Here is a 55,161-nt window from a genome sequence, read left to right on the forward strand (position 1 = left end):
GAAGTGACAGATACGGGATTTAAGTGCCGGATTCTCAATTATACAGATGAATTACAGGATATTACGCGGCTGTTCGGGTCAGGGGTGGAAAAATATTATGCATGAAAAAGTAGATGCCGAATGTGGGCTGCACTCACCACCTCGACATATTCAACACGTTTCAGTCGTTGCAACAACTCATCGAACCCATAATCCCTCTTCTTCTTCGGGACCAGATTCAGCTGATAATCATACACCTTCCGGAGCCACAGTGCCATCATGTTCACAAAGAAGATCGCACGGATCCGATGGTTCTTCCAGTGACGGACAGGAGCAATCTTCAGATGTGTCTTCAGCGTCCTGAATATCTTCTCGACAAAATCCTTCTCCATATACTCGTTCACCACCTCTGTCGCCTTCAAAGAGGTATCAGTCGAATACAGGAGGTATTTCCCGTCCAGATCGGCTGCCCTGTCAATCGCTGCCTCGTTATACTCCCATGAAACCGCACACCGTTTCCCGTTCTGAAGAACATGGACTGTGAAAAAGTCAGCATATTGCCCAAGAATACCAGCAATACTCTCTTCAACCTCCTCCTTCGTTCGACCTTTTAGATTCTCGTTAAACACCTGCAATTCAGCATTTAGCTCATCCAACATCGCATTTCTTGAATCAATAGCCTCCATCCTCTTCGCATGGTTGACATACACAATGCCGGCATCCTCCCTGCCAAAGAGTGTTCCTTTTGCCATGGTTGCATACAATGAACTCGTGCCGGTTGATCTCACCCGGTTTGTAACCTTTGTTGGAACCTCAGTCTGCAGAAGCAGAGATTGTGCCTGGTTTGATCCTTTATTCACGCCACAGATAAGGTTCCATCCAAGCGCCTCAATATCCCGGACAGACTCTTCTGAGGTATTTCCCCGGTCCCAGATCAGTGTTCCCGGCTCATAGGAGAGATCCAGCAGCTGTACCAGGAGCTCCTTTACCGATGACAGTGAGTTGAAATTACACAGCAGCAAAAAGAATGAAACCGGCACTTTATCCCATTTTGAGACAAGGCTACAGAGATTGATCTGCTTCTGGTTCGCCTTCTTTGAATTATATCCCTTCTCTCCAAGCACCTCTGCTGAAACACAGCCAGATATCAGAAATTGTTATTATATTTTACATCAAATGTTAATCTATGAAAAATAAAAACCGTTTTTCGGGGCTTTCCGCCCTTTCAATAGCAGTTATTGCCGTAATTCTGTCAGCTATTTTTATAGCCGGACTATCGCTTGCAGGAGGCTTCTATGCAATGGATAAAAATGCCCCTGCAAAATCCGGGGATCAGTTAAAGGCAGACAGTGTGTCGATCTTTCAGTAAACAGGAACAACATAATTTCGGATATACTTTCAGAGTAAATGTTGAATAAAATAACCGCCCGCTCAATAAAAAAGCATTGTCAGATTCTAACCTGACTACGGGATGCTGATATGGGGATTTGAACCCCAGTCGTAGGAGTGAGAGTCCTACATGATTGGCCGACTACACTATATCAGCAAGAATTTGTGCTCTATTCTGTGAGGCGTGAGAATATTTAATCATTATGATATCGTCCGATCATCCTGCCTTCCCTATCCATCCTGTATGCGTCCATATCCACTCCATATCTACCGGTTCTTCCTGATCATTCACTCACCCACACACCCTCACTTTCTCCTCTGCCTTCCATAGATTCATGAGCACGGAGATGCCATTAATTACGGATGAGTAGCCTCGAAGAGCAGATCCGCGAGATTGAGGATGAGCTCCGGAATACAAAATACAATAAGGCAACCTCCCTCCATATCGGCCGGCTGAAAGCAAAGATAGCGAAGCTGAAGGACGAGGCGGTTACCCGTGCAATGAAATCCTCCGGGACGGGAGAAGGCTATTCGGTCAAGAAATCCGGCGATGGAACGGTTGTCCTTGTAGGGTTCCCGTCTGTGGGTAAATCCACGCTCTTAAACCAGCTCACAGGCACAAAGAGCGAGACCGCCGCATATGCCTTCACCACCCTCACCGTTGTTCCCGGCCTGATGGAACATAGGGGAGCCAAGATCCAGATCCTTGATATTCCGGGATTGATCGCCGGTGCGGCAATGGGAAAAGGGCGCGGGAAAGAGGTGATCGCAGTTGTCAGAACAGCAGACCTGATCATCATCTTAGGCGACGTCTTCAATGACCGGCATATCGATGTGCTGGTAAAAGAGCTGTACGATGCGGGAATCCGGATCAATGTCCCAAAACCCGATATCACCATCAAGAAGACCGGTATGGGCGGTGTACGGCTGAACACCGTTGGAAGTGTCGATCTTAATCTCGAAGAGATCCGGACGATCCTTGCTGAGAACAAGATCATGAACGCCGATGTCCTGATCAGAGGCAATGTCACCCAGGAAGACTTCATCGATGCGATGATCGGCAACCGGCGCTATATCCCTGCCTTCATCGCGATCAACAAGGTCGATCTCATCGATGAGATGTCAAAGAAGGCAATTGTAAAAAACCTCACAAAGCAGTTTGGCCAGTCGCCCATCATGATATCTGCGCACTCAGGCTACAATATCAACGCATTAAAAGACGCCGTCTACGACCATCTCGGCTTCATCCAGATCTTCATGAAACCAGTGGGAGCTCCGGCAGATATGGAAGAGCCGCTGATCGTCCGGGCGGGAAGCACCGTTGAAGACGTCTGCAACCGCCTCCACCGTGACTTTGTCGAGCGATTCAGATATGCAAAAGTCTGGGGCAATTCTGTAAAACACGATGCCCAGCGGGTCAGCCTCCCGCATGTCCTCGCCGATGGCGATATCCTGACAATAGTAACAAAACTCTAAATCTTTTTTTAAAGAGAGAGAACCTCTTCCAGCACTTCAGGCGGGGCATCAGTTAAAACTGCGGTGCCGGAATAATGCGCCCGGCTTGCACCATATCCCTTCTGCACAAGCCGCTCAAGCAGGATATCCATGGCAGGCGGCGACACCCCGAGCCGTTTCGCCTCTTTATGGTAATCATAGTGCGGGAGAACCGGCAGTTCAGCCGCAAGTATCCTTAAAAGCCGGGAGAGCCGTGCCTTTGACCCAAACTCCACCCCGGGAATCCTTTCAAGCAGCCGGAGGCAAAGCTCCCGGTCGGCGATATCTCCGATCCAGAGAGGGCCGATAGGCAGCAATGCTACGGAGCACCCGGGGCAGGTGCGGCCGGAAGGCACAAGCCCCGCTTCCACAGAGCGGAACGAGCAGTGCGGGCACTGATGAATAAAGCCAAGTGATGCAAGTGTCCGGTCCGCTGCCCTGACACCCGGCACCACAGCAAGATGCGTCCGGTGAAAATGCTCAAACGAGAAAGAGAGGAGCGGCTCAAAGCCCCGGTCATATTTCATCATCTCCCGTGCCACATGCCCAATCAGCATCCTGAGCCCGACCTCCGGATGATACTGTGTATTCATCGGCACAGCAGCATACCGGCGCATCCCCGCCTTCAGGTGGGCGCCGCAGAGCGGGGCAGTATCCGTTGCCGTCACAAACAGATACTTCCGCGCGGACCGGACCGCAGAATCAATGAAGGGCGCCGGGCTCCCGAAGGGATCGAGATCAACTACCTCGAACTTTTCCGTTGATAAGAGGGCATTCGCATCCCGGTTCACCACCCGTACCGGCAGGCCAAGCCGTTGGGCATTGGCTTTGAGAAACCGGATAGCCTCAAAATCACGATCATTTGCGATCACCGGGATTTCGCATTCATTCGCAACCCTGAGCGCCCGGACACCCGTGGCTGCCATCAGATCGAGGTATTCAGCAGGTAAAAGCTCTTTTAAAAGGAGAATGGTTGCATCGCGGTTCAGCTCCATCCGCCTGTTAAAGAAGACCGGTGCAGAGCCCGGGGGGAAGTGTGCAGCATCATCCTGCCATGGTATCAGAAACTGCGTTGTACCCTCAATGACCTGCACATAATTCATCAATAATTCTGGATTTTCGCAAAACTTATACCTTCGTCACCCTAAGTATATTGGCTGGTGGGCATGTGGCCTAGTCAGGATAGGGCGTTAGCCTCCTAAGCTAATGGTCGGGGGTTCAAATCCCTCCATGCCCGTAGTTCCTGAGGGGATGCCATGGCGGAAATTGACTATTCTGAAGGGAGATTCCCGAAAAACCGCCTTGAAGCATTGACAGACGGGATTTTTGCCATCGCAATGACCATTCTGGTGCTTGGAATCGAAGTTCCATCAGTTCATCTCCATAACAATGCCCTCTCTGTTGTTGAAAGCATAGTGCCTGATATCTACCACTATACACTCGCCTTCCTGATGCTGATGGTCTTCTGGGTCATTCATCACCGGCAGTTTGCTAAAATCGATCATATCGATTCGATTATACTCTGGGTATCCGGAATATCACTCCTCTTTATTGCCCTCATCCCCTTCACGACTGCTCTGTCAACAGAGTTCCATGGCGACCACCTCGCCCCGGTCTTCCTGGAGGCAAATCTCCTTATCGTCGGATGCATCTATGCTTTTTTCTGGTATTACTCAGTTAAAAACGGACTTATCAAATCAGGTGTTCCCACCGAACTGATCATGGTATCCAGCCAGAGGACCCTGATCATCCCAATTACATCAGTTATTGCGATCGGGATAGCACTTGCCGGATCAACCTACAGCACCATGGCCTATCTTGCCATTCCGTTTGTGAAGATGATTCATACACGAATCACCCTGAGACAATCCGGTAAATAGAAGCAGAGCCAATTGAGTTGTAGAATGCATCTCCCGGGCATTGTCAGGATCATACGGCCGGCAAACGCCACCATCTCAGGGGCTACTGCCATCCTGGCGTACTTTATCGCAACCGGAACACTAATCCCAGAAGTCCTCCTGGCAGCAGCAGCCGCACTCCTCATCACCGGAGCCGGAAATACAATCAATGACGCCTGCGATGCCGCAATCGATGCAATCAACCGTCCGGACCGCCCGATACCATCAGGAGAGATGAGTATGAATGCGGCATACGCCTATGCCGCCCTCCTCTTCATCGTCGGGCTATCGGCAGCGTTCTATACCAACCCACTCTGCCTTGCAATCGCCATTATCAACAGCATCCTGCTCATACTCTACGCGAAGATTCTGAAAGGCACGATTCTGTATGGAAATATCGCCGTTGCCTATCTCTCAGGAAGCATCTTCCTCTTCGGCGGGGCGCTCGCAGGTATTGACGGACTGATCATCACGTTGCCGCTTGCCGGGATCACCCTCTTTGGAACACTTGCACGCGAGATCTTAAAGGATGCAGAAGATGTTGACGGAGATGCAGCAGGCGGTGCAACAACGCTCCCGATGGCAATCGGTATCAGCAGGTCAGGGACTATTGCCTTTGGATCTGCCGTTGTCGCCGTAATCGTCAGTTTCATCCCGGTTCTCTGGTGGGGGCTTCCGTACCTGGTCGGGATAGCAGTCGTCGATATTGCCATCCTCAGATCTGTCTTTCCGACGATCAGATGTGCAACTCCGGCCTGTATCCGGGACCTTGGGATCACCACACAGCTGAAGTACATGATGTACATCGCCCTTTTGATCTTCCTGGTGGCAAGCGCAATAGATATCTTTATGCCAATGAAATAGTTGGTTAGTAACGAGGGGAGATATGCGGATATACAAAAATAAGAACACCTACCTCGCAGAACCCGGATCCTTCTTCGAAGGCAATGTCCTGATCCACGGGGACTTTATTGTACCCCAGCGAACCCATTTCTGGGGTAAACTCGTTGTAAATGGCACCCTGGAAATGGGGCCGGAATGCTCTGTTGAAGGCGAGGTCATCTGTAAAAACGCCATCATCGGGAGAGACAGCCGGATCAAAGGCACGCTTTTAGTTGATGAAAATGCAACAATCTGCGACCGTGTGCATCTTCTCTCAATTGATGCAGGAGGCGATATCATCCTCAGGCCTGGCGTAACGGTCGGGGATGTTAAATCTCAAAACTCCGTCATGATCTATGGAAAGATAAACTCAGGAACACTGGTTGGCAGAAACGTCAGGATTATCGGGGATTAGAGCTGGATCAATCCCTATCGTGACAACATCAAAGAGATCGTGCCAGTCGACGAGGGTCTCGACACACCCATCTTTTGCCGTTACAACCCCCATTGCAACAAGACCGATACGGTTACACATCTCAAGCCCCTCTTTTACCTCCATCAGGCATCCGACACCGATGATCGCCTTTGGATGATATTTCTGCACCATCCGCTTGATAAAAGTCGATCCAGGTATGATGAAGACATGGTATCCAAGCGCCTTCATCCTTGGAATACCGGCACCAAGTTCGCATCTCCCACACCCGACACAACGAAGCCCTTCCGGGGTGAGATGGGCAGGGCACTGCGCAGATCTGAGGCACTGGGGGAGGAATACCGCCCTTTCGTTTGGAGGGATTGCAGCAAATGACTGGGTATTCATCCGGTTATCAAGGCGTATTAAGAAGCGGAGGAGCTCTCCGGGTTCGATCCCAATCAGGGTGCAGATACTCTTCACAAACCCTTCCATCAGGACAAGAAACGGACGGAGAAGAGCAGGGAAGAAGAGACGGCCTGATCGGATGGACGTTCCGATCAAGATCGCCATGACGATTGATATGAGAATCAGGAAGAGGGCGACAAAGAGGGTCACCTCTCCAAGCAGGATCATCATCCGGTTCCAGATCTCATCTTCGAAAAACATATTCAGATTATTATATGCCACTAGAGACTATAGCATCTTGCTTCAGGGCATGAGCCATGGATGATCAAAAGGCGCCCGTATAAGACCCTCTTCCGTGATAATCGCTGTCACCAGGGAGAGCGGAGTTCCGTCAAAGGCATAGTTTTTGACAGGAACAGCATCCGGCAAAGTCGTCCTCCCAAAGAGAGAGGCAATCTCCTCACGTCCACGCTCTTCGACGATTATATCTGCCATTGTGTGAAGGGGATCAAAGGTTGATCGCGGCGCCGCCACATAGAAGGGGATCTGGTGATAGGCCGCAACAACTGCATGCATGTAGGTTCCGATCTTGTTGAAGACACCGTCAGTGCAGATCCGATCCGCGCCGACGATCACGCAATCGATCTCTTTCTTCTGCATCAGGTATGCCGCTTCGGAGTCGATGATGGTTGTCACCGGAATTCCATCCCGTGAGAGCTCCCATGCCGTCAGCCGGGAGCCCTGGAGGAGGGGGCGCGTCTCACACGAGATTACACGCACGATCTTTTTCTCTTCAACCGCAGAGCGGATCACCCCAAGCGCGGTCCCCCAGGCAGCACAGGCTAGCGCTCCCGCATTACAGTGGGTAAGGACGGTGCATTCATCGGGCAGCAGTTCCGCGCCATATGAACCGATCCTCCGGCAGGTCTCCTCATCTTCATCGGCTATCTGCTCTGCAATGGCAAGCGCCCGTGCAGCTACCTTCGCAGGATCACTCTCCGTAAGAACAACAGACAGCACGCGATCCACACCCCAGGCGAGATTTACCGCAGTCGGACGCGCAGACCGGAGTAGCGCTGCCGCACCCTCCACGGAGCGGTAAAAGTCTCCTTCATGACCCTCAAGCGCATTTTTGCAGGCGAGGGCAACCCCGTATGCACCGGCAACCCCGAGTGCGGGCGCTCCCCTGACCTCAAGCCGCCTGATTGCCAGGACGAGCCGGGGGACATCAGCGCAGACCACTTCACGGTACTCTTCAGGAAGGAGGGTCTGCTCGATCAGCCCGACCCCGCCTTCTTCCCACCAGATCGTCCGGTCCTGCATCACTCACCGGCAAGGAGTACATCACGGGTCGCCCGCATCGCAGCAGCACCCGCTGTCATCACTGAATCAGGGATATCGCGGGGGGCGGTCACCGTTCCCGCACAATAGATCCCCGGCCTGATTGTCCCAACCGGATCAAGCTTCAGGTCAGAGGTATTCAGGAAACCGTTCTGGTCCATCGGTATCCCGAGCCGCTCTGCAATCACCTGCGTATCAGGTACCGGCTCAAATCCTACCGAGAGGACGACGAGATCGGCATGGAGGTTCACAAATTCTCCTGTCTCGGTATTCTCAAGCGGCAGGATCAGATCACCCTTTCCCTCGATCACCTCTCCGGGGAAACCACGTACCAGGTGGACGCCTCCTGCTTCTGCACGGTTTAGATACTCCTCGTACCCCTTCCCATAGGCTCGGATATCATTGTACAGGATCGAAACCTCGCAATCCGGATAGTGCTCCAAAATCAGCATCGCATTCTTCAGTGCATACATGCAGCAGACCGAGGAGCAGTATGTCCGCTTCATCTGGATATCGCGGGATCCTACACACTGGACAAAGACAACAGACTGTGGAATCTTCCCATCCGAGAGGCGGCGGACCTCTCCCCCGGTCGGCCCGCTTGCATTGATCATCCGCTCGAATTCGAGGCTTGTGATCACATCCGGATATCGATTATACCCAAACATCACTTTCTTTTCTGCATCAAAGAGCTGGTAGCCGGTGGCTATGATGATGCTTGCCGCTTCGATCACCTCGGTCTTCTCACTATCTTCACGGAGCACTGCCTCCCTTCCGCAGACATCATAGCAGAGCCCGCATTCGATGCAGTGTTCGGCATCGCGGACAACAACATTCGGAACAACCTGCGGATGTGACTTGTAGATCGCCTTCCTGACCCCGATTCCGGCATCGAAACGGTTATAGACCTCAACCGGGCAGATATCAACGCAGTCGCCGCACCCATTGCAGAGGCTCGAATCAACATACCGGGGATGCTGGAGCACCGTCACCCTGAACGCGCCGACATCGCCCTCGATATCCCGGACTTCGGCGAGTGTTCTGATCGTAACCAGCGGATGCCGCTCAACATCCACCATCTTCGGGGAGAGGATGCACATCGAGCAGTCGTTTGTCGGAAAGGTCTTGTCAAGCTGTGCCATGTGGCCGCCGATACTTGGCTCTCGCTCGATAATGGTCACCGGGATTCCGTGGTTGGCGACATCCAGCGCTGCCTGGATTCCGGCAACCCCGCCCCCTATAACCACAACCCTACGCATCCCTCTGCCCCCGTGCAAGATCAACATAGACGGATGCATTCCTGCGGATGGATTCACGCTGCTCCTCTGTTGTCTCCGAGATAACCTTTCCCGGCACTCCAAGGACGATAGAATTTTCCGGGATCACCTTCCCTTCAGTGACAACGGCACCGGCGCCGATGATGCTGCCTGACCCGATCACCGCGCCATTCATCACGATTGCACCCATCCCGATCAGCACATCGTCCAAGACCGTACAGCCATGCAGAATTGCACCATGTCCGACAGAAACCCCGGAACCGATGGTTGTCGGATAGCCGGGACTACCATGGAGGACGGCATTATCCTGGATATTTGATCGATCCCCCACCACGATCCGGACACGATCAGCACGGATGACCGCGGAAAACCAGACGCTCACATCCTCGCCGAGCTCAGCATCGCCAACAACCGTTGCGTTACCAGCGATGAAAGCACACCTGCCGGTGGCCCCTCCATTACACATAAGAGTATATATGCAGAGGTAAATTGCATGAACGTTATGGTAGGAGGCACCTTCGATCCCCTCCACATCGGCCATAAGACTCTTCTCAAGAGATCCTTTGAAATCGCCGGAGATGGCGGATTTGTGACAATAGGACTTACTTCAGACAATTTTGCATCACGGAAGAGCCATCCCGTCCGTCCATATGAAGTGAGACGGGATGAGCTGATCGCATGGATTGAGTCCATGGAGTTTCCTGCAGGCTACCTGGTCGAATGCCTCGCTGATCGGTTCGGATCAGCACTGAACCAGGAATTTGAAGCGCTTGTTGTCTCAGAGGAGACATTCCCTGTTGCAGAGGAGATCAATTCCCTGCGGCAGGAGAAGGGAAGAAGTAAAGTGGATATCTACCAGATACGCTGTATCATGGCAGATGACGGGAAGATCGTCTCAAGCACACGAATCTACCGAAAAGAGATTGATCAGGAAGGGCATCTGATCAGATGATATACGAGGCTATATCACGGGTGATCATGGTGTCGCAGTACCGGCACCGGTATCCCCTCTTCTGGCAGGCAAATGAGCTCTGAATCGGTTCATTCGCATTCGAGATACATCCGGGATTTGGGCATCTGATCACCCCAAACACCTCAGAAGGTATCTCAACACCGATCTTTTCTTTCACCAGGTATTCCCTGATAATATTGATACTCGCATTCGGTGCAATCAGGGAGATACGATCCACCTCTTCCTTTAAGAGTTCCCGGTTCTCGATCTTGACGATATCCTTCTTCCCCATCTGGTGGCTTGCGACATTTGTCGCCACCGATAACGACTCGCTTGTCCTCCCGGTGATGCCAAGGATCCTGAGGACAGACAGCCCCTCGCCTGCATCGATATGATCGATTACGGTTCCGTTCCGAATCGGGCTGATCAATAACCCCTCTTCTGGTTTTCGCTTCATAGCAGCACCTTCTGGAGCATCGCCATCCGTACAGGCACCCCGTTTCTCGCCTGTTCGAAGTACTTTGCACAGGGCATTGCATCAACGGCGGGATCGATCTCATCGACACGTGGGAGCGGATGCATAAGGATGAAACGATCCGAAACCCCGGCAAGCGTCTCCGGAGTAACCCGGTATCCGAGGGCAACTGAGGCGTATGCGCCGGGGTCAGGGAACCTCTCCCTTTGTATCCGGGTCACATACAGAACATCAAGGTCTGTAATGATATCTTCCAGATGCTCATACACAACGATCTTTGTACCGGTGTCCAGGAGATCATGGGTGAGGCTTGGAGGGAGTTCGAGGCCCGGGGGGGTGATGGTATGGATCGAGACGCCGTACCTGGAGAGGGCCGTTGCGAGCGAATGTGCCGTTCTTCCATAACGGAGATCTCCCAGGAACCCGACATTAATCCCTTCAAGTGGCATGGACTGCCTGATAGTGAAAAGATCAAGGAGGGTCTGGGAAGGGTGCTGGCCGGCGCCGTCACCGGCATTGATCACCGGAACCGAAGAGAATTCCGATGCCAGCCGTGCCGCACCTTCCTTGGGATGGCGGAGGACGATTGCATCGGCATAGCCTGAGGCGACCCGTATCGTATCGGCGAGGGTCTCGCCTTTGACGATCGAACTTGCCTCGACTGATCCGAGATTGATCACCTTTCCACCAAGCCGCAGCATCGCAGAGACAAATGACATCTGTGTACGGGTGCTTGGTTCAAAAAAGAGATTGGCGAGGATTTTTCCATTCAGGGCATCAGGATCAAAGGCACCCTGATCGATAGCAGACGCGCGGTCAAGGATATCATCGATCTCCTCTATAGATACCTCGTTTATCGAGATGATATGACGCATAATGATTCCGCCGGGCAGAAATGTACCTGTCTGTTGATGCGCCATCCAGATAAAACGAAGGGATCACTTCCGGGCAATGGTCAGAAATCCGCTGTGTGCCACACGTGTTGATGGACGGGTGCCACGTGCTGTCCGGGTCAGTTCCCGCTCCATACACTCAAAACAGTTGACACCGCCTGAAAAGAACTCATTGCAGGCATCTATCACCGAGAATGTCTGTTCAAAGAAGGGGGTGTAGGTCACAAAGAAACCACCCGGCACCAGAAGGGAATGGGCATGCGCAACATGTTCCTTCTGGATCATCATATCCAGGTGTACGATATCATATGAGCCCTCTGCCGAGAGGACATCCTCTGCATGGACAGTGACATTGTCAAGGGATGCATCGACGATATTCTTCTCTGCAAGCCGCGCAAACTCAGGGCGTATCTCGTAGGTATCGACGTGGTGTGCAATCCCTCCGAAATAGATGGCGGCAACACCGCTTCCCGTTCCGGCATCCAGCACAGAGTCGTTTCTGTTCATGCCGGTGTAGGCGATCACCATCCCGATATCCTTCGGGAGCATCGGGGCGCCGCTCCGTTTCCCGTGGGTAAAGAAATCCGGCGGACGGGGCACCCTGATCGTGAAAGTTTTTCCAAGATGGGTCTCTACCCGGTCACCGGGCATCTTTCCGATCAGATCGGCAAGCTGTATCTCACCGGCATCGGATCCGAACTTGCCCGGACCCGCCCGAAGATAGTATTCCCGTTTTTGCCCGACCAGGATAACTCGATCGCCTTCTTCAATCATTGGTCGCCAAGTTTCATGATTGCTTCTGCGATATCCCCGTTCGTCTCGATGAGGGCTGCTTTTGCAGCATCCAAAGAGACATTTGCCTGCATGGAAACGAGTGAGATGTCATCGTCTGAGATCTCGGCCTCAACCGGTGCTGAGTCGATCACTCCGGCGCCCTCAAATTTTGGAGTGCCGGTCAGCTGGTAGGTAGTCGTTCCCTGCATCGTCATCGCCACTACCTCTGCATCTTCAAAGAGGTACGTTCCTTCAGCCGTCTCGATGGTGACGCGGGTAACCCCCTCGATCGGATCCATCGACATACCGAGCTTGTTCATCATCTGTTTCATCTTTCGTGGATTCATTCCGCCGGGCATCATCGTTTATCCCTTCCCTGTCGTACTTTTACGGCACCGCCGTACTTAAATTCCAGCATCTCATCTCCGGAGAGGTTTGCCATCCCCGTTGCCAGGAGCGAGTCATCCTCTGAAACAACAAAAACCTCATCTTCTGCGCGGATATTTGGATCAGCGCTCAATACATGCTTTGCCATTGCAGTCTTCCCCTCTGATACAAAAGGAACTGCATCTTCATGCACAACAACCCGCCCCGCCGGCGGCGCGAGGAATGCATGGAGGCGGGCAGCACCCTCATAACTGAGGGTGAGGCGGCCGTCCTGTGCCCGCACTGTCGCGAGCCTGACTTTCCCCAGCATCACATACCGTATCCTCTGGGATGTCGAGTACTGGAATGTACATTCATCGGGAAAGAGCGTATCCCCTGCACCGCGCCCGAACTGAAATTCAGCAATCTTTCGTACCCTGCGCAGACTGGCGTGCGAGGATCTCATCAATTCTTCTGACAAATGTCTCCTCCGTCCCTGCAGGGATATATGCCCCTGCTGCTATTGCATGACCTCCACCGGCACCGCCAACAAGGGCTGACGCTTCACAGAGTGCCGCCTGGAGATCGATTCCCGATCGGACGACCCGATCGACTGTTCTCATAGAAACCTTCACCACCTCGGGATCATCGGGCAAGGTGCAGAAGACCATAATCGGAAGCCTCCGATCCAGTTTTGAGAGGGCCATCCCTGCTCCAATCCCGACAATGGTATCGGGGAACTGATCCTGTGTGTGAATCCACTGGAAGTTCTCTGTTCTGGCGACCCCTGTCCTGATGATATACTGGAAGAGCTCCCGTATAACACTCCGGTGGTGGCGGAGCATCTCCTCAGCCTGCTGATATATCAGGCCCCGATCGCCCCGGCAAACCTCGCTCCCGATCGCGGGGCGGGTCCATCTGCCGCAGGCATTCAGCAGCGTCGCATATTCCGAGGCATTCCTGAGGGGTGAACGCGGGGCTTCATCCGGGAAGATATAGGATTCTCCAAAGAGGCGGTCGACCGACTCGCCATGGGCAACCAGCTGTTCAACGAGTGCAGAGGCGATAATCCTCCTCTCTTCAGATCCAAGATCCTCCCAGACCCGCCACTGCCCTTCTGAATCCCGTAGCTGTATGCCGAGCCGCTCGAGGAAGAGCTGAGCGCCATTTGGGTTGTTACTGATCCCCGGAATCACCGGATCGTCACTATAGCTCAGGCAGATATGAATCGGGCGCGTGGAAAGGCCATAACAGTTGAGATCATGGGAGATTGCACGGACATTCCCTGCCTTCACGCCATCGAGCGCTATCTCACGGGCAGGTCCGACAAGCCCGCATCCCTCACGCGCCATCATGTCGCCGACATTTCCGACCACAGCAAGCTTGGCCAGATCCCGGTTTGAGGAATCCATCTCCCGTGCAACAAGGTATGCAATACCTGCCGCAGAGAGTTTCGTAACTCCGTACGGCAGGCAGTTTACCTGGCGGTATTCGGTCTTCGAAGGCTGCCCGATATGATGATCGAGGATGATCACCTCTTCATATAAGAGACCGTGCTCTTCGATCAGGTTCTGTTGCCCGGCGCCCAGATCGACGAATATCTTCAGGGAATCATCCTTTGGAACCCACTTCATCATCAGGGGTTCAAGCTGCCTGAGGAATACCGATTCAGAGGGTATCTTCCCACGCCCGACAGCCTCTTTCAAGATAGCCTCGCTTGCAATGCCATCCGCATCGATATGCGAGATGATAGTGACAGAGTCAGCAGATCTGATGATCTCCGAAGCCTCCAGGAGATCGTCAGTAAAAGCCATACACTAAAGTTTAGGATCTCCCAATAGAAGAATGGTGTGTCATGCCATCCTGGTTAACCGAATGGGAAGATGAAGACCCGATTGAACATTCCCGTATGAAAGCCATTGAGAGGAATGCCGAAGCTCTTGGCGTCTCCACCCGTCAGATGATGGAAAGCGCGGGCAGAGCGCTTGCAGAAGAGGCGCTTATGCAATCTCCAGAGCAGGTGCTCGTGCTCTGCGGCAGGGGAAATAATGGTGGAGATGGTTTTGTCGCTGCCCGATACCTGGCCCGTACTATGGAATGCAGCTGCATCTATGTTTCAGGTGATCGGAAGGGGGATTCCGCGGCAAACCTTAAGGCACTTACCGCATGCGGCATCCCCCTCCATGAGGTATCATGCAGAGAAGACATCTCCAGGCTTGCCGATCTCTTTTCATCGGCGGATCTGATCATCGACGCGCTGCTCGGCACCGGTGCAGGCGGAAACCTCCGTGAACCGATCGCATCCTGCGTTGCGATGGCAAACGAATCGCCAGCATATATCCTCTCAGCAGATCTCCCGACACCCGGTATCTCCGCAGATGCAATCCTTGCTTTTCACAGGAGCAAGGGAATCGCAACATCCATCGCTGATATCGGAATTCCCCTTGAAGCCGAGTGTTTTACGGGACCAGGCGACCTCCTTTCCATTCCAAAGAAGCCGGAGAATGCCCATAAGGGGTATGGCGGGAAGGTGCTCGTCGTCGGCGGAGGACCGTACCAGGGTGCGCCTTACCTCGCGGGTCTTGCTGCTCTGCGTGCAGGAGCGGATATCGTCTTCGTTGCAAGCCCACATGCCCTTGACTGCCCGGACCTGATCCATATTCCCCTCCCAGGCAGAATCTCTGGAGAAGAGATATGTGACCTTTTAATCAAATATGCACGTGAAGCCGATTCGGTGGTGATCGGGCCCGGGCTCGGAGCCGGGAGCCATGATGTCGTGCTCCGGGTGGCAGCGGCTGCACGGCGCGCAGTCATCGACGCAGATGCACTCCGCCTCCCCCTTCCAGCCGGAGGGGAGACGATCTATACCCCCCATGCAGGCGAATTTGCCCGCGCTTTCGGAAGAGATCGATCCGGTAATAATGAGACAGACGCAGCAATTGTCCGGGATGCATGTACAGAAAATGGGATTATTCTCCTGAAGGGCCCAACAGATATCATCACCGATGGCAGGCGGATACGGTTCAACAGGACAGGCGTTCCTGCGATGACGGTGGGCGGAACCGGCGATATCCTTGCGGGAGTGGCAGCTGCCCTCTTCTGCCGTATGCCGGCATTTGAAGCAGCCGCAATCGCCGCTTATGTAACAGGTCGTGCCGGGGAAGAGGCGGCTTTGGCAATTGGCGACGGGCTGATCGCAAGCGATCTTCTTCTGTTCATTGCACAGATACTCTATGGAGACTGAAATTGTATGGTTGAATTTACCCATATCGACGGCGACCACGTCAGGATGATCGATGTTACCGGGAAACCTGATGTTCACAGAAAAGCAGCTGCACAGGGGAGGATATACCTCAGCAGCGAGACATTGAAAGCAATTGCCGGGAAGACGACACGGAAAGGAAATGTCCTTGCTACAGCTGAGATTGCAGCGATTCTTGCAGTGAAGGAGACATTCCGGATCATTCCGATGTGCCATCCCCTCCCAATCGGCGGAGTATCCGTTGATTTTTCAGAGACTGATGAGTACATCGAGGCAACCGTCACCGTTAAGACCTACGGAAAGACCGGCATCGAGATGGAGGCATTAACCGGAGTCTCGGTTGCACTCCTCACCATCTGGGACATGGTAAAATCAGCGGAGAAAGATGAATTCGGGCAGTACCCCGGAACACGAATCGAGGGGATCAGAGTTCTCTCAAAAGAGAAGAGTACAACATAACCAGCATCCTTTAAGTTCGCAGGAGTCGAAGTATAAAGATCACGGGATATCTCCCGTCAAGGAATGTGGCTTCAACATCAAGTAAGCCGAACCTGGAGAAGACAAATGTCACGATCAATGTATTCGTATGTCCGTGAGGCATGGAAAAAGCCTGACGAGACCGAGGTAAAAAAACTCCTCTGGCACCGCATGCAGAAATGGCGGCGTGAAGGATCTATTGTCCGGATCGAACACCCAACGCGAATCGACCGAGCCCGCACCCTCGGATACAAGGCAAAGCAGGGTATCATTGTTGTCCGCGTCCAGATCCGCCGTGGTGGCCGGAGAAAGTCAAGATATATCCGCGGGCGGAGAACCGCACGTATGGGCATGGCCCGCACCACCGCCGGCAAGAGCATCCAGCGGATGGCAGAAGAGCGTTCCGCCAGGCGCTATCCGAACATGGAGGTTTTAAACTCCTACTGGGTGGGAGAAGACGGTGTCAGGAAATTCTATGAAGTGATCCTTGTCGACCGCACTCATCCGGGTATCAGAAGCGACAAGACCCTGAACTGGATCTGCGACCAGAAGAACCGTGTCTTCCGTGGCAAGACCTCCGCCGGAATGAAAGGCCGTGGCATGCGCCGCAAGGGTACCGGTACCGAAAAGACACGCCCAAGTATCCGCTCACATAAAAACCAGGGGAAATAACCCCACTTTTCTTTTATGACGGTCACGGATGTCTTCATCCACCCCTTTCCCGAGGGCGACTCGACACTTCAACGCATGGCCCTTACCGCACGCGAATGTGGTTTTGACACGCTCATTGCCGTTCATCATCATCCCTGTGAGTACCATGGCGTCCGGATCCTGCAGGGAATACTGGTGAACGAAGGCACCATGAAAACCGTGATGAGCGCGATCCGGCAGAACAGACGTGCAATCATAGGAGTTGCTGCAGGTGATGCCAACTTCAACCGGAACCTCCTCAAGACACAAGGTGTCCATCTCATTACCGATCTGCATAGATCGCAGAGAAATGCCTTTGATCAGGTATCGGCAAAACTCGCCGCCGGGAGACGGGTCGCAATCCACCTGGATATCAGCCAGATCATCTCCTGCCGCGGACACTCCCGACAGAAGGTACTTACAAGGTACGCCGAGCTCCTAACACTCCAGAGGAAATTTGGGTTCTCCTTTGCAATCGGGAGTGGGGCGCGCTCCATCCTTGGCCAACGGAGCGTCCGTGAGATAATCCTCCTGACTGCACTCTTTGGGATGACAAAGGAAGAGACGATCGATGCCCTTGGAACTGTCCCGGAACTGTATCAGGATACCTCACTTCCCCGGGTGGTCGTGTGAAGCACCTCTCCCCCACCCTCAGGGAGAACCGGAGATATGTCCTTGCAAGGATCACTCCTCCCGACTTTGAGTCAGATACCCGGGAGCTCTATTACGCAGTCTCAGACAGCATCACTTCTCTTTATGGCGATTGTATCGCTGCGGAGGTGCATGCCGCCACGATTCTTCGGGAGGGAGAATACGTGATTGTCAGATGCAGGCGGGGGCGGGAAACAGAGCTCTGCTCCGCAATTGCCGCGATCAGATCCATCAACGGGACGCAGATCCGGATCACCGCCATCGCCACATCAGGCACAATCGCAGCACTCAGGAAGAAGATCAGGCCAAAGGAGGCGGCAACTGCCATCACCTGCACCATTGATGCAGAGGAGCAGAGCGGCCTCTTGTATGCCGATGGAAAGATTGACCTTATCAGAAGAGATATGAAAGGTCAGGAATTAGTATATCTCACGAAAGACGATATGGAGAAGTTTCATGCAACCACAACCAAACCAGATGGGATATGACCGGGCGATCACCGTCTTCAGTCCGGACGGCCGTCTCTACCAGGTCGAATATGCACGCGAAGCAGTGAAGCGGGGAACGACTGCCGTTGGAATCAAATGCAAAGAAGGAGTCGTCCTGATCGTTGACAAGCGGGTCAGCTCGAAGCTGCTCGAACCCTCTTCGATCGAGAAGATCTTCCAGATTGACGCACATATCGGTGTTGCATCATCCGGCCTTGTCGGCGATGCACGCGCCCTTGTGGATCGTGCCCGTATTGAAGCACAGATCAACCGTGTCTCCTATGACGAGGCGATCGATGTCGAGACCCTCGCTAAGAAACTTTGTGATCACATGCAGACCTACACCCAGTTCGGCGGCGCCCGCCCCTATGGAACAGCCCTCCTGATCGCAGGTATTGCCAATGGGACAGCCCATCTCTTCGAGACAGACCCATCCGGCACCCTGCTCGAGTACAAGGCAACCGGGATAGGAATCGGCAGGCCCGCAGTGATGAAGGTCTTCGAAGAGGAGTATAATCCAGAAAACTCCTGCAAAGAAGCGATCATGCTCGGGCTCAAGGCCCTGCATGCAGCAACCGAAGGAAAGTTTGACGTGAATACCGTTGAAATCGGCCTCGTATCGCTTGAGTCTGGCACATTCAGGAAGATGGCACCAGAAGAGGTCGCAGTCTGCGTCGAAACATTTGAGCAGTGAGGTGTCACCCGATGATCTCCCTCGATAACGCTGTTGTTGCGCGCCTTGAATCACATGGCGAACGGTTTGAGATCCTCGTCGATCCTGACCTTGCCCAGAAGATCCGGGAAGGGGAAGAGATCGATGTTGAGAATGTTGTTGCTGCACAGTATGTATACGAGAATGCAGCCCATGCCGAGAGGGCTTCTGATGAAACCCTCACAAAGGTATTCAAAACAATCGACTTTGAGACGATCGCACGTACAATTATCGAAAAAGGAGAGATCCACCTCACCTCGGAACAGCGGAAACAGCGATCCGAAGAGAAGAAGCGGCAGGTGATCACCTATATCGCCAGAAACGCCATCAACCCCCAGACCAACCTCCCCCATCCGCCGCAGAGAATAGAACTTGCACTTGAAGAGATCAGAATCAATTTTGATCCCTTCAAATCCGTGGATTCACTTGTGAAGGAGACAGTAAAGGCACTCAGGCCAATTCTCCCGATAAAGTTTGCCGAGCGCAGGTTCGCCGTGAAGATCCCGCCTGACTATGCGGCACGCGGATATGGCGAGATTGCAGGCTCTGCCATGGTGACGATGGAGCGGGAAGAGTGGCAGGCGGACGGGTCCTGGATCTGCATCGTAAAGATCCCTGCAGGTATGCAGGAAGAGTTCTTCTCGCTGATCAACCGTGTCTCAAAAGGGGATGCCGAGGTCAGGATCATAGAGTAGCTTAATAGCAATCAATAGCAAATACAATAAGACATCTATCGGAGATTCGAATCATGGCAAAAGGAAAACATAAGGCAAAGGGTCGTATTTCGGGAAGTTCAGGGCGCTTTGGTCCGCGTTACGGCAGATTTATCAGAAAGAGCGTCAACCAGACCGAAAAGATTCAGAGGGCAAAGCACCTCTGCCCAAAATGTGATACGGTCTCTGTAAAGCGCGAGGGAACCGGTATCTGGACATGCAGAAAATGCAATTACAAGTTCGCAGGTGGGGCATATGCACCACAGACACCGGGCCTGAAGGTTGCGCTGAGGAACATCGAGGCATCGATCAAGAAGGAGGCGTAAGCTGGCGTGACCGGGTCATACAAGTGTGCCCACTGCAAGAGGAAGGTTGAGATAGACGTGAATGTCCGGTGTCCATACTGCGGACACCGTATCCTCTTCAAAGAGCGTGGGGCAATCATTAAAGACCTCAAAGCCAGATGACGATCCTTACGACGTCACGGCGGCCTACCCCCGAGATCCGGGCCTTTGCCAGGGATCTCGCTTTTGCACTTGGGTGCGATCACATGAATCGGGGAAAAGCTGGCCTTCGTGAACTCTCCCCAAAGGATCCAGCCATCCTTTTTATCGAGAAGAAACAGGAGAAGATCGCCATCCGACTTGAAGTGGAGGGCGATTTGAAAGGGGAGATCATAGTATCCGGCTGGTCGGTCGAAGTCCGTGAAGGAGAGATGCAGAGAGGCATCTTCACGAGCGACCAATCGGTTTATGATCTCCTGAACCGATATGTACCTGTCACAATGGTTGAAAACCAGGTCGGGACAATTACCTTCGATGGAAGGCAGAGACGATTATACCGGTGTGAAAAGTGATGATGATGCATACTGCGGAGTTTACATTTACCACCCCGTATGCACCCATACTCTATCAGGCTCTTGCCCCGGAGGCAGCAGATGAGACCGGGGAGAGATCTCATGCCACAATCACCAGAAACGGCGATCGCCTCAACCTGACAGTTACCGCCGGCGATATACCGGCGTTGCGGGCCGCGTTGAATATGTGGCTCCGCCTGATAACCATAGCAGAAGAGATGCAGGAGATTGGATACGATGGAAAACCCTAACATACCCCCAAAAGTGCAGCAGCAGATCGCCCAGCTTCAGCAGATGCAGCAGCAGATGCAGACGATTCTTCAGCAGAAGTCACAATATGAGATGACCGTGCGCGAGGCAAAGCGTGCCGAAGAAGAACTGAAAGAGACTAAGGAAGATGCTGAAGTCTTTATGAGCATCGGATCGGTGATGGTGCAGCAGACAAAAGAATATGTCGAAAAATCACTCGCTGATAAGATCGATACGCTTGAACTCAGGATTAAATCCCTTGAAAAACAGGAGAAGGCGATCGCCACCAGATTCGAGCAGCTTCAGCAGCAGGTGAGAAGCTCGCTTGAAGGGCGTATGCCGGAAGCGGCATAATCATCTCTCATTTATAATCAACATCTTTTCTACCGTCATCTCGCGTATTGCTGAGGCAGGGCCTTCCCGGCCGATGCCGGAAGCCTTAACACCCCCATAAGGCATCTCATCAACCCTGAATGTCGGGATATCATTTACGAGGAGGGCCCCGACATTAATTCTCCTGAAGGCATTTTGGACGGTTTCAAGGGAGTCGGTGAAGATGCCCGCCTGGAGGCCATAGGCTGAATCATCTGCGATTCCAAGCGCTTCATCAACCTCATCAAAGGGCACCAGCAGAATGACCGGGGCGAAAAGCTCCTGGCAGGAGAGATCCATACATGTATTGACATCGGCAAGAACCGTGGGGTACAGGAGTGCCCCTTCCCGCTTCCCCCCACAGAGAAGCCGTGCGCCTTCTTCGACTGCTGATTGTACCAGTGCCTCGGCCCGCGATGCTGCCTCAATTGAGATCATCGGACCGACATCAGTATCCGGGTCAGACGGATCCCCCACCTTCAGCATGCTGAGGTGCGCCAGAATCTTCTTCTCCATCTCTGAATATATCGAGCGATGGACGATAACACGCTGCACCGAGACGCAGTTCTGACCCGCATTCACAAACCCACCGGCAACAATCCGGGATGCAGCATACTCCAGATCGCAATCCGGGAAGATGATTACCGCAGCATTCCCCCCAAGTTCAAGTCCGACCAGCTTTCTCCCTGCCCGGCTTTTGATCGCCCAGCCCACATCCGGGCTCCCGGTAAAGGAGAGGTAGCCAAAGGAATCATCGGGGATGATCTCGTCAGCCACCGCACCGGGTGCCGGAATGACAGAGACTGCTTCGGGAGGATAGCCTGCTGCCAGGACAATCTCTGCCAGGATCAGTGAGGAGAGCGGTGTGGCGGTTGCCGGTTTCAGGAGGAACGGAGCGCCAATAGCAATCGCAGGACCGATTTTGTGACAGGCGAGATTCAGGGGGTAATTAAATGGAGTAATGGCAAGCAGCGGTCCGGCAGGCACCCTCGTGAGATATCCGGTATGGCCTGCCCCCCCCAGGGTCCGGTCAAGAGGGATGATTGAGCCATCGACACGCCCTGCCTCCTCGGCAGATATCGTGATCGTCTCGATCGCACGGGTGACCTCACCCTCTGCTATCTTCCGCGCCTTCCCGCCTTCTGCGATAAGGGTGGATACAAGCTCTTCCCGCCGTTCTTCGAGAAGCCGGGCTATGGCATACAGCACCTTACGCCGGGTGTAGAGGGGCAGTGACCGGGTCGTTTCAAAGGCTGCTTCAGCCGCTGCTGCACCCTCCCTGAGATCATCAGCTGATCCGAAACAGACAGCAGCTACCTGATCACCTGTATAAGGAGAGATGACTGTGGAGATGGCAGGGCTGCTCTTCCATCTTCCGCCAACACAGAATGGTCGTGGATCTTCCATATGAAAAGAAGAGATGTGAGAGGATAAAAAGATCAGGGTGATTTCTGAGTGTATCGGACGAGGTTGATTGCGTTCACCATCGCCTCTGCCGATGCAAGGACAATATCATCACCAGATGAGCTTGCATCATAGGTTCTGCCCTCAGGATCCTCAACGGTGATCGTGACATGCCCGATTGCATCAGTACCTCCACTGATCGCCTCAATTCTGAAATCCTTCAGCTGGATACCAATCGGCATGACGCTGAGCACCGCTTTCACCGCTGCATCCACAGGACCATTGCCTATTGCACTCGCCGCCTTCTCTGCCCCAAGGACGCAGGCCCGGACGCTGGCTGTCGGTATGCAGTGGTTCCCGCTCATCACAGCGATATCACGGAGTTCGACTGTTTTTGCAACCGCCTGGATATCCATCACATCTTCTGCGATCACATAGAGGTCATGATCTGTGACCCTTCTCCCGCGTGCGGATATCAGCTTGATCCGCTCGACAATCAGATCCAGTTCGGAGTCATTTGGATTGATATGGACAAGCGAGAGCATCTGCCGTACCGCATGCCTGCCGACATGCTTGCCAAGGGCGAGGCGGCGGCGGTGGCCGACCATCTCGGGTGTCATGATCCCCGGCTCGAAGGTCTGACTGTTTGCCATGATGCCGTGGGAGTGGATTCCGGATTCGTGGGCGAATGCATTATCTCCGACCACCGGCTGCACCGGGATAATCGGGATACCCGAGTACCGGGAGACAAGCCGCGACATCTCAACAAGACGGGTCGTCTCGATCCCGGTCGAGATCCCATCAATTGCTTCTAAGATCATGACCGTCTGGGCGATATCCGCATTGCCTGCACGTTCACCGATGCCATTAACAGTCACCTGCACCTGGGAGGCACCCGACTCGACGGCGGTTGTGGTGTTGGCAACGGCGAGGCCGAAGTCGTTGTGGCAGTGGATATCGATAGGAACATGAATCTCCTCTGCAAGTGCCGATATCAGGGCACGCATCTTCATCGGCGTATAGACCCCGACGGTATCGGGGACATTCACCACAGTTGCCCCTGCATCAGCTGCGGCCCTGAAGACCTCAATCAGGTATGGCAGATCAGTTCTTGTCGCATCCATCGCCGAGAACATGCATTGATCGAGATGATCGCGGACATACCCCACAATCTCGCCTGTTATTGCCAGGACCTCTTCCCGAGTCTTTTTGATGGTATTCTCACGCTGGATATCCGATGTCGGAATAAAGACATGCACCATATCGACATCGCAGTCAAGGCAGGTGTTGACATCATCGACACGTGACCGGGAGAGGCCGCAGATAGATGCAGCATGGCCTTCAGCGGCAATTCTCGATACGGTCTCCTTCTCCTGTGCTGAAGATGCAGGAAAACCGGCCTCGATCGCATGTACACCAACCTCAGAGAGGATGCGTGCGATATCCAGTTTCTGTTCAAGGGTGAAAGATACACCCGGTGTCTGCTCACCATCCCTCAGGGTGGTGTCAAAAACAGTTACTCTCTTGGGCGACCTGCTTTCAACAAAGAAAGCAATTCCCCACAGAAGCTTTTGCCGTAGGCATACGATTATATTCGCGGTGTGGAGAGATAAAGAGTTCTGTTGCAGAAAATCTAAAAGAAAAGGAAACGCCCAGATCGGAATTCGAATCCGAGTCGATGCCGTGACAGGGCATCATGATAGGCCACTACACTATCTGGGCACTTTGTGGGTTGATCCCGCCTCCCGGAGTCGAACCGGGGACATCGCGGTAGCCGCGCAGTTCGCCCGCAGGCGATGATCTTACTACAGCCGCGCACTCTACCAGTCTGAGTTAAGGCGGGTAACTGCACTAAATAAAAAGGCTAAGATGACATATAAACATGTCGAATCAGAAATTCAAGGCGATTGGGAGGAGAATGGATAAATAAACACATTTTAAAGATAAAATCGATAACAAGACGTTTCTGAGGGTTGGATGAAATAGTGAGGGATGGAGCAGAAAGGCATACTCATCAGTCGGGGAGTTCTCCGCGCAGTGGATCGCCGGCCCCTTCGGTGACAATGACCTCAAAGCCTGATCCAAAGACCTTCCTGATTGTATGGCTTTCAGACCGGACACCCCAGACCTCCAGGATACAGTCTCCACGCGCCTCAAGGTCAAGGATAACATGTCCGTTCTGATCTTTTGAGAGGCAGGCATCAGTTATGCGGCCTGCATGGGTTCGATCGAGGTGCTCAGCCATCCTGAGAAAGAGGGAGAGGATGCGGATCTGCTCCTGAACAACCGGATCAAAGAGGCTGAAACTGTGATCCTTCTTTCGTGGAAATTTCTTCCGGTGATACCGTGCAATCTCCCCCATGATTCCGACCTCCTGCACATCGAAACCGACCAGATCCGCATGCCTGATGATATATGCAGAGTGGATATGATGATCCAAAAACGAGATGAAATTGCCGATATCATGCAGGTATGCTGCATACAGGAGAAGGGTTCGTTCTTTTTCAGTATATGAATGGAGACCGGCTTCACGTGCCGAATCAAAAAGACGGGCAGAAAGAGCGACAATGGTAAGTGCATGGCTCTCATCAATCCGGCAGGATCGTCCCAGCTGAACAACACTCCTTTTTCTGGAAGATATCTTCTCTGCATGGGGAAAACCAGGTATTCGGGAGAGATATTCCATGAGAAGACCTTCACGCAGGCCATGGGGCGATATCTCAATCCCGGCGATTCCAAGCTCTTCCATCACCGATTCGAGGATCACCGCGCCACCGATGATGATATCCGCCCGCTCTGGATTAATCCCGGGAACTTTTCGCCGCTCTTCAAGTGTCATCGAGCAGAGCCGCTCGATTGTATGCCCAAGATCGTCAAACCTCAACCGGGAAGGTGTGGAGCTGGCAGGATAAAGCCTTGATGCAATCTCTGCCAGATTCTGGATTGTACCGGAGCTCCCGATCACCCGTGAATAGGGAACTTTCCTGATACGGCTTAAAGGCTGGACGATCACATTTCTGACATACTGCTGAATCCGGGAATACTTCTTCCAGGAGACAGATCCCTCTTCGCCTGATCGGAAGAACTGGTTTGTCACCCTGATCGCCCCAAGTTTCATCGATTCAAGGGTGATGTAATCATGCTGGCTCCCGACTGACAGCTCGGTGGATCCACCACCAATATCAATAAAGAGGGCGCGTTGCGTGCCGATATCAAGCCCGGATACAACACCCCGGTAGATCAGCCGTGCCTCCTCCTTCCCTGAGACAACCCGGACATCAAGGTTCGCTTCCCTGAGGAGCATCTCAAGGAACTGATCGGCATTCTTTGCCTCCCGTGTTGCCGATGTGGCAACCGCAACAAATTCCCTCACCCCGTAGGCCAGCCCAAGATCGACGAACTGTTTGCAGATCGTGACACCGCGGCCTATCGCCTCACCGGAAAGCTCTTCCTGTGAGAAGACGCCTTCACCAAGCCGGGCAACCTCCTTCTGTATCGTGAGAACCGTTATTGATCCATTCGGATTCAGCCTGACAACCAAAAGCCTGATCGAGTTCGTCCCGATATCGATGAAGGCAACATTCTCTTCCTTTATCAACGATGATTCCATCATTGTGGCTCGAATCCCATCTGCATTTTATCAACACTACACTCAGCAGATATACCCCCGATTTCCTTTGGAGCCTCTCCACCCCTCCCAATCATCCCGGCTTCCCCGATGGGGATACCGTGCCGGAGCATCGTGCAGAAGATAGCAGGAAGACCTGCTTTCTGGATCGCGCCTGTCACAGACTCGATATCATAGGGTATCCGGATATGGCAGATAGAGAGGGGGTTTGCTTCAAGCAGGCAGTAGCATGCCCTCGGATCCCCATCTGCCGGTCGCCCGACCGAACCGGTATTGATGAAGTGGCATTCAGAAACCGTCCGTGTGAACGGAACATGCGTATGTGCTGAGACGATGAGATCCACACCCGTTGTGTTCGCATATGCTAGAAGTTCCATATCAGGCGTATGCGGACCGATACGCCCTGTGGTCGATTCCGGGCTCCCATGAGTGAGGAGGAGGGTCATATCACCGATTCGTGTCCTTATTTCCCGCGGGAGTGAACGTAGATAACTCCTGCTGTCTTTTGAGAGCTGCTTTCTTGTCCAGCAGAGTGCCTGCATCTTCACATCATCAGAAACAGCCTTCTTTCTACAGTCATTCTTTCTGAGCGAAAGGGTATCGATATCGATATTGCCTGCGATCCCGTTAATTTTCTTCTCCCCAATCAGTTGTAGCGTCTCTTCCGGATGCGGTCCAAAACCTATTAAATCCCCGAGATGAAGGATATGCGTTGCCCCTCTCTGTTCCGCATCCGCGATGACCGCCTGGAGCGCCGGAAGATTTGAATGGATATCCCCGATCAGGGCGATCCGTATATTCCTCCCCTCAAAAGTGCCATGAAGCCCGGGGTTTTCGAGGAGAAACGGCTCGACAATCTTCTGCCTGATATCCTCTATCAGATCATCCTCCACCATAGCCTTCCAATGGAGAGAGAAGAGCTCATACAGCTCATTCCGGCGGCATCTCCGATCGTCTGCAAGATGCAGCAGACCCGGCCTGATGAACCGCATAAACCCGTTATGCCCAAAGAATGATCGGACACGGGATTCCTCTTCCTCCATGAAGTGCGGCAGGACATCCAGCCAGACATCACAGTCATGCATATCTCCCAGGAGATCCTGAAGCTTCTTCACCACCTGTATCGGCTTTTTCAGGGCATCGGGGTAGAGATCACTGAAGATCTCCATTGTGTACCTTAGCCTCTTGGCTGCGATCCGCATCTCATGATGCTCTGCAATTCTTGTCGGATCGGGCACATAACGTTCAAACGAGATCAGCTCCTCAAGCCGGGTACTGATCGCATGGTATGCTGCTTCATAGGTAAACCTGCTATGGATATCGGTTTCATGAAGGTGTGCTGAGACGATCTGATCCCTGCACCACTCAAGAAGTACGTCAGCAACTCCTGAAGATTCAAAGGCATCAACCGATGAAACGACCTCCGGGTGGAGCGAAGCCCGCCTCTCTGTCCATCTGAGGAGAAGGCATTCTATCCCCGGTCTGATAAGCGGTTGAAAGGCAGTCTCTTCACACGGGGCGGGGAGCGCAACACCGCCGGTGATATAGACCCGAATCTTCCAGAGGAGTTCACGCATCCGCATGCGGATACCCGGCGACGGGGGTAGAGATAAAACACCGACGGGAGGGGCATCTGCTGTTACAAGGACGGTTGTATCCTCTGCCGGAGGCAGGAAACCCGCATACCAGACGGGAGGATGCTCGTCTGGGAGTGAATGAAGAAACGACTGAAGAAATTCGATCTGTACATCCAGATCCCGCGCCGCCCCAAGTGAGCGGGTAATGGAGCGGACACCTTTACGCGCCTTTTTATACGCCGACTCGGGAAGGCAGGGGGCAAAAAGAGGAAGAGCTGCCCGGACACGCCGTGAGGCAACCCGCATCCTGTGGATATATTCGATATCATCCGATTCCCTGACGCCGTCTGCTTCTGCTTCAAGATCCTCGGTGAGTCTTCTGAGAGTTTGTGCCCCAAAAAGGGAGAAGCCCCCATCAATCTTCTCTTTCTTTCCACCCATGCCATGCACCCCGGTGTTGAATCAGCCATTCCTGTGAATTACAGGCTTTATCTGTATTCTCTGGATGAATCCTGTCATAACTTCCATCAGTATTCAACCGCCACGATTTCTGGTTATCTGAAAGATGCACCCTCATGATCCTGATGAGAGCGGATCTGATCGCCGGATCCCGCACCGGAAAGAGCACCTCCACCCTCCGCCTGAGATTCCGCTGCATCATATCGGATGAGCCAAGGAGTACCTCATCATCTCCCCCGTTATGGAAATAATAGATGCGTGCATGTTCGAGGAAACGGCCGACTATTGAGGTAACACTGATCGTATCGGAAACACCTGCAATACCGGGCCGAAGAGCGCAGAGCCCCCGGACATTCAGATCCATTCTGACACCTTCATGTGAAGCCTGGTAGAGAGCGGATATGATATCAGGGTCAAGAAGCCCGTTCAGCTTCAGGGCGATATATCCATTCTGATCCCGCTTCTGGTGTTCGATCTCCCGTTCAATCCGGTTCAGGATCCCCTGCCGGAGGTTAATGGGAGCGACAAGGAGCTTCCGGTATTCCTGCCGATCCACATAACCGGTCAGGTGGTTGAAGAGCTCCGTTGCATCGGCCCCAATATCAGGATCAGCGGTCAGGTAACCGATATCTCCGTAGATACGGGTCGTCACTGTGTTGTAGTTTCCCGAGCTTAGGTGCACATACCGGTAGATGCCATCTGCTTCACGCCTGATTATCAATGCCACCTTCGCATGCACCTTCAGACGCTCATGCCCATAAACGACATGCACCCCTTCCTGCTCAAGAGCCCGCGCCCAGGTGATGTTATTCAGCTCATCGAACTTTGCTTTCAGTTCGAGCACCACCGTCACCTGTTTCCCATGCTGACGGGCTTTCATCAGGGCATCAACAATAGGGGATTTTTTATCGATCCGGTACATGGTGATCTTGATCGCAAGCACATCCGGATCGATCGCCGCCTGACGGAAGAGCCGTACAATCGGAATGAAGCTGTCGTATGGATGGTAGAAGAGGATATCACGTGATCGGGCGACATCAAAGATATCCTCTTCATGAACCAGTGGATTGGTGATATGGGGAACAAATGGTTCATCAAGGAGATCGGGACGTGAGAGATCATGCAGCTGCCAGAGATCATTATGGCCGATGAAGCCGGAAACACCATAGACATCTATCTCTTTCAGCCCAAGCCGCTCTGAGAGAAGGAGGATCAGCCGCGGTGGCATAGCAGGATCAACTTCAAGCCTGACAGGCACCCCTGTACGCCTGCATTCGATACTGTCCTCCACTGCAGTCAGGAGATCTGATGCATCATCAATGACCACTTTGATCTCCGCATCCCGTGTTACCCTGAACCGGTATGCACCCTCCACACTCATTCCCGGGAAGAGGGAGCCTAGATGCTCAGCTACGAGATCTTCAAGGAGGATGAATCGGGACGATGGTGCTCCGGAGGACGATTTTACAGGAATGAACCTGCCAAAAGTGAGGGAGGGGATCTTTATCCGCGCGAGATAACGCCGACCATCAGTTGATCCAAGGACAACAGCCAGATTCAGCGATAGATTCGAGATGAAGGGGAACGAGCGTGCGGCATCGATTGCCATCGGAGTCAGTATCGGGTAGATGGTAGACTGGAAGTAATCATGCATTGCCTCTTTTTCATCATCCGTCAACTGGGAGAACTGAACAATTGATATTCCTGCATCTGACAGAGCCGGAAGGAGAGACCTGCTCCAGGTCTCTTCATAGAGGCAATAGAGTTCATCCACTTCAATCTGGATCTTCCAGAGGAGATCAGCGGGGGCTGTTCCATCGGGAGGCAGTTTCCAGATACCGTCCTTTACCTGGTGGCGAAGCCCTGAGACCCTGACCATAAAGAATTCATCGAGGTTGCTCCCGCAGATCGCGAGGAATTTCACCTGTTCAAGGAGCGGATGCCTGCTGTCATTTGCCTCTGCCAGAACCCTCCTGTTAAAGGAGAGCCACGAGAGTTCCCGGTTGATGTAATAGTCAGGATCTTTTGGATTAAATGCCTCTTCAGTTGCCATGCCAGATCCCCCTGTGCTGGATCATCCATGCCTGTGAATCGATCGGTTCAGCACCCGGCTCGACCCGCTTATAGGTGCCATCCCTGTTCATCAGGCGAAGCTTAACCGTATCCTTCAGATGGATCTGAAGGATTGTTTTAATAACTGCGTTTCTGATCTCGCTATCCCGTATAGAATAGAGGATCTCAACCCTGCCATTTAAGTTCCGCGGCATCAGATCGGCTGATCCTATCAGCACCTCCTCTTCACCGGCGTTTCTAAAATAATAGATCCTGGTATGTTCAAGGAACCGACCCACGATTGAAGAGACGGTGATGTTGTCGGAAAAACCTGGGATGCCGGGGCGCAGGCAGCAGATGCCACGCACCTGAAGATGGATCCGTACACCCTCCCCTGATGCCCGATAGAGTGCTGCGATAAGATCCGGGTCAACAAGTGAATTACATTTAAAGGCAATATACCCGTTCCCATATTCCCGGTGCATACGTATCTCACGACCGATCCGGGAAATGAGATCCTCACGCATCCGCCCCATCTTTCCATGGGAAACGAGCAGAGTCCGGTATTCTATCTTTGCGGAGTAGCCTGTCAATGCATTAAAGAGATCTGCTACATCGGCTCCAACTGCCGGATCTGCGGTGAAGAGACCGAGATCGGAATATACACGTGCAGTCTGGGCATTGTAGTTGCCAGTTCCAAGATGGGTATAAGTGACAAGCCCGGTGGATTCGCGGCGAACCACCATGCAGAGTTTTGCATGCACTTTCAGGCCTATCAGCCCGTATACCACATGAACACCAGCCCGCTCAAGTGCCCGTGCCCAGATGATATTATTCTCCTCATCAAAGCGTGCTTTCAGCTCGACTAAAACCGTCACCTGCTTGCCCTGTTCACGCGCCTCCATCAGAGCCTCGACGATGGGAGAGTTCTGCCCGACACGATAGAGTGTCTGTTTGATCGCAAGGACATCCGGATCGCGTGCTGCCTGCCTGATGAAGCTCACCACCGGGATGAAACTGTCATAGGGATGGTAGAGAAGATAATCCCGCTTCTTAATGGCACGGAAGATTGTTTTCTCAGATTGTAGCCCTTCAGGAACAGATGGCAGGAATGGAGCGTCTTTAAGTTCGGGGCGATTAATTCCTGCAAGCTCCATGAGATCGGCCATACCAATCGGACCGGTGCAGGTATCAACCTGTTCAGGGTTTAGCCTGAGTTTTGAGGCGAGCATGTCCCGAACCCATACCGGGATAGAAACATCTACTTCAAGCCGGACAGGGCGCCCGATCCGGCGGTGCTCCACGCTCTCCTCAATTGTGGTGAGGAGATCAGATGCTTCATCCTCTTCGATCTCAAAATCAGCATCCCGTGTCACCCTGAATGGATAGGAGGCCGCTATCTCCATTCCAGGGAAGAGGAGATCCAGATTGTCTGCGATTAAGTCTTCAAGGAGGACATAATGGTGCTCTTTTCCACCAGAATCCTCCTGGGAGAAGAGCCGAACAAATCGCTGGACAAGACTACGGGGCACCTTCACCCGTGAGAAGAGGCGACCCCGCTTTTTATCATTAATGATGACTGCCAGGTTTAGCGAGAGGCTTGAGATGAAGGGGAAGGGATGAGAGATATCAAAGGCCATCGGGGTGACGATTTGGAATATATCCCTGATGAAGATCTCGCGGGCTTGTTTTCGATATTCCGGGCTTAATTCATCCATCCTGTGGATAATAATCCCTTCACTTTTGAGTTCCGGCAGAAGATGATCCTTCCAGCAGGAGGTTGCTTCATTCAACAGAGATGTGAGATCTGATCGGATACCGGCGATCTGCTCTTTTGGGGAGAGGCCGTCAGGCGGTCGCTCGAGTGCCCCGGCTGCGGCCTGCCTCCAGAGTCCCGATAGCCGGATCATTACAAATTCGTCCAGGTTATTCGCAAAGATCGAGAGGAATTTGACCCTTTCGAGAAGCGGGTGGTTCCGATCCAGTGCTTCTTCAAGGACACGCCTGTTGAACTGTATCCAGGAGAGTTCGCGGTTATGAAAGACTTTCGGAGTATAGAGCAGCACTGAGTCGGAAATACCCTGATGAATGGTGCGGTCTGTCTCCATGGAGATCACTCTTACCATTGGGCTTGATACAGATATTTGTTCCCGCTGGAGGGCGCGTATGCATACTGAATGCCACAGTGGATACACTATATCGTGATCATGCCACCTATCGGTGATGATGAGGGAGACTGGCAGGGACAAAGAACAATACCATCCCGCACAAAAATATTTCATATGATTTATGGTAAAAATAATACTCCATCCACCTTTGATCAGATAGCCGGGATCTATCGTACAGCAGAATCCCCTGAAGAGAAGATCGCAGCACTCAGGGATATGGGATCTTCAGATCGTGAACAGGCGATTCCGTTTTTAATTGGAGCTCTCAGGGATGATAATAAAGAGGTCAGAAAGGCAGCAACTGAAATCCTCGGTAGTGCCGGAGAGTCGGCGATTGCTCCGCTTGCAGCACTCCTGAGAGACGAATGGTGGGTGGTTCGTTATCGGGCATGCGAGGCGCTTGGAATGATCAAAAATCCCCTTGCCTATCCCCATATCCGCTCTGCTATCTCTGATGAAAAAGATCATGTCAGGTATATGGCAGCAAAAGGAATTGGCACACTCGGGATTCCTGCTGCTGCATTGGATCTGGAACCACTTCTTGAAGACGAGAACCCTTATGTCCGCAGGATGGCTGCAAACGCTGTTGTCAGGATTAAAGGGTGAAGAAGACAGGTTTTCTGCAGAAGATATCCATCACCCCATGCCTGATGGTATATGTCGAATGAAAGACATTGATCCGGGAGGGAAGAGGGATCCAGGTTTCATGTTCGTTCACGACAATTGCCACTCTTTCTGTCTCGATCCGTGCATAGGGTGCTGAGGTGAGCATGGTGTCTGGTGGGAGTGCAGCTGTAATGTAGATCCGGTTCTCCGTCTCGATCATTTCAAAGGGTATATCCGGAGGATGGTTCTCTACCGGGACAAGGACATAGCCTCCAAAACCCCCTTCCGGCCGGAGAATACACCCGATGATACGCAGGCTCCCCCTCCGGTATGAGCCGTCATCTTCAAGCCTGTGGCGTTCCATAGATACCCTCGATACGGTACCGCTCTCCATCCTGTGTCACAATACCCCGCATCAGAAGGGTGGCGAGCGAAGCCAGAACAGCAGATTTATCCACTTCCATGATCTCCACCAGTTCATCAAGGGTGAGATCCTGGTGAGAGAGGGTGATAATGATATCGAGATCAATACCCTGCCCTTTGTCTCCACTGTTCATCCTGACGATATCATTCATCGTCGCCTCAATATCCCGCTCAAGATTCTCAAGGGTATCAAGAATTGCCTCTCTGGCTCGTGCCATCCTTCTGAGCATTGAAAGGGCTTCAATAAGACGGAGATCAGCTGAGGGGAGGCTTGCGGTGCGCTGCTCTCCTTTCGGATTTCTTACAGAAACGACGAGGTCAAATTCTGTCTGGAGATAATAATATTTTCTCCGCCGCTCATCAAGGAAAAAACCGATGAGCGATTCCCGTTCCATCATATTCAGGTGCTCGATAACAGCTTTTGGAGAGAGGATCAGCCGATCGGATATCTCTGTCACAAAGCACGGCTTCTGGCGAAGCAGTTCGATGATACGCCTTCGGTTGCGGTTTCCAAGAATATCAAGCAGGCGGGAGACCTCGACATGGTCGAGCATACTAACATTATGTTAGGATTTTAATTATAAAAATATTACGATGAGAGCCGATAATTCGGGGCCTCATCTGTAATAACAATATCGTGCGGATGGCTCTCTTTCATCCCGGCGGCGGTGATACGGACAAAGCGTGACCGCTTTTTCAGATCCTCGATCGTCCGGGCACCGGTATAGCCCATCGCGGACTTCAGTCCGCCGACGAGCTGGTACACCACATCAGAGACCTCGCCGACATAAGGGATTGCTCCTTCAACACCCTCTGGAACAAACTTCGTTGCACCGATCCCTTTTGCCTGGAAATACCGATCGCTCGACTGCCCTCCGGTCATGACACCAAGGGAACCCATGCCGCGGTACTGCTTATACCGCCTTCCTTTGATGACGATAATTCGGCCGGGAGACTCATCTGTTCCAGCGAGCATGCTGCCGACCATGATGCTATCGGCACCGGCAGCGATCGCCTTTGCGACATCGCCTGAGAAGCGGATGCCACCATCAGCAATCACCGGAACCCCGGCCTCGTTCATAACATCAGCAACCGAGGCGATTGCAGAGATCTGGGGTAATCCGACACCTGCGACAACCCTGGTCGTGCAGATTGAACCAGGCCCGATACCGACCTTTATCCCGTCCACAACATCGACAAATTCCGAGGCCGCCTTCCCGGTAGCAATATTGCCTGCCACACAGTCGGCTTTGGCACTCCCCTTGATATCCCTGACAGATTTTACGACATTCATGTTATGGCCGTGTGCACAGTCGATAACAAGTGCATCTGCACCCGCCTCATCAAGGAGCATCGCACGTTCGAAATCAAAGGGGCCGACAGCAGCCGCCACTCTCAGTTTTCCGTGCTCATCACGGTTTGCCCGCGGGAACTGCCGTTTCTGCAGGATATCCTGCATGGTGATTATCCCAAGAAGCGCACCTTTCCTGTTCAGCACCGGCAGCCGCTCGACCTTCTTCATGTACATCAGTTCAAGCGCCTGTTCCGGGGTGACATCCTCGCCAACAGTGAATGGATCGTGGGTCATTACCTGTTCAACAGGCTCTTCTCCACGCCTCCCTACAATTGCCCGGATATCACGCCGGCTGATGATCCCGACCAGCTGTCCATCCTCGACAACCGGGGCTCCGCCGATGCCGTGCTCGTTCATCAGCCGCTCGACTGAGATGATCGTTGCTTTTGGATCGACATAGAGAACCTGCCGTTCGATGAGATCATCAGCACGTTTGACAGTCCTGACCATCTCTGCCTCGTCTTCAGCAGTGAGGTTTCGGTGAATAACACCGATTCCTCCTTCACGTGCAAGTGTAATCGCCATCTCATGCTCAGTCACCGTATCCATTGCCGAACTGCAGATCGGGATCGTCAGTGGAATGTTCTTTGAGAAACGGGATCGAACATCGGCCTGGCTCGGCTCGACAAAGGATTCCGCAGGTTCCAGTAACACATCATCGAAGGTGAGCGAAATAGGGATATTCAGCTTCTCTTTAAACATACATCAACTCCTGACCATGGCCAGCGCCTTCTCGACCAGCTCCGGCTGAATGGTGCATGACCGATCACCACCACAGACCATACCCCGGACACCGATAATATCGGGATCAATCCGCTTCAGGGGAGAAATATCCTCAAATACAAGCGAACCTGCAAGAGCTGTCTTCATTCCAAGCTTTTTATTCTCCCGTGTAAAGGAGGTGAGAGCAGCCTCATCCATAAATTCAAAGGTGCTCTTTCCATCCTTTAATCCAGTATCGATCATCGAAATATCCGCACCCTCTTCTCCGGCGATTGCCGCCATGTCAAAGGGAGAGATCGTTAAAAGGCGCTCATAATCCGAGTATGCAGCAATGACAACCGTCTTTTCGGGGAACTCAGGTTTGATCGCCTTGACAACGGCCCGGATCACCTGGCGCGCATCTTCTGCGTCCGAAAACATGAGGCCTATCTTGACATAATCAGCTCCGGCGCAGGCGGCTCCATATGCCGCAAGCGCGGCGGTGCCGGGCTTCGGAGCAAAATCGCCAATAGCGGCTGAGATCGGTTTTTCACCTGTAATCTCTTTGATGGACCGGATCACCCAGGGGAAATTTGCACCAAGCGATCCTTCAGCAGGGCGTTTTACATCGACGATGTCAGCAGAAAGAGAGAGTTTCGCCTCTTCCAAAGAACTCGGGCTGACAAGTAATTCCATAGAACTTAATGATCTCCGATGATAATAGTGATTGCGTTCTATCATGCAGCTCATTTGTGCACTAGATCTCAAAGGTGGCCGGGTCGTTCATGGGAGAGGAGGAAGGCGCTCTGAATATGCCCCGCTCACATGGGGACTCTCGCCTACAGCAGAACCCCGGGGATACATTGAAGCGGTCCGGCCGAAGTCTGTTTACATTGCGGACCTGGACAGGATTGCCGGAGTCGGATCGCATGACGAAACGGTGATGGGACTTGGCGATCTCGTCGCCCGCTGCTATATCGACAGGGGGTGCAGGGGGCCTCTGGATATGCTTGATGCGCCCTTCATCGAGAATGTCATCGGAACTGAGACCGCCGGAAGTGATCTCTCTGGCTTCTCAGGCGGTTATCTGAGCGTGGATGTGAAAGACGGGCGCGTCATTCCGGGTGGACAAATGCCGGATCAGATCCTCTCCCGCGCAGAGGAATGGGGGTTCTCAGGCTGCATCCTTCTTCATATCTCCGAAGTTGGTAGCGAGGGCGGAATCAACCGCACCGATGCGGAACATTATCGATCCCATACAGAACTACCTCTTCTCCATGGTGGCGGAGTCCGTGATCCTGACGACCTTCAGACACTCGCGGATGCCGGATATGACGGGGCGATCATTGCAACCTCCATCCATACCGGAAAAGTACCCGTTGAGTATATCAGGAGGGGATCATTCTGCTGATTACAATCGAAGGAATTGATGGATCTGGTAAGAGCACCCTGATCAAGAGGCTTGAAAATAGGTTATCCGATCTCAACTGTGTCTTCACGCGCGAGCCTGGCGCAACCTGGATCGGAAAAGCGGTCAGGCAGGCAATAGCCGAAGAGACTGATCCAATCTCAGAGGCCCTGCTCTTTGTTGCAGATCATGCGATGCACCTGAAAACAATCGTATGGCCGGCTCTTGATGACGGGAGGATTGTGATCTCAGACAGGTTTACCGACTCGAGGTTTGCCTACCAGCAGGTGACCCTCTCAGGGGTAATCGATGATCCCGGGAGATGGCTGGCTGCACTCCATGAAGGCTGGTCACTGACACCGGATCTCACATTTCTGCTGATCATCCCGCCAGCGCGCGCAATTGAGCGGATCGACAGAGAGGGTGTGCTGGAACATTTCGAGCGGGAAGAGGTGCTCGCCGCGGTCCAACAGGTCTATCTAAGCCGTGCCCGTGTGGAGCCAGAGCGTTTTGTCCTCATTGACGCTGAAGAGGAGATGGAGGAGATCGCCTCCTTTGTGGCAGAAGAGATCAGGCGCGTTTGCGGATCGCAAGAAGCGCATCGCCAACCGTGAGAAGATCCACCTCTTCTCCCTCAATTGCATAGGAGAAGACGGGGGCATATGAACCATCCGGTATACTGATATCTGACCCGTTGACACTAATTGTGTCAACACCTGCTTCAAGCGATTCCGGCGGGAGCGCCCGTATCGCCTGCATCACAGCCCCTGCCTCCTTTCTGAATGCAGGGCCTATGATCCCCATGTTAAAGGTGATATCCGAGAGCACGCGGTCAAGGTGAGGCTCATCTGATCTCCACTCAATCTCCGCATTGGTTGTCCTTCCGGCATCTCCACCATCATCGATTGTTTTGCCGGGAGTATAGATGGTCACATGGCCAAGCGGCGCGTTCAGGGCAAGTCCGGCATCATGCTTGTATTTCCGGAGCTGCCCAACAACAGATGCAAGAAGATTGCCGTTTTCATCTGCTGTCGGGTCAATATAGTCAAGGCCAGGCCATTGCTGATCGATGATCCGACCTCCTGAAAGGTGATAGTAGCATTCACTTGCAAAGAAGGGGGTGTACGGCGCAAGCAGTCTGCAGAGGGTATCGAGTGCTGTTTTCAGGGTAAAGACGGCACCGGCCCGGGATGGGAGATCTGAATAGAGCCTCCCTTTGACAAGCTCGAGATAGTTATCTGCTAATGATGACCATGCAAAGTCACGGATAGCCTTCAATCCTTTATCATACTGGTAAGAATCAAGGGCATCTGTCACCTCCTGTACTGTTGCCGAGAGTTTTGACAGAAGCCAGCGGTCAGCCAGTTCTGTTGGCCTGTCTGAAGATACAGAATCGTCTTTTCTGATCTGGAGAAGTGAGAAGCGGACGATATTCCACATCTTCGTCTGGAACCGGGATGCTGCGACGACATCATTCCAGGTAAATGTGATATCAGAGCCCATCGCAGCCCCAACCGCGGCCCACTGGCGGAGGGCATCCACCCCGTACCGATCGATCAGCTCATCCGGGGTGATGACATTGTTCCGAGACTTCGACATCTTGAAACCATCTTCACCAAGGACCATGCCGTTAATCATGATTCCATCCCAGGGTTTCTTCTGCGTGAGCGCCATTGACCTGAGGATCGTATAGAATGCCCACGTCCTGATGATATCATGCCCCTGCGGCCGGAGCTGTGTCGGATAGAATGCTGGTGTTGTCTTCCCATCCCACTTCGTGATTGCAAGTGGTGAGATGGATGAGTCCATCCATGTATCAAGAACATCTGTCTCTCCGGCAAATGAATTCGATCCACAGACCGGACAGGGATGTTTCGGGGAATCCACCGTTGGATCGATGGGGAGATCCTCTGGAACAGGAAGGATCATCTCACCGCAATCTGAACAGAACCAGACAGGGATTGGCGTTGCAAAGAGCCGCTGCCGTGAAATGCACCAGTCCCATTCCATCTGTTGCGTCCAGTTCAGAAGCCGGGTCTGCATATGTTCAGGATACCAGGTGATCTCTGAAGCAGCACTGACAATCTCCTCAGGCCTCACCTTCACAAACCATTGTCGTGCCGAGAGGATCTCGATCGGGGTCTGGCACCGCCAGCATGTTCCGACCCGCTGGGGCAGTTCCTCCTGCGTTTTCAGAATACCCGATTCCTTCATGTCCGAGAGTATCGCTTCACGGCACTCTTTCGCCTTCATTCCGGTATATTTTCCACAGATTGCTGTCATCACACCTTTCTGATCAATTGCGGATCTGAGGTCGAGGTTATGGGACTTCCACCAGACAACATCCTGCTTATCTCCGAAGGTGCAGATCATCACAGCACCTGAACCAAAAGCCGGATCGACTGCTTCATCCTCGACTACCGGCACAGGATACGAGAAGAGAGGAACGGTGAGGGTCTTTCCCTTCAGGGTGTGGTACCGGTTGTCATCAGGATGAACGGCGACGGCGACACATGCTGCGAGGAGTTCGGGGCGCGTAGTTGCAATCTCCACGCCATCGAAATCAAAGTAATTAAGCAGTGTCGTATTCTCAGAATATGCAACCTCTGCAAAGGCAATTGCGGTCTCGCACCGGGTACAGTAATTAACGGGGTGCTCGGACTGGTAGATATAGCCGTTTTTCAGCATTTGTAAAAACGATGCCTGGGTGAGACTGTAATACGATTCCTCCATCGTTATGTATTCGTTACTCCAGTCAACCGAGAAACCCATCAGCCTGAGAGAGTGGCGCATCATACGAATGTTCTCGCGTGTGAGATCACGGCACATCTGGCGGAACTCTTCCCTGGGAACGTCATTTTTTGTTATGCCATGGATCTCTTCCACCTTCACTTCTGTCGGAAGGCCATGACAATCCCACCCCTGCGGGAACATCACATTATAGCCGCGCATCCGCTTGTACCGGGCAACGATATCCATATAGACCCAGTTCAGTGCATGCCCGATATGCAGGCGACCCGTCGGGTATGGAGGGGGCGTATCGATGATATATCGTGGCTTTGCTGATTCCCAATCAAAATAAAAATCCTCATCGCGCCATTGATCGAGCCATCGCCGCTCAACCTCGGCATAATCATAGGTTTTTGTGAGATCCTCGGGTGACGACATTTATAACAGGTTGTCTGCGTCATCTGATATACTGATCGCACCGCTAATGGGAGAGATACGAAGGTTATTCTCTCCGCCTCACCAATGTTTCCTATTCATGAAGAGCCAGCCACGCCTTCTGGCAGCAACTATCGTTGCGATCCTCGGGATTCTCATCTCTCCTTTCATTCTGCCAGCGTGGCTCTTCGCAATCTTTGTTATCTCCTTTTCAGCTGTCCTCTACCTGATTCGGGGAACACAATACATTTCCCTCGCCCTGGGTGCAACAGCCCTCCTCTATGGGATTGGAATCCTCCCGCTTGTGGCATTTGGCGCCACCGTTGGTATCGTCACCCTCGGTGAACTGGCATACCGGGCAGCCGGTGAAGGAAAACGTGCATATCTGCATTATACAGGAGGGGCATTTGCGGGTGCTCTTCTTGTGATGGCTTACCTTGGAAGTATCGAGCCGCTTGTCCTGATCATCGGGGTGCTCGTCGCGCTGATGCTCAAATCAATTCTGGAAGGCAGGAAGGATGCCTATATGATCATCATGCTCGGGGTGGCGATGACGATCTTCCTCTTTATCGAGCTGGACTTCCAGGTGAATATCCTCCTCCTCTTTGTCGCAGCATCGATTGCACTCCTTTTTGGGTATACTTCCTTCCGGATCGGTGCAGCAGATCTCTCAGGGCTTTTCTCCGGTGCAATCATCGGTGTTCTTCTGATTGTCTTTGCCGATGTCCGATGGTTCCTTGTGATGCTCGCTTTCTTTATCATCGGATCCGCAAGTACCCGGTTTAAGTATGCCCAGAAGAAGGCGATGGGTGTTGAACAGGAGCGGGGTGGCGCAAGAGGGTATAAGAACGCCTTCTCAAACGGACTTGTCGGAACCGGAGCTGCAGTCCTCTTCGGGCTTACCGGAGATCCAATCTGGACCGCCCTTTTTGTCGGTAGTGTGGCAACAGCAACGGCAGATACTGTCGCCTCCGAGATAGGAGTGACCGGCGGACAGCCGATTATGATCACCACACTAAAACGGGTTCCGGAAGGAACAAACGGGGGGGTTACAATAAGGGGTGAGGCTGCATCGCTCCTTGGATCCTGTATAATTGCCGGGATCGCGTACGGATTCCAGATGATTCCACTCCCCGTCTTCTTCATCTGTCTCCTTGCAGGATTCCTTGGAACCAATATCGATAGTCTTATCGGGGCGACCCTTGAAAACAGTGGATTCATCGGAAATGCCGGCACAAATCTCCTTGCCACATTTGGCGGAGGTATCTGTGCGGTAATGATGGTGCTTCTGCTGGTATGATCGTAAAAAGGCAGTTACAAAAAAAACTGGAGAGTTATTCCCTCCCCTTATGTTTCTCAGATTCAACAGGAGATGCTGTTAAATTCAGTACTTATACCAGCGTCCCTTCTCATCATAGACGCCCACCTGCTGCTCGACAATCGGCACATCTCCAAGCCGCTGGAAGAAGGATGCCTTGAAAGCAAGGGTAAACGGTGTTGCGATCAGCGCCCAGATGAAGAGTATGACTGCTGTTGCAAAGAGGGCATCCGGACCAAGGAGGTTCAACACCTCTTCACCACTCATCGAAGCCAGCAGATCAGGATCCATTGCACCAATCTCACTCACCTTCTCCCAGAGGATACCCATCCAGACAAAGGCGAGACCAAAGAGAAGCATGCCAAGGGCGACAACGTTCACCACGATGAAGAGGAGGACCTTCCAGGAATGGAACAGTACAAGTGTGATACTTGAGCGGATAGAGTCGAAGATCTTCTCATCCGAAAAGACTGCGAAGCAGTCATAGAAGTATGTCAGCAGGATGATCGGGATGGTGACACCCATTGCAATGAAGAAGACCATATCCGGATTCAGATCACCTCCCATGATTGCCATTGGAATTAAGAGCAGAAAGATCGTCACGAATGCGGCAAAGATGATGACGATCAACGGTAGCAGAACCCGGAAATAATACCGGGTGCCATAGCTCATGAAGTCGGAGATATCTCCTTTCTTCTCCCTGATGATGCCATAGCTCCCGGCGATGATGAAGGGGAAGAGCAGGAGTGAAAGTAGCTGAAGAGCTCCTGAAATAGCAGGGTTTGCTTCTCCAAGGAGTATGTCGCCGATTGAGACGGCGCCGATCACGAGCCCTCCAAGCCAGAGGAGGGGGAATCGCTTCAACAGCCCGAATGTATCGATGAATGCCTCACGGATCATGGCTCACCGGTTCCTTGGCATCGCGATCATCTCCCGCACCTGGAGGTCAAAGAATGAAGCAGTGTGGGCCGGGCGGATGACAGCAGCACAGTCTGCACCGGATATTGTTCCACCGACAGCTATCACCTCGTCTTTGACTCCGATTGCACCCTGATCGGCTGCGATCAGCACGCATTCAACGGCAACCTTCAGCCCGACTGCAACAACCCGCCTGAGAGCTTCTGCAATCGCCTCTGTCCTTGATCCGCCACCAACCCGCGCGGATCGGGAGAGGGCGCGTTCAAGGCCGGAGAGGGCATGCGTGCCGGTGACGATTGTGTGGCCTTCTGCGAGAAGTGATGCTTTTGCATCTTCTGAGAACTCCCAGATACCTGGCTCTAAGAAGCCGACGACATGCGTTACAACCACCAGGCGGATGCCGGTGCCTTTTACCGCCTTCTGGAAAGAAAGGGCGGTCGCGCCGGAGGTGCTTGCAAGGACAATTACGTTGATATGTTCATCCTGTGCCCGTGATACACAGAGCTGGATACAATCATCCGTATTTTGTGGTCCGGGTGCGTCAAAGTATGCAGTTTCTCGTGTGGTATAGCCCATGCATGTTAATATGCATCGGTCGTACATTTCAATTACGATGATCACCCTTGCACTTGCCGGAAAACCAAATTGTGGAAAGTCGACTTTTTTCAAAGCGGCGACACTTGCCGATGTCGAGATAGCAAACTACCCGTTCACCACCATCGATGCAAACCACGGAGTTGCCTATGCCCGCGTACCCTGCCCATGCAGGGATCTGGGGCTTCAGTGTGATCAGTGCAAAGATGGATTCCGCTTCATCGGTGTCGGGCTCGTGGATGTTGCCGGGCTTGTCCCGGATGCGCATCTTGGTAAAGGACTTGGAAACCAGTTCTTAGATCACCTCCGATCAGCCGATGCAATCATCCAGGTGGTTGATGCGAGCGGGGGAACAGATGCAGAAGGAAACCCGGTCGATTTGGGATCCCACGACCCGATGGAAGATGTGCGGTTCCTGCGATATGAGATGGCGATGTGGGTCTCCGGAATCATTGAAAAACACCTCCCACGACTCACCCGTGCCGCGCAGGGGAAGGAGCCCGCATTGATCGAACATCTTGCAGAGGCACTTGCAGGTCTTTCCATATCAGCCGAGGATATCAGATCTGCCATTGATGCAACTGACGTCGATCTCTTCAGGGCAGATGCAGATGCACTCTGCCGATTATCTGATGCACTGGTAACCATCAACAAGCCGATGGTAGTTCTACTCAATAAGGCAGATATGGCAACTGAAGATATGCTGAACACACTGCCGGTTGAGATGATCCGGGCAACCGCAGCGGGCGAGCTTGCGCTGAGAAATGCTGCCTCTGCAGGTTTAATCAGGTATCTTCCGGGTGATCCGGATTTTTCAGAGATTGAATCTGTAGCGATGACGCCGCAGCAGAAGAAGGGACTGGCAATGATTCGGGATGTAATGAAGCGTTTCGATGGAACCGGTGTTCAGCAGGCAGTCAATCATGCGATATTCTCGCTTCTCGACCTTATCGTCGTCTATCCGGTTGAGGACGAGACCCACTATACTGACGGAAAGGGCCGGGTGCTTCCCGATGCCTTCCTGATGAAGAAGGGATCGAACCCCCGTGACCTTGCGTTCCGGGTTCATACCGATATCGGGAAAGGGTTTCTGCATGCAATTGATGCACGGACAAAGATGCGGATCAAGGATACAGCAGAACTCAAAAGTGGGGATATTATCCGGATAGTAAGTGCAGCAAAATAAGGTGGGGAATAGTGGTTTTCTGCAAGTGAAGCGCCACAATAAGCCGGTTGGGCTACAATCCTGCGAAAGCCTTATATTACCTGGATGTGAAGGAGTTATTACGTATGGCTGGCGAGGTGTATCAGGCACAGGTGCTGAAGAATTTCTTCGATACGATCACCGGGACTGACAGGAACCTCACCAGGATCTCAATGTGCGTGGTGACGCTTGCGAAGCTCAGAAGCGAAGATCCCGCCAAAGTCACATTTCTTTTGGACCAGATGAGAAAGTCACGGGAGAAGAAGGAGCTCTCGATCGATATTCTGGATTATATGGTGGATGCAGCTGTTGCCCTTGAACTGGATATTGTCCAGACAGCATTTGGCGTCACCAGTGTCAGGCAGCTTACAGACGAGTTCGGCTCAGTCTCACTCGACTCGTTTTAGAGTGGGGGCATTATAAAGCCTTTTTTTCCAATGAGATAGTCTGCTCATTATCCTGATGTATTGGGTCGGGAAGATTGTCCAGTTCAAATGATCAATTCTTTCCATTTGTATTGATCAATAGTGTCCATTTAGAATGGATAGATTTATCATTTCAAATGAACACTATTCGTATACCATGATCCTGAAGAGCGAACTCAGAAAGATCCTGAGATCCCAGAGAGAGGCAATAGAGAGGCGCAAGCCCGGTGTTACCCGGCAGGATCTTATACGAGTGAAGCCACTTCACAATTTTGCGATTATCATATCCGGTATCAGACGGTGCGGAAAAAGCACCCTCCTCGTCCAGTCGATGAAGAGAGAGGAGGAGTTTTATTACCTGAATTTTGAGGACCCCCGACTTGCTGATTTTGAAATCAGGGACATTGAGATGCTGGAAGAAGCCTTTTCCGAGGAGTTTCATGAGGCAGATCTCTACTATTTTGATGAGATCCAGAACATCTCAGGCTGGGAATCGTATGTACGATATCTTCTGGAGAACGAGAAGAAGGTGGTGATCACCGGATCGAATGCATCACTCCTGAGCCGTGAGCTCGGGACAAAGCTGACAGGAAGAAATCTTCGAATCGAGCTCTTTCCATTCTCCTATCATGAATACCTGGAGTACATGGAACGCGAGGATTCAGCAGATTCATTTGGCGAGTATCTTGCTTCGGGCGGTTTTCCGGAATATTTGAGAACTGAAATGGATGAGGTCCTGCAGAATCTTCTGCTGGACATCATTGCACGGGATATTATCTTCAGAAATCCCGTGAAAAACCCACACATTGTAACAGAAATTGCAGTCTATCTGCTGGGGAATACTTCCAGGGAGTTCACACTCTCAAAATTGCAGAAGATTTTTTCTGCAATCGGATCGGTGACCACCATCGCATCATATGTTGATCTGCTTGAGGATGCATACATCATCTTCACCCTGCCACGGTTCTCCTATTCCCAGAAAACCAGGCAGATCAACCCAAAGAAGGTATATGCCATAGATAACGGTCTTATTCGTGCAAATTCGATCCAGTTCTCAGACGATTCGGGCAGGTTCCTCGAGAACCATGTCTTCCTTGAGCTCAGGAAGCGGTACCGGGAGCTCTTCTATTTCCGTGAAAAGGGTGAGTGCGATTTCCTCGTCAAAGAGAAGACGAAGATTACAAAGGCGATACAGGTCTGCTATGAGCTGACCACCCGGAATAAAAAGCGGGAGATCGAGGGGCTGACAGAAGCAATGGAGTACTTCGGGCTTGATGTCGGGTATATTCTGACGCTCGATCAGGAAGAGGATATTCTCGTTGCCGGGAAAAGGATATCAGTTATTCCGGCTCGAAAATTTGAGTATTGATAAAAGGGATAATCCGGCATATTCTGCCAGATGAACCTAATGCGGGCTGGGGATGCTCTTTATCCTTTCCTGATCCGCCACTGGAGCCGCGCCGTCAGGATGATGATCGTTACTGTGAAGAGCACCATCAGCGGGAGCTCCTGCGGGATGTCGCTTGGCAGGATGAAGAAGATGACTGCATAGAGCGGTGTGAACATCGATACAAGGTCACGCTTCGGATCGGCAAAAGCCATCCCAAGCAGGAGGAAAGACGCTATGATACAACCCCATATTCCGGGTGCTGCCAGAAACGGGAGAGGCAGGGTGATCCCAAGAGCGGTGAGGAGTACGCCGATAATAGCGACACCGGGAGTCATGTACCAGTACCGGTTGATCACTTCAGCAAAGGGAGGGGTCGGTTTTGTCTGTGCCATTGATAGTATCGTTGGTTCTGCCTATTGATATTCAATCGGTTTCGGAGATGGTTCGCAGGCGTGAGACACCATCAATCTCCAGGATCACTTCGACAACTGCTGGAGGTACACACTGTTCCCACTCCTCTCCAAGGAGCATCTTCTGTCGGATCGCGGTTCCTGAGAGGGTTTCACGGAGGTACATCGGAGGGGATTTGATTGAGATTGATGCTTCTCTGAAGAGCTGGATCACAAGCGGGTTGGAGGTATAGCATATGTCAAACGGTGGTGTCATCGAGGTAACATGAGCAACCCAGAGGGCGTTTCTTCTGAGATCCTCAATCGGTATCACATAGAACGGACACCCGATCTCCTCAAGCGCGCGGGTGATCATCAGCACCCGCTCTCCTGCAGTGAACGGGTTCTGCATATCATGGGAGAGCTGGGCACTCCCGACACCGATAATGATCTCGTCAACCTCCTCTGCGATCCCTTCCAGCACCGCCTGGTGGCCGTTATGATATGGCTGGAAGCGTCCGATATAAAAACCACGTTTCATTCTTTTCGTACCCCTGATGCGATCTGTGCGGCAAATGCACCTGCCGTAAAACCTGCGTCGATGTTGACGACTGCGAGCACCGCACAGGACTGGAGCATGCTGGCAAGTGCCGCCTCGCCTTTTCCCATGTACCCATACCCAACCGAAACCGGAACACCGATCACCGGCCGATCGACAAGTCCTGCGACAACGGCGGGTAGGGTTCCTTCCCTTCCTGCGCAGACGATGAAGGCATCGGCATCCCCCAGCTCTTTGAGTGCATGGAAGAGACGGTGAATGCCGGCAGCACCAACATCATATGCCGTGAGTGTCCTGCAGCCCATCTCCTCTGCGATGATCCGTGCCTCCTCTGCCACCCGGATATCAGAAGTGCCAGCGGTGATGATGCCAACCGTTCCACCGTTCTCTGGTTTTTCTGTTCCGTTCGAGAGGATAACGATCCGGGCCTCAGGATAATATTCGCAGATGAGGTCAGAGGCAGCGTTCATAATGGCATCTGCCTGTTCTTCTGTAGCCCTGCTCGCAACACACCGGCCGGATGCTTCCACATACCGCCTCATGATCTCAATAAGATGAGAGATATCCTTCCCCTCAGCCAAAACCACTTCGGGAATACCGCAACGGATCGAACGTCCAAGGTCAAGTCGGGCGACTCCTGCAATCTCCTCCAGGCGAAGCCCGCCGATATGGTCGGCGGCCTCTTCCGGAGAGCATCTGCCGGATCGTACCTCTTCCATGAGATTCAATATGCGGGAATTTATCGGCATGGTCACTATTATCAAGGGACGAGGCGCATAATAAGTTCATTGTATGGATATCCTCTTTCCTGTCACCTGTTTTGGAGCCGCAGTTGTGATATTTCTCTGGATGCGTGATCTCCGGATCTATGGGAGAACAGGACGGCAACTCTATCGGAGGGCAGCACTCCGGGGTGTAATCTGGATGGCTCTTGCCTCGGCCGGAGTTGCTGCTGCCTTCTTCGGCCAGCTGTTCCTCGGGATCGGACTTGTGCTCGCCGCCCTCTATCTTCAGGGAAGAGATGAGCGGGAGAAGATATGGAGCGATGAAGGGAATCTCGAGCGATTCCTCGGTGCAGTGAAGACAAAGAAGAGATAATGTATACGTGATGCGTGATGATTCAGAAACCACGAGGAACAAGGGATTTCTTTCCGGATGAGCTTGAAGCACGGAGGAGTATCGAAAAGACGATGCGGGAGACTGTCTCACGCTGGGGGTACCGTGAGGTTGCCACTCCTGAGTTTGAAAATCTCGAACTCTTCACCCTCCGTTCAGGCGAGGGAATCATTGAGGAGATGTATGCGTTCCAGGATAAAGGCGGACGCGATATTGCGCTCCGTCCCGAACTGACAGCACCTGTCCTGCGGATGTATGTGAATGAGGCAAAGGTGCTGAACAAGCCTGTTCGCTGGTACTATTTCGGTGATTGTTTCCGGTATGAACGGCCGCAGAAGGGACGGTACCGGCAGTTCTGGCAGTTTGGTATCGAGCTTGTCGGTGCTGATTCTGCGATGGCCGATGCCGAGGTGATGGCGGTGGGCTATGACCTGTTGAAAGCTACCGGGGTATCGTTTGAGTTGCGTGTCGGCGACCTTGCGATGATGCGGAGCCTCCTTGATGATCTTGAACCGGAACTCCAGAAACAGGTTCGGGGATGCCTTGACAAGAGGGATTATGAGGCACTTGAGGGAATGGGGCTGAAGAGCGATCTTGCCGGATCCTTAACAGCCCTCATAGAGTCAAAGACACTGGATGATGCATTTGCAATCACAGGTGCCATACCTGAAGAAGAGCGGATCCGTGAGACTTTTGCAATACTGGATGCACATGAGGTGCCATATATCCAGAACTTCGGGATTGCACGCGGCCTCGACTACTATACCGGATGTGTATTCGAGGCATTTGCAGAAAATCTGGGTGCCGAGAACCAGATCATGGGAGGAGGGGCATACCGCCTTGCCCACCTCTTCGGTGGTGAAGATACCCCGTCCTGCGGGTTTGCGATCGGATTTGACCGTGTGATGGTATCTCGGGGAGAGAGTGAAATGCAACGGCCGCAGACTGTTGCGGTTGTTGCGACACCTGAGGGCCGGATCTTTGGGATCAGGGTTGCAGCTGCATTCCGGCAGGCCGGGGTCAGGACGATTACTGATCTTATGGGAAAGAGCCTCTCTGCACAGCTCTCGCAGGCGGCAAAACATGCTGATTTCGTTGCTGTTATCGGAGGGCGAGAGGCTGAAGCCGGGATGGTGACACTCCGGGATCTTGCCTCCGGAGAACAGCAGACTTTGTCGATCGAGGAAGCCGTTGCCGGGGTGGTTGGCAGTGGTACTCGCTGAGGAACTTGCAAAGCAACAGAAGAGCATCAGTGTTGCGGAGTTCTTTGAAAAGAACAAGCATCTCCTTGGTTTCGATTCACCAGTCCGCGGTCTTATCACCACGCTGAAAGAGGCGATCGACAACGCCCTCGATGCCTGCGAGGAGGCAGGAGTCCTCCCTGACATCCTCGTGATCATTAAGAAGACACCATCAGGGTCATTTACGATCACAGTCGAGGATAACGGTCCCGGGATTATACCCGAACAGGTACCGTTTGTCTTTGGAAAACTGCTCTATGGATCACGGTTTCACCAGGTACGGCAGAGCCGGGGACAGCAGGGGATCGGGATCTCGGCTGCGGTTCTGTATGCGCAGCTGACAAGCGGTGTACCGGCAATGGTGATATCACGCACCGGTGCGAAGACAAAGGCCCACCGGTTCACCCTGATGATCAAAACGCAGACAAATGAGCCGGATGTGCTGTCACACGAGGAGATCGACTGGTCACTTCCGCATGGCACCAGGATAGAGCTTGAGTTTGAAAGCTCAATGTCCGCAAAGAAGCGGCTGCTTGAGTACCTGAAATACACGTCCATTGTCAATCCCCATGCACGGTTCCGGATCGAGATCGATGGCGAGAGTGCGACATTTGAACGTGTATCCGGAGAAGTACCTCCCTGCCCGCAGTCGATCAAGCCACACCCTTATGGAATCGAGTTTGGGATTTTAAAGAGGATGGCCGCGGCCAGTGAGATGACGGTTGACCTTTTTCTCCAGGAGGAGTTCTCCCGTGTCGGCAAGAAGACGGCAGCAGAGATTCTGGCTCATGCCGGGATGAAGGGATCGCTGAAAGCTTCCAGACTGGAGCCGGGTGATCTGAAGAAACTCCTCACTGCAATGCAGGAGGTGAAGATCCCGGCACCGCCTGCCTCAAGCTGCCTCTCCCCAATCGGGGAGGATCTGATTCTATCCGGTATTGAGAAGGAATTTGCACTCGATTTTGTAAAATCCAGGAGCCGTGCGCCGGGCGTCTTTTCAGGCCACTCGTTTGTGGTGGAAGCTGCAATCGGGTATGGCGGTCGACTTGAGGCGGAAGGTACTGCCCGGATTCTCCGGTTTGCGAACCGGGTGCCGCTCCTCTACCAGCAGGGAGCCTGTGCGATCACCCAGTCGATTGCTGCTGTGAACTGGAAGGGCTATGGGATCGCACAGTCGGGGCTACCTGTCGGGCCGGTGCTGATCCTGGTACATATCGCCTCAACAAATGTCCCTTTCACCAGTGAGAGCAAGGATGCAGTCGCCTCCATCCCTGAGATTGAAAAAGAGATCGTGCTCGCACTCCAGGAGCTAGGCCGCGACCTGAAGGCGTTCCTCTCCCGGCGGGACCGGAACCGGATCGCAGAGGATCGTGCCCGTGCGGTCTGTGCGATCATCCCTGATATCGCCCGGAAAGTCTCGGAGATTGTGGAGAAGCCCGTACCCGAGACTGCCGCAATTGAAGGGCGGATCATGCGGCGGGTGGTGGTTAAACGGGAGCTCCTTGATGGGAAGGTGCAGATCCGGATAGACAATCATACCACAAAGCCGGTTGAGCTGACCCTCTATGATATTTCTCCCGATACAGGGGAAGGGGCAACGGTTGCCCCGGACTTTTCATCTGATCTTGATGGCGAGGTGACGAAGTGCTGGCGGGTTGTGGTGGAGCCCGCTTCTTCGTGGGTGACGCTGTATCCGGGTGCCGGAGGCGGGAGCCTGACGGTGCAGGGGATGGATGAGTCGAAGATGGTGGTTATGGATTGTGAGGAGTGAGGGGCTGCCGGGAGGGGGGTTTGATGTTGGGAGCATACCTTGTTTTTAACCAGGAAGCTCACTTCCGTATGGTCACGAGTTTTGTAAGAAATTCATCCCTTGTGAGTCCCGATTGTCGAATAATTGCACGAAGAATTCCCCTTCCCAGTTCTTCTCCCGGATGAACAGGAATGACAACACTCCTTCCATCGGGATCCTGCATAATCACATGGCCACCCGTCTGACGAATAAACGAAAAGCCTGTATCTTGCAGGATTTTGATTACTATTTCTGCCTTAAGTGGAGTTAACTTCAACCGCCCCGACCCCAACAAATTCCCGAATTTCATCTGGATCGGGGGGTCCATTGAGATCAAGGTACAACGAAATAGCCTCATGGAGACGTTCAATCAATTCTTCGTATGTCTTTGCCTGAGTGAAACATCCCGGAAGAGTTGGGATCGAAGCATAATAGTAGCCATCCTCGTCTTTTTCAATAAGGCAATAATATTTCATGATTAGTGTATGGTGGTTTAGAGAAGACAAATAGGTTTGCTCTTTGGATCAAACCCTCCGGGAAGATTTCACAACATGAGCAATATGAGATCAGAACTCTATTCCTGCACGAACAAGAGCGGCCTTGATAAAAGCTATTTACCGTCTAATATTGTGTTTTTCTTCATTGAGATTGAAATCAGACATTCAGTTCATCAAAGAAGATCTTTCAGAAATAAATCTTTCAGAAATAAAACATATGCTCCATGAGTTGATTCTGCACCATGAAGCAGGAGGAATGATGAAGCTATCGAACCGTTCCTTACACCGGTTTCTCCAGGATGAACCGGATATATATACGCTTGATGATGCAAAGGTTGTATACCGGTGTGAGGATTATTAATAATACCCATATGACTTCCTTTTCCGTTTCTTGGAGTAATCTTCAACGAAAAGTGCTTTGCGAGTATATGCGTCTTGCACGTAGCAATACCAGTTAAGGGGTTATCTGGATCTTTTCAGGTGAGCGCATATCAGAGGAGACGTTCTGCTAATATGGTGCAACCACAAAGTGCTTTTTCATCCAGACAAAAGCTTATTACTCTACAGAAAGGAGATATCAACTATCATGACCAGTTTTGGTGTTGTCATTGAAAAGGACGATGATGGCTATTATGCTCATATACCAGCAGTCCAGGGATGCTATGCGCAGGGTGATACCTATGAGGAGGTGCTCACCAATATACAGGAAGTGCTACACCTGATTCTGGAAGAGGAAAGAGCAGACCGGAGTATGAGGTATATAGAGCGAATAGAAAATATCACATCCGAATAATTTCCAGACAATAAACCCTTCTAAAAATTTTTGAGAATAATATAATTTACATATCAGAATACCGAATAACATGCAGATCTGAAAAGCGTGCAATTATTTCAAAATCCTTATCAGCCGTGATGATTTGATCGATATTGGAAGCACAGGCTGTACCTGCAATCAAAATATCAAGCGCGTTCACAGGAGTTCCTGCAGCCTTCATCCTCGCCGAGAGGGTACTTGCATAGTGAGCTGCTGTAAGATTAAAATCCAGAATCTCTATTTCAGTAAACAATCTCTGAAAGAATTCTTCTTCTTTCTTTGAACGAAGACGCTTGATCCCGGACATGATCTCATAATATGAGATGACAGAAACAACAGGGATCTCATTCTCCGGAATGAACGATGAGTATTTTTCATCTCTGAAAAAGTCGATAAGAAAAGATGAGTCGAGGAGTATCATATTCTTTCCTTTGCCGAATCGCGAATCTCCCGTATCTCTTCTTTCAGTGTATCAAGGTTCTTTGAATGCTTCAAAGCACCGGCGAACTTCCTGATATTTCCTGTTTTATAGGTCAGCAGACGATCGATCACATCGCTGAAACTATCATGGTCATCTTTCATCTGCCTAAGCATATAATAAGTGTCCTCACGGATGGTGATCGTCTTCATAATATTGTGTATTAAACACGATTATATAAATATTTTACCTTGGCACTAAGAGTGGCAAGTATAAATCATTTCAGGCGCGATAGCGCCATAATCCCCATGGCGGTGCCCCCCCGCGGAGTCGGAGTGGGTATTGTTCATAGGGATATATCATTATTGATGAAAAGGATAGAGGATATTGGAAGAGCGAACAATATCTGAGCGGTGGAACAATCAGGCAGCCATTTCGTAGAGGGATGTATATGCATGGTTAGTTCTGTATACTGTAACCACCAACAAATCTCTATAATAAACCGAAAACCCGTCAGGAAAATGCACCCATACACCAGAGGAACCCACATTGAAAGAGATATCAGAGAGCGATAAGTTAAAGAACACCCATACAATCGGCCGCCTCGTTGAGATAGCACAGCAGTGGTATGACCAGATATCTGATGGCGAGATCCCCTCGATCCGGCTGCCGACCCGGACAAAGCAGAATATCGCCTATGACGAGGCAACTGACGTCTGGAAGTACGGGGAGAAGGAGAGCACAAGGGCTGCTTCAACTGCCCGGGGTGCGACACACCTCTTAAAGATGGCTTATGTGATCGGGTTTCTCAAAGGGCAGCTCACAGAGAACCGGTCATCGACACTGAGGGAGATGTACTATATCTCTGAGGGCTGGAAGAAGGCGAAGTTCACCGCACAGGACGAGAGCAACTATCTTGTAGAGGATCTGGAGATCGTCACCGCACTCGAACGCGAGGCATTCCATCTCCGGCCCGAAGAAGATGGGGCGACGATATTCGGGCCGGTCAGGATTCGGGAGACAACCCGTCGCGGTGCACGCGAGATTCATTGCCGGGACGATGTCGGCGAGGCGGGCTATGCGATCCCAAACAATGTCGGGAGTGTCGAATTTATCGATCATGACGCGAAGTTTGTCATCGCTATGGAGACGGGCGGTATGTATGCCCGTCTCCAGGAGAATGGCTTTGATGAGGAGTACAACTGTGTCCTCGTCCATCTCAAGGGGCAGCCGGCCCGGTCGACCCGGCGGATGCTGAAGAAGCTGAATGAGGAGCTGAAACTCCCTGTACTTATCTTCACTGACGGCGACCCCTGGAGTTACCGGATCTATGCCTCGGTCGCCTACGGCTCCATCAAGAGCGCCCACATGTCCGAGCTGCTTGCAACCCCGGCGGCCCAGTTTGTGGGCGTACAGCCCTCGGATATCCGGGACTATGATCTGCCTGCGGATACACTGAGCGAACAGGACATCGCCGCCCTCAAGGCAGAGCTCTCGGATCCCCGGTTTGCGACTGATTACTGGAGGGAACAGATTAATCTCCAGCTGTCAATGGGACTGAAGTCGGAACAGCAGGCGTTTGCTGCCCGGGGGCTGGACTTTGTGACAGGGGAGTATCTGCCGAAGAGGTTGAAGGAAATGGGGGTTGTTTGAGGGTTATTGTCAAAGAAATGGAGGTTCTATAGAATGAATATGAATATTCCTGAAAAATACCTCAATGGCGAGTATCTAAAAAATAATCCAAATTGGTTTATCGAAGATTCTCAATGGAAAGCTAACCAGATACTAAAAATTATCCAGAGAAATAAGCTTTCACCAGAATCGATTTGTGAAGTTGGGTGTGGAGCAGGTGAGATTTTAAGTCAACTTCAGAACCTACTAGATGAGAATTGTTATTTTTTTGGTTATGAAATATCACCTCAGGCATATACAATCTGTAAAAATAAGGAGAATGATCGATTGAAATTCTATCTGATGGATTTCCTTTGTGAAAGGAGAAGTTTTTATGATATTACTTTATCAATAGATGTAATTGAACATCTTGAAGATTATTTTACGTATTTACGAAATATAAAAGAAAAGAGTAAATATAAAATATTTCATATACCTCTTGAGTTTTTTGCGCTATCGGCAATACATAACAATTTTATAATTAATCAAAGGTGTAGAACAGGTCATCTTCATTTCTTTACAAAGGATATTATTATTCAGACTTTGATAGAGCTTAATTATGATATAATCGATTGTTTCTATACACCAGGATATTCTCTTGGACACAATTATGGGTTAAAGGACAAAATCATTAACATACCAAGAAAATATCTTTATTATTCGAATCGGGATTTAACTGTACGATTACTTGGAGGGTACTCCCTTATGATTTTGGCAAAATAACGGTGAACATCCATGTCAAAATATACACTAGGGCTTTTTGCTAATATGTATCCAAGTGATGAAAAAGATAGTAAAGGTATTTTTATAAAACGTATGGTTGATGATCTTGAAGAAAGTAATGTTAGAGTTATCAAAGCTG

The 55,161-nt window shown here is 52.0% G+C and carries 63 protein-coding genes, 4 tRNA genes and 1 pseudogene (1 of these 68 only partly in view); 33 read left to right on the plus strand and 35 right to left on the minus strand.

What is annotated here, in order from left to right; translation table 11 throughout:
- Window positions 1-128 precede the first annotated feature (128 nt).
- A pseudogene (locus tag FTO68_RS05255) lies at window positions 129-1,112 on the minus strand (IS1634 family transposase); the annotation flags it as partial.
- Window positions 1,113-1,165: 53 nt separating this feature from the next.
- On the opposite strand from FTO68_RS05255, the gene FTO68_RS05260 reads away from it, so the two are divergent.
- Window positions 1,166-1,348, plus strand: coding sequence for a hypothetical protein (locus FTO68_RS05260; RefSeq protein ID WP_255332336.1), 183 nt, complete (start codon window positions 1,166-1,168; stop codon window positions 1,346-1,348).
- Between the two features lie 103 nt (window positions 1,349-1,451).
- Here the strand turns inward: FTO68_RS05260 and FTO68_RS05265 are convergent.
- Window positions 1,452-1,525: transfer RNA gene (locus FTO68_RS05265), tRNA-Glu, on the minus strand.
- Window positions 1,526-1,731: 206 nt separating this feature from the next.
- On the opposite strand from FTO68_RS05265, the gene FTO68_RS05270 reads away from it, so the two are divergent.
- Window positions 1,732-2,844 carry an OBG GTPase family GTP-binding protein gene (locus tag FTO68_RS05270; RefSeq protein WP_255332337.1) on the plus strand — a complete coding sequence of 371 codons (1,113 nt, stop codon included), beginning with the start codon at window positions 1,732-1,734 and terminating at the stop codon, window positions 2,842-2,844.
- 8 nt (window positions 2,845-2,852) lie between these two features.
- On the opposite strand, the gene FTO68_RS05275 is transcribed toward FTO68_RS05270, so the two are convergent.
- Window positions 2,853-3,965 carry a tRNA (guanine(26)-N(2))-dimethyltransferase gene (locus FTO68_RS05275; protein ID WP_255332338.1) on the minus strand — a complete coding sequence of 371 codons (1,113 nt, stop codon included), beginning with the start codon at window positions 3,963-3,965 and terminating at the stop codon, window positions 2,853-2,855.
- 59 nt (window positions 3,966-4,024) lie between these two features.
- Between FTO68_RS05275 and FTO68_RS05280 the strand changes: the two genes are divergently transcribed.
- The 4 genes from FTO68_RS05280 (at window position 4,025) to FTO68_RS05295 (ending at window position 6,057) form a co-directional block, all read left to right on the plus strand.
- A tRNA-Arg gene (locus FTO68_RS05280) sits at window positions 4,025-4,099 on the plus strand.
- Between the two features lie 19 nt (window positions 4,100-4,118).
- The gene (locus FTO68_RS05285; protein WP_255332339.1) at window positions 4,119-4,742 is read left to right on the plus strand and encodes a TMEM175 family protein; all 624 of its coding nucleotides are present in this window, start codon (window positions 4,119-4,121) and stop codon (window positions 4,740-4,742) included.
- Between the two features lie 24 nt (window positions 4,743-4,766).
- Entirely contained in the window at window positions 4,767-5,624 is an 858-nt protein-coding gene (locus FTO68_RS05290) for a geranylgeranylglycerol-phosphate geranylgeranyltransferase (protein ID WP_255332340.1), read from the plus strand.
- 22 nt (window positions 5,625-5,646) lie between these two features.
- Complete coding sequence (locus tag FTO68_RS05295; protein WP_255332341.1) at window positions 5,647-6,057, plus strand: bactofilin family protein; 411 nt, start codon at window positions 5,647-5,649, stop codon at window positions 6,055-6,057.
- Here FTO68_RS05295 and FTO68_RS05300 read toward each other — a convergent pair.
- Genes FTO68_RS05300 through FTO68_RS05315 form a run of 4 tightly spaced genes read right to left on the minus strand, consistent with a single transcriptional unit; the run spans window position 6,013 to window position 9,546 of the window.
- A complete protein-coding gene (locus FTO68_RS05300; RefSeq protein ID WP_255332342.1) occupies window positions 6,013-6,723 on the minus strand; it encodes a DUF116 domain-containing protein in 711 nt (236 codons plus the stop codon). The genes FTO68_RS05295 and FTO68_RS05300 overlap by 45 nt on opposite strands.
- 42 nt (window positions 6,724-6,765) lie before the next feature.
- Window positions 6,766-7,785 (minus strand): S-methyl-5-thioribose-1-phosphate isomerase, encoded by a 1,020-nt coding sequence (gene mtnA, locus FTO68_RS05305; RefSeq protein WP_255332343.1) that lies wholly within the window; start codon window positions 7,783-7,785, stop codon window positions 6,766-6,768.
- Window positions 7,785-9,062, minus strand: a complete 1,278-nt coding sequence (locus FTO68_RS05310; RefSeq protein WP_255332344.1) for a CoB--CoM heterodisulfide reductase iron-sulfur subunit A family protein — start codon at window positions 9,060-9,062, stop codon at window positions 7,785-7,787. Before FTO68_RS05310 ends, mtnA begins: the two co-directional genes overlap by 1 nt.
- Window positions 9,055-9,546, minus strand: a complete 492-nt coding sequence (locus FTO68_RS05315; protein ID WP_255332345.1) for a gamma carbonic anhydrase family protein — start codon at window positions 9,544-9,546, stop codon at window positions 9,055-9,057. The genes FTO68_RS05310 and FTO68_RS05315 overlap by 8 nt, the downstream gene beginning before the upstream one ends.
- Window positions 9,547-9,573: 27 nt before the next feature.
- On the opposite strand from FTO68_RS05315, the gene FTO68_RS05320 reads away from it, so the two are divergent.
- Window positions 9,574-10,032 (plus strand): phosphopantetheine adenylyltransferase, encoded by a 459-nt coding sequence (locus FTO68_RS05320; RefSeq protein WP_255332346.1) that lies wholly within the window; start codon window positions 9,574-9,576, stop codon window positions 10,030-10,032.
- Here the strand turns inward: FTO68_RS05320 and pyrI are convergent.
- From pyrI to recJ, 6 genes are all read right to left on the minus strand, one after another.
- The gene (gene pyrI, locus FTO68_RS05325) at window positions 10,025-10,489 is read right to left on the minus strand and encodes an aspartate carbamoyltransferase regulatory subunit (protein ID WP_255332347.1); all 465 of its coding nucleotides are present in this window, start codon (window positions 10,487-10,489) and stop codon (window positions 10,025-10,027) included. The genes FTO68_RS05320 and pyrI overlap by 8 nt on opposite strands.
- Window positions 10,486-11,382, minus strand: a complete 897-nt coding sequence (gene pyrB / locus FTO68_RS05330; protein ID WP_255332348.1) for an aspartate carbamoyltransferase — start codon at window positions 11,380-11,382, stop codon at window positions 10,486-10,488. Before pyrB ends, pyrI begins: the two co-directional genes overlap by 4 nt.
- 63 nt (window positions 11,383-11,445) lie before the next feature.
- The gene (locus tag FTO68_RS05335) at window positions 11,446-12,174 is read right to left on the minus strand and encodes a methyltransferase domain-containing protein (RefSeq protein ID WP_255332349.1); all 729 of its coding nucleotides are present in this window, start codon (window positions 12,172-12,174) and stop codon (window positions 11,446-11,448) included.
- On the minus strand, window positions 12,171-12,536 hold the full coding sequence (locus FTO68_RS05340) for a nascent polypeptide-associated complex protein (RefSeq protein WP_255332350.1): 366 nt from the start codon (window positions 12,534-12,536) through the stop codon (window positions 12,171-12,173). Before FTO68_RS05340 ends, FTO68_RS05335 begins: the two co-directional genes overlap by 4 nt.
- Window positions 12,533-13,006: a PUA domain-containing protein gene (locus tag FTO68_RS05345; protein WP_255332351.1), complete on the minus strand. Its 474-nt coding sequence runs from the start codon at window positions 13,004-13,006 to the stop codon at window positions 12,533-12,535. Before FTO68_RS05345 ends, FTO68_RS05340 begins: the two co-directional genes overlap by 4 nt.
- On the minus strand, window positions 12,960-14,354 hold the full coding sequence (recJ, locus tag FTO68_RS05350; protein WP_255332352.1) for a RecJ family nuclease: 1,395 nt from the start codon (window positions 14,352-14,354) through the stop codon (window positions 12,960-12,962). Before recJ ends, FTO68_RS05345 begins: the two co-directional genes overlap by 47 nt.
- Window positions 14,355-14,395: 41 nt before the next feature.
- Between recJ and FTO68_RS05355 the strand changes: the two genes are divergently transcribed.
- From FTO68_RS05355 to FTO68_RS05410, 12 genes are all read left to right on the plus strand, one after another.
- Window positions 14,396-15,784: an NAD(P)H-hydrate dehydratase gene (locus tag FTO68_RS05355; RefSeq protein ID WP_255332353.1), complete on the plus strand. Its 1,389-nt coding sequence runs from the start codon at window positions 14,396-14,398 to the stop codon at window positions 15,782-15,784.
- A gap of 6 nt (window positions 15,785-15,790) precedes the next feature.
- A complete protein-coding gene (gene moaC / locus FTO68_RS05360; protein ID WP_255332354.1) occupies window positions 15,791-16,261 on the plus strand; it encodes a cyclic pyranopterin monophosphate synthase MoaC in 471 nt (156 codons plus the stop codon).
- Window positions 16,262-16,366: 105 nt separating this feature from the next.
- A complete protein-coding gene (locus FTO68_RS05365) occupies window positions 16,367-16,951 on the plus strand; it encodes a 50S ribosomal protein L15e (RefSeq protein WP_255332355.1) in 585 nt (194 codons plus the stop codon).
- Between the two features lie 15 nt (window positions 16,952-16,966).
- Complete coding sequence (locus tag FTO68_RS05370; RefSeq protein WP_255332356.1) at window positions 16,967-17,602, plus strand: RNase P subunit p30 family protein; 636 nt, start codon at window positions 16,967-16,969, stop codon at window positions 17,600-17,602.
- Entirely contained in the window at window positions 17,599-18,108 is a 510-nt protein-coding gene (locus FTO68_RS05375; protein WP_255332357.1) for an Rpp14/Pop5 family protein, read from the plus strand. The genes FTO68_RS05370 and FTO68_RS05375 overlap by 4 nt, the downstream gene beginning before the upstream one ends.
- Window positions 18,077-18,802: an archaeal proteasome endopeptidase complex subunit alpha gene (psmA, locus tag FTO68_RS05380; RefSeq protein WP_255332358.1), complete on the plus strand. Its 726-nt coding sequence runs from the start codon at window positions 18,077-18,079 to the stop codon at window positions 18,800-18,802. Before FTO68_RS05375 ends, psmA begins: the two co-directional genes overlap by 32 nt.
- 11 nt (window positions 18,803-18,813) lie before the next feature.
- Window positions 18,814-19,515: a ribosome assembly factor SBDS gene (locus FTO68_RS05385; protein ID WP_255332359.1), complete on the plus strand. Its 702-nt coding sequence runs from the start codon at window positions 18,814-18,816 to the stop codon at window positions 19,513-19,515.
- Between the two features lie 53 nt (window positions 19,516-19,568).
- Entirely contained in the window at window positions 19,569-19,859 is a 291-nt protein-coding gene (locus FTO68_RS05390) for a 50S ribosomal protein L37ae (protein ID WP_255332360.1), read from the plus strand.
- Window positions 19,860-19,865: 6 nt separating this feature from the next.
- Complete coding sequence (locus FTO68_RS05395; protein WP_255332361.1) at window positions 19,866-20,000, plus strand: DNA-directed RNA polymerase subunit P; 135 nt, start codon at window positions 19,866-19,868, stop codon at window positions 19,998-20,000.
- Entirely contained in the window at window positions 19,997-20,389 is a 393-nt protein-coding gene (locus FTO68_RS05400; protein WP_255332362.1) for a Brix domain-containing protein, read from the plus strand. The genes FTO68_RS05395 and FTO68_RS05400 overlap by 4 nt, the downstream gene beginning before the upstream one ends.
- A complete protein-coding gene (locus FTO68_RS05405; protein ID WP_255332363.1) occupies window positions 20,389-20,640 on the plus strand; it encodes a KEOPS complex subunit Pcc1 in 252 nt (83 codons plus the stop codon). Before FTO68_RS05400 ends, FTO68_RS05405 begins: the two co-directional genes overlap by 1 nt.
- A complete protein-coding gene (locus FTO68_RS05410; protein WP_255332364.1) occupies window positions 20,627-20,992 on the plus strand; it encodes a prefoldin subunit beta in 366 nt (121 codons plus the stop codon). Before FTO68_RS05405 ends, FTO68_RS05410 begins: the two co-directional genes overlap by 14 nt.
- Here FTO68_RS05410 and FTO68_RS05415 read toward each other — a convergent pair whose 3' ends face one another.
- The 8 genes from FTO68_RS05415 to ppk1 (FTO68_RS05450) all read right to left on the minus strand — a co-directional run bounded on the left by FTO68_RS05415 (window position 20,993) and on the right by ppk1 (FTO68_RS05450) (window position 32,238).
- Complete coding sequence (locus FTO68_RS05415) at window positions 20,993-22,417, minus strand: aldehyde dehydrogenase family protein (protein ID WP_255332365.1); 1,425 nt, start codon at window positions 22,415-22,417, stop codon at window positions 20,993-20,995.
- A 32-nt stretch (window positions 22,418-22,449) separates the two neighbouring features.
- Window positions 22,450-24,006, minus strand: a complete 1,557-nt coding sequence (locus FTO68_RS05420) for a 2-isopropylmalate synthase (protein WP_438362303.1) — start codon at window positions 24,004-24,006, stop codon at window positions 22,450-22,452.
- A 57-nt stretch (window positions 24,007-24,063) separates the two neighbouring features.
- Window positions 24,064-24,136, minus strand: a tRNA-Asp gene (locus FTO68_RS05425).
- A 14-nt stretch (window positions 24,137-24,150) separates the two neighbouring features.
- Window positions 24,151-24,257: transfer RNA gene (locus FTO68_RS05430), tRNA-Tyr, on the minus strand.
- Between the two features lie 171 nt (window positions 24,258-24,428).
- Window positions 24,429-26,027, minus strand: a complete 1,599-nt coding sequence (locus FTO68_RS05435; protein ID WP_255332366.1) for a Ppx/GppA phosphatase family protein — start codon at window positions 26,025-26,027, stop codon at window positions 24,429-24,431.
- Complete coding sequence (locus tag FTO68_RS05440) at window positions 26,024-28,060, minus strand: CHAD domain-containing protein (RefSeq protein ID WP_255332367.1); 2,037 nt, start codon at window positions 28,058-28,060, stop codon at window positions 26,024-26,026. Before FTO68_RS05440 ends, FTO68_RS05435 begins: the two co-directional genes overlap by 4 nt.
- A complete protein-coding gene (gene ppk1 / locus FTO68_RS05445) occupies window positions 28,035-30,131 on the minus strand; it encodes a polyphosphate kinase 1 (protein WP_255332368.1) in 2,097 nt (698 codons plus the stop codon). The genes FTO68_RS05440 and ppk1 (FTO68_RS05445) overlap by 26 nt, the downstream gene beginning before the upstream one ends.
- Entirely contained in the window at window positions 30,121-32,238 is a 2,118-nt protein-coding gene (ppk1, locus tag FTO68_RS05450) for a polyphosphate kinase 1 (protein WP_255332369.1), read from the minus strand. Before ppk1 (FTO68_RS05450) ends, ppk1 (FTO68_RS05445) begins: the two co-directional genes overlap by 11 nt.
- Before the next feature lie 99 nt (window positions 32,239-32,337).
- On the opposite strand from ppk1 (FTO68_RS05450), the gene FTO68_RS05455 reads away from it, so the two are divergent.
- Window positions 32,338-32,904 carry a HEAT repeat domain-containing protein gene (locus FTO68_RS05455; protein ID WP_255332370.1) on the plus strand — a complete coding sequence of 189 codons (567 nt, stop codon included), beginning with the start codon at window positions 32,338-32,340 and terminating at the stop codon, window positions 32,902-32,904.
- On the opposite strand, the gene FTO68_RS05460 is transcribed toward FTO68_RS05455, so the two are convergent.
- The 4 genes from FTO68_RS05460 to FTO68_RS05475 are packed head-to-tail and all read right to left on the minus strand — an operon-like array spanning window position 32,894 to window position 36,079.
- On the minus strand, window positions 32,894-33,268 hold the full coding sequence (locus FTO68_RS05460) for a hypothetical protein (protein WP_255332371.1): 375 nt from the start codon (window positions 33,266-33,268) through the stop codon (window positions 32,894-32,896). The genes FTO68_RS05455 and FTO68_RS05460 overlap by 11 nt on opposite strands.
- On the minus strand, window positions 33,249-33,881 hold the full coding sequence (locus FTO68_RS05465) for an ArsR/SmtB family transcription factor (protein ID WP_255332372.1): 633 nt from the start codon (window positions 33,879-33,881) through the stop codon (window positions 33,249-33,251). Before FTO68_RS05465 ends, FTO68_RS05460 begins: the two co-directional genes overlap by 20 nt.
- A gap of 35 nt (window positions 33,882-33,916) precedes the next feature.
- The gene (gene guaB / locus FTO68_RS05470) at window positions 33,917-35,383 is read right to left on the minus strand and encodes an IMP dehydrogenase (RefSeq protein WP_255332373.1); all 1,467 of its coding nucleotides are present in this window, start codon (window positions 35,381-35,383) and stop codon (window positions 33,917-33,919) included.
- A gap of 3 nt (window positions 35,384-35,386) precedes the next feature.
- A complete protein-coding gene (locus tag FTO68_RS05475; protein ID WP_255332374.1) occupies window positions 35,387-36,079 on the minus strand; it encodes a (5-formylfuran-3-yl)methyl phosphate synthase in 693 nt (230 codons plus the stop codon).
- A 43-nt stretch (window positions 36,080-36,122) separates the two neighbouring features.
- On the opposite strand from FTO68_RS05475, the gene FTO68_RS05480 reads away from it, so the two are divergent.
- Window positions 36,123-36,794: a HisA/HisF-related TIM barrel protein gene (locus tag FTO68_RS05480; protein ID WP_255332375.1), complete on the plus strand. Its 672-nt coding sequence runs from the start codon at window positions 36,123-36,125 to the stop codon at window positions 36,792-36,794.
- 14 nt (window positions 36,795-36,808) lie between these two features.
- Complete coding sequence (tmk, locus tag FTO68_RS05485; protein ID WP_368659882.1) at window positions 36,809-37,405, plus strand: dTMP kinase; 597 nt, start codon at window positions 36,809-36,811, stop codon at window positions 37,403-37,405.
- On the opposite strand, the gene FTO68_RS05490 is transcribed toward tmk, so the two are convergent.
- Entirely contained in the window at window positions 37,362-39,959 is a 2,598-nt protein-coding gene (locus FTO68_RS05490; protein ID WP_255332376.1) for a valine--tRNA ligase, read from the minus strand. The two genes, tmk and FTO68_RS05490, sit on opposite strands and share 44 nt — an antisense overlap.
- A gap of 97 nt (window positions 39,960-40,056) precedes the next feature.
- On the opposite strand from FTO68_RS05490, the gene FTO68_RS05495 reads away from it, so the two are divergent.
- Window positions 40,057-41,256, plus strand: coding sequence for a TIGR00297 family protein (locus FTO68_RS05495; RefSeq protein WP_255332377.1), 1,200 nt, complete (start codon window positions 40,057-40,059; stop codon window positions 41,254-41,256).
- 84 nt (window positions 41,257-41,340) lie between these two features.
- Here FTO68_RS05495 and FTO68_RS05500 read toward each other — a convergent pair whose 3' ends face one another.
- Both FTO68_RS05500 and FTO68_RS05505 read right to left on the minus strand, forming a co-directional pair.
- Window positions 41,341-42,174 carry a DUF7847 domain-containing protein gene (locus FTO68_RS05500; protein ID WP_255332378.1) on the minus strand — a complete coding sequence of 278 codons (834 nt, stop codon included), beginning with the start codon at window positions 42,172-42,174 and terminating at the stop codon, window positions 41,341-41,343.
- Between the two features lie 3 nt (window positions 42,175-42,177).
- A complete protein-coding gene (locus tag FTO68_RS05505; RefSeq protein WP_255332379.1) occupies window positions 42,178-42,768 on the minus strand; it encodes a pyruvate kinase alpha/beta domain-containing protein in 591 nt (196 codons plus the stop codon).
- 37 nt (window positions 42,769-42,805) lie between these two features.
- Between FTO68_RS05505 and FTO68_RS05510 the strand changes: the two genes are divergently transcribed.
- The 3 genes from FTO68_RS05510 to FTO68_RS05520 all read left to right on the plus strand — a co-directional run bounded on the left by FTO68_RS05510 (window position 42,806) and on the right by FTO68_RS05520 (window position 45,784).
- Window positions 42,806-43,972 (plus strand): redox-regulated ATPase YchF, encoded by a 1,167-nt coding sequence (locus tag FTO68_RS05510; RefSeq protein ID WP_255332413.1) that lies wholly within the window; start codon window positions 42,806-42,808, stop codon window positions 43,970-43,972.
- Between the two features lie 104 nt (window positions 43,973-44,076).
- Entirely contained in the window at window positions 44,077-44,397 is a 321-nt protein-coding gene (locus tag FTO68_RS05515) for a hypothetical protein (protein WP_255332414.1), read from the plus strand.
- Window positions 44,398-44,572: 175 nt separating this feature from the next.
- Window positions 44,573-45,784: an ATP-binding protein gene (locus FTO68_RS05520; RefSeq protein WP_255332380.1), complete on the plus strand. Its 1,212-nt coding sequence runs from the start codon at window positions 44,573-44,575 to the stop codon at window positions 45,782-45,784.
- A 59-nt stretch (window positions 45,785-45,843) separates the two neighbouring features.
- Here FTO68_RS05520 and FTO68_RS05525 read toward each other — a convergent pair whose 3' ends face one another.
- From FTO68_RS05525 to larB, 3 genes are read right to left on the minus strand one after another with little or no spacing between them, the layout of a single operon-like run.
- Window positions 45,844-46,197, minus strand: a complete 354-nt coding sequence (locus FTO68_RS05525; RefSeq protein WP_255332381.1) for a hypothetical protein — start codon at window positions 46,195-46,197, stop codon at window positions 45,844-45,846.
- A gap of 31 nt (window positions 46,198-46,228) precedes the next feature.
- The gene (locus FTO68_RS05530) at window positions 46,229-46,735 is read right to left on the minus strand and encodes a nicotinamide-nucleotide adenylyltransferase (protein WP_255332382.1); all 507 of its coding nucleotides are present in this window, start codon (window positions 46,733-46,735) and stop codon (window positions 46,229-46,231) included.
- A complete protein-coding gene (larB, locus tag FTO68_RS05535; protein ID WP_255332415.1) occupies window positions 46,732-47,502 on the minus strand; it encodes a nickel pincer cofactor biosynthesis protein LarB in 771 nt (256 codons plus the stop codon). The genes FTO68_RS05530 and larB overlap by 4 nt, the downstream gene beginning before the upstream one ends.
- Before the next feature lie 43 nt (window positions 47,503-47,545).
- On the opposite strand from larB, the gene FTO68_RS05540 reads away from it, so the two are divergent.
- The 3 genes from FTO68_RS05540 to FTO68_RS05550 are packed head-to-tail and all read left to right on the plus strand — an operon-like array spanning window position 47,546 to window position 50,881.
- Window positions 47,546-47,851: an ABC transporter permease gene (locus FTO68_RS05540; protein WP_255332383.1), complete on the plus strand. Its 306-nt coding sequence runs from the start codon at window positions 47,546-47,548 to the stop codon at window positions 47,849-47,851.
- Window positions 47,852-47,868: 17 nt separating this feature from the next.
- Window positions 47,869-49,092: a histidine--tRNA ligase gene (gene hisS / locus FTO68_RS05545; protein WP_255332384.1), complete on the plus strand. Its 1,224-nt coding sequence runs from the start codon at window positions 47,869-47,871 to the stop codon at window positions 49,090-49,092.
- Complete coding sequence (locus tag FTO68_RS05550; RefSeq protein WP_255332385.1) at window positions 49,079-50,881, plus strand: DNA topoisomerase VI subunit B; 1,803 nt, start codon at window positions 49,079-49,081, stop codon at window positions 50,879-50,881. Before hisS ends, FTO68_RS05550 begins: the two co-directional genes overlap by 14 nt.
- Before the next feature lie 58 nt (window positions 50,882-50,939).
- Here FTO68_RS05550 and FTO68_RS05555 read toward each other — a convergent pair whose 3' ends face one another.
- Window positions 50,940-51,257 carry a type II toxin-antitoxin system HicA family toxin gene (locus FTO68_RS05555; protein ID WP_368659880.1) on the minus strand — a complete coding sequence of 106 codons (318 nt, stop codon included), beginning with the start codon at window positions 51,255-51,257 and terminating at the stop codon, window positions 50,940-50,942.
- Window positions 51,157-51,375, minus strand: a complete 219-nt coding sequence (locus tag FTO68_RS05560) for a type II toxin-antitoxin system HicB family antitoxin (protein WP_255332387.1) — start codon at window positions 51,373-51,375, stop codon at window positions 51,157-51,159. The genes FTO68_RS05555 and FTO68_RS05560 overlap by 101 nt, the downstream gene beginning before the upstream one ends.
- 607 nt (window positions 51,376-51,982) lie before the next feature.
- Between FTO68_RS05560 and FTO68_RS05565 the strand changes: the two genes are divergently transcribed.
- Complete coding sequence (locus FTO68_RS05565; protein ID WP_255332388.1) at window positions 51,983-52,189, plus strand: type II toxin-antitoxin system HicB family antitoxin; 207 nt, start codon at window positions 51,983-51,985, stop codon at window positions 52,187-52,189.
- Window positions 52,190-52,235: 46 nt separating this feature from the next.
- Here the strand turns inward: FTO68_RS05565 and FTO68_RS05570 are convergent, their stop codons facing one another.
- The gene (locus tag FTO68_RS05570) at window positions 52,236-52,631 is read right to left on the minus strand and encodes a type II toxin-antitoxin system VapC family toxin (protein ID WP_255332389.1); all 396 of its coding nucleotides are present in this window, start codon (window positions 52,629-52,631) and stop codon (window positions 52,236-52,238) included.
- On the minus strand, window positions 52,628-52,840 hold the full coding sequence (locus tag FTO68_RS05575) for an antitoxin VapB family protein (RefSeq protein ID WP_255332390.1): 213 nt from the start codon (window positions 52,838-52,840) through the stop codon (window positions 52,628-52,630). Before FTO68_RS05575 ends, FTO68_RS05570 begins: the two co-directional genes overlap by 4 nt.
- Window positions 52,841-53,186: 346 nt before the next feature.
- Between FTO68_RS05575 and FTO68_RS05580 the strand changes: the two genes are divergently transcribed.
- The 3 genes in view from FTO68_RS05580 to FTO68_RS05590 are tightly spaced (at most 39 nt apart) and all read left to right on the plus strand, a layout consistent with a single transcriptional unit that may run on beyond the window.
- Window positions 53,187-54,281, plus strand: coding sequence for a DNA topoisomerase IV subunit A (locus FTO68_RS05580; protein WP_438362304.1), 1,095 nt, complete (start codon window positions 53,187-53,189; stop codon window positions 54,279-54,281).
- A gap of 39 nt (window positions 54,282-54,320) precedes the next feature.
- On the plus strand, window positions 54,321-55,022 hold the full coding sequence (locus FTO68_RS05585) for a class I SAM-dependent methyltransferase (protein WP_255332393.1): 702 nt from the start codon (window positions 54,321-54,323) through the stop codon (window positions 55,020-55,022).
- A 12-nt stretch (window positions 55,023-55,034) separates the two neighbouring features.
- On the plus strand, window positions 55,035-55,161 hold the start of the coding sequence (locus FTO68_RS05590; protein ID WP_255332394.1) for a glycosyltransferase family 4 protein. It continues 908 nt past the right edge of the window; only the first 127 of its 1,035 coding nucleotides appear in the window; its start codon is at window positions 55,035-55,037; its stop codon lies off the right edge, out of view.

Origin of the sequence: Methanocalculus taiwanensis (assembly GCF_024372745.1) — an archaeon.
GTDB classification, from domain to species: domain Archaea; phylum Halobacteriota; class Methanomicrobia; order Methanomicrobiales; family Methanocorpusculaceae; genus Methanocalculus; species Methanocalculus taiwanensis.

Bases quoted from the DNA above. Each gene is read 5' to 3' on its own strand.
- FTO68_RS05260 (WP_255332336.1), top strand. From the start codon at position 1,166: ATGAAAAATAAAAACCGTTTTTCGGGGCTTTCCGCCCTTTCAATAGCA.
- FTO68_RS05270 (WP_255332337.1), top strand. From the start codon at position 1,732: ATGAGTAGCCTCGAAGAGCAGATCCGCGAGATTGAGGATGAGCTCCGG.
- FTO68_RS05275 (WP_255332338.1), bottom strand. From the start codon at position 3,965: ATGAATTATGTGCAGGTCATTGAGGGTACAACGCAGTTTCTGATACCA.
- FTO68_RS05285 (WP_255332339.1), top strand. From the start codon at position 4,119: ATGGCGGAAATTGACTATTCTGAAGGGAGATTCCCGAAAAACCGCCTT.
- FTO68_RS05290 (WP_255332340.1), top strand. From the start codon at position 4,767: ATGCATCTCCCGGGCATTGTCAGGATCATACGGCCGGCAAACGCCACC.
- FTO68_RS05295 (WP_255332341.1), top strand. From the start codon at position 5,647: ATGCGGATATACAAAAATAAGAACACCTACCTCGCAGAACCCGGATCC.
- FTO68_RS05300 (WP_255332342.1), bottom strand. From the start codon at position 6,723: ATGTTTTTCGAAGATGAGATCTGGAACCGGATGATGATCCTGCTTGGA.
- mtnA (WP_255332343.1), bottom strand. From the start codon at position 7,785: ATGCAGGACCGGACGATCTGGTGGGAAGAAGGCGGGGTCGGGCTGATC.
- FTO68_RS05310 (WP_255332344.1), bottom strand. From the start codon at position 9,062: ATGCGTAGGGTTGTGGTTATAGGGGGCGGGGTTGCCGGAATCCAGGCA.
- FTO68_RS05315 (WP_255332345.1), bottom strand. From the start codon at position 9,546: ATGTGTAATGGAGGGGCCACCGGCAGGTGTGCTTTCATCGCTGGTAAC.
- FTO68_RS05320 (WP_255332346.1), top strand. From the start codon at position 9,574: ATGAACGTTATGGTAGGAGGCACCTTCGATCCCCTCCACATCGGCCAT.
- pyrI (WP_255332347.1), bottom strand. From the start codon at position 10,489: ATGAAGCGAAAACCAGAAGAGGGGTTATTGATCAGCCCGATTCGGAAC.
- pyrB (WP_255332348.1), bottom strand. From the start codon at position 11,382: ATGCGTCATATCATCTCGATAAACGAGGTATCTATAGAGGAGATCGAT.
- FTO68_RS05335 (WP_255332349.1), bottom strand. From the start codon at position 12,174: ATGATTGAAGAAGGCGATCGAGTTATCCTGGTCGGGCAAAAACGGGAA.
- FTO68_RS05340 (WP_255332350.1), bottom strand. From the start codon at position 12,536: ATGATGCCCGGCGGAATGAATCCACGAAAGATGAAACAGATGATGAAC.
- FTO68_RS05345 (WP_255332351.1), bottom strand. From the start codon at position 13,006: ATGAGATCCTCGCACGCCAGTCTGCGCAGGGTACGAAAGATTGCTGAA.
- recJ (WP_255332352.1), bottom strand. From the start codon at position 14,354: ATGGCTTTTACTGACGATCTCCTGGAGGCTTCGGAGATCATCAGATCT.
- FTO68_RS05355 (WP_255332353.1), top strand. From the start codon at position 14,396: ATGCCATCCTGGTTAACCGAATGGGAAGATGAAGACCCGATTGAACAT.
- moaC (WP_255332354.1), top strand. From the start codon at position 15,791: ATGGTTGAATTTACCCATATCGACGGCGACCACGTCAGGATGATCGAT.
- FTO68_RS05365 (WP_255332355.1), top strand. From the start codon at position 16,367: ATGTCACGATCAATGTATTCGTATGTCCGTGAGGCATGGAAAAAGCCT.
- FTO68_RS05370 (WP_255332356.1), top strand. From the start codon at position 16,967: ATGACGGTCACGGATGTCTTCATCCACCCCTTTCCCGAGGGCGACTCG.
- psmA (WP_255332358.1), top strand. From the start codon at position 18,077: ATGCAACCACAACCAAACCAGATGGGATATGACCGGGCGATCACCGTC.
- FTO68_RS05385 (WP_255332359.1), top strand. From the start codon at position 18,814: ATGATCTCCCTCGATAACGCTGTTGTTGCGCGCCTTGAATCACATGGC.
- FTO68_RS05390 (WP_255332360.1), top strand. From the start codon at position 19,569: ATGGCAAAAGGAAAACATAAGGCAAAGGGTCGTATTTCGGGAAGTTCA.
- FTO68_RS05400 (WP_255332362.1), top strand. From the start codon at position 19,997: ATGACGATCCTTACGACGTCACGGCGGCCTACCCCCGAGATCCGGGCC.
- FTO68_RS05405 (WP_255332363.1), top strand. From the start codon at position 20,389: ATGATGATGCATACTGCGGAGTTTACATTTACCACCCCGTATGCACCC.
- FTO68_RS05410 (WP_255332364.1), top strand. From the start codon at position 20,627: ATGGAAAACCCTAACATACCCCCAAAAGTGCAGCAGCAGATCGCCCAG.
- FTO68_RS05415 (WP_255332365.1), bottom strand. From the start codon at position 22,417: ATGGAAGATCCACGACCATTCTGTGTTGGCGGAAGATGGAAGAGCAGC.
- FTO68_RS05435 (WP_255332366.1), bottom strand. From the start codon at position 26,027: ATGATGGAATCATCGTTGATAAAGGAAGAGAATGTTGCCTTCATCGAT.
- FTO68_RS05440 (WP_255332367.1), bottom strand. From the start codon at position 28,060: ATGGGTGGAAAGAAAGAGAAGATTGATGGGGGCTTCTCCCTTTTTGGG.
- ppk1 (WP_255332368.1), bottom strand. From the start codon at position 30,131: ATGGCAACTGAAGAGGCATTTAATCCAAAAGATCCTGACTATTACATC.
- ppk1 (WP_255332369.1), bottom strand. From the start codon at position 32,238: ATGGAGACAGACCGCACCATTCATCAGGGTATTTCCGACTCAGTGCTG.
- FTO68_RS05455 (WP_255332370.1), top strand. From the start codon at position 32,338: ATGCCACCTATCGGTGATGATGAGGGAGACTGGCAGGGACAAAGAACA.
- FTO68_RS05460 (WP_255332371.1), bottom strand. From the start codon at position 33,268: ATGGAACGCCACAGGCTTGAAGATGACGGCTCATACCGGAGGGGGAGC.
- FTO68_RS05465 (WP_255332372.1), bottom strand. From the start codon at position 33,881: ATGCTCGACCATGTCGAGGTCTCCCGCCTGCTTGATATTCTTGGAAAC.
- guaB (WP_255332373.1), bottom strand. From the start codon at position 35,383: ATGTTTAAAGAGAAGCTGAATATCCCTATTTCGCTCACCTTCGATGAT.
- FTO68_RS05475 (WP_255332374.1), bottom strand. From the start codon at position 36,079: ATGGAATTACTTGTCAGCCCGAGTTCTTTGGAAGAGGCGAAACTCTCT.
- FTO68_RS05480 (WP_255332375.1), top strand. From the start codon at position 36,123: ATGCAGCTCATTTGTGCACTAGATCTCAAAGGTGGCCGGGTCGTTCAT.
- FTO68_RS05490 (WP_255332376.1), bottom strand. From the start codon at position 39,959: ATGTCGTCACCCGAGGATCTCACAAAAACCTATGATTATGCCGAGGTT.
- FTO68_RS05495 (WP_255332377.1), top strand. From the start codon at position 40,057: ATGAAGAGCCAGCCACGCCTTCTGGCAGCAACTATCGTTGCGATCCTC.
- FTO68_RS05500 (WP_255332378.1), bottom strand. From the start codon at position 42,174: ATGATCCGTGAGGCATTCATCGATACATTCGGGCTGTTGAAGCGATTC.
- FTO68_RS05505 (WP_255332379.1), bottom strand. From the start codon at position 42,768: ATGGGCTATACCACACGAGAAACTGCATACTTTGACGCACCCGGACCA.
- FTO68_RS05510 (WP_255332413.1), top strand. From the start codon at position 42,806: ATGATCACCCTTGCACTTGCCGGAAAACCAAATTGTGGAAAGTCGACT.
- FTO68_RS05515 (WP_255332414.1), top strand. From the start codon at position 44,077: ATGGCTGGCGAGGTGTATCAGGCACAGGTGCTGAAGAATTTCTTCGAT.
- FTO68_RS05520 (WP_255332380.1), top strand. From the start codon at position 44,573: ATGATCCTGAAGAGCGAACTCAGAAAGATCCTGAGATCCCAGAGAGAG.
- FTO68_RS05525 (WP_255332381.1), bottom strand. From the start codon at position 46,197: ATGGCACAGACAAAACCGACCCCTCCCTTTGCTGAAGTGATCAACCGG.
- FTO68_RS05530 (WP_255332382.1), bottom strand. From the start codon at position 46,735: ATGAAACGTGGTTTTTATATCGGACGCTTCCAGCCATATCATAACGGC.
- larB (WP_255332415.1), bottom strand. From the start codon at position 47,502: ATGCCGATAAATTCCCGCATATTGAATCTCATGGAAGAGGTACGATCC.
- FTO68_RS05540 (WP_255332383.1), top strand. From the start codon at position 47,546: ATGGATATCCTCTTTCCTGTCACCTGTTTTGGAGCCGCAGTTGTGATA.
- hisS (WP_255332384.1), top strand. From the start codon at position 47,869: ATGATTCAGAAACCACGAGGAACAAGGGATTTCTTTCCGGATGAGCTT.
- FTO68_RS05555 (WP_368659880.1), bottom strand. From the start codon at position 51,257: ATGAGGCTATTTCGTTGTACCTTGATCTCAATGGACCCCCCGATCCAG.
- FTO68_RS05560 (WP_255332387.1), bottom strand. From the start codon at position 51,375: ATGAAATATTATTGCCTTATTGAAAAAGACGAGGATGGCTACTATTAT.
- FTO68_RS05565 (WP_255332388.1), top strand. From the start codon at position 51,983: ATGACCAGTTTTGGTGTTGTCATTGAAAAGGACGATGATGGCTATTAT.
- FTO68_RS05570 (WP_255332389.1), bottom strand. From the start codon at position 52,631: ATGATACTCCTCGACTCATCTTTTCTTATCGACTTTTTCAGAGATGAA.
- FTO68_RS05575 (WP_255332390.1), bottom strand. From the start codon at position 52,840: ATGAAGACGATCACCATCCGTGAGGACACTTATTATATGCTTAGGCAG.
- FTO68_RS05585 (WP_255332393.1), top strand. From the start codon at position 54,321: ATGAATATTCCTGAAAAATACCTCAATGGCGAGTATCTAAAAAATAAT.